This is a genomic window from Leisingera sp. ABM4_103 (assembly GCF_056158685.1).
The window spans coordinates 113,708-171,378 of sequence record NZ_JBSWTU010000007.1 but is presented as its reverse complement, the minus strand read 5'-3'; the positions used below and the strand labels follow the sequence as shown (position 1 = coordinate 171,378).

Below are 57,671 nucleotides of genomic sequence, written 5' to 3'. Positions count from 1 at the left end.
CTGCGATCAGCGCCTATGCCGATGAGGTTGCGAAAGACGGTTTGCCGCTCGCCCGGTACAGAAGTTTCTGAGGCGCGGCCCCGATGGCGCAGTTCGATCTTTACCGCCTGAAGGGCGGGCAACTTGTCGTGGATCTGCAAACCGACCTGATCGGGATCGACGCGTCGCGCATCGTGGCGCCCTTGCGTGAGGCGGGCCGGTACACGGCCTTCCCGGGGCTGACGCCATCTGTCGAGGTCGAAGCGGCAATGTGGATTGTCAGGGTTCAGGAACTGGCCGCGGTTGCAGGGGCGGAGTTGGGAGAGCCCATCGGGTCGCTGGCAGAGCATCGTGACGCGTTGAAGCGCGCCCTGGATATTCTGATCGATGGGGTTTGAGCGTGGGGTCTCGCCTTGCCCTTGATCTCTCTCGTCTGCGTCGTTCTGATAAGAGTTCTCCGGGAAATGCGCGTTCGAGCGAAGCGAGTGACAGCTTCTTGCGAGGCATTCGGCCAACAAAGGATGAAGGTGAGCATTACCGGCCCTGGCAGATGATGACGCCGATTTCTTGCTCTCCGAGACCATCTTTTCCCTGAATGTCCGATGAATTTGGGACTGCGCAGCAGCGTATTCCTCTATGTCCGATAATGAAATAGGTTTGTGGCTGCTGGATGCCCGTCATCCAGCAGCCACAAACCTGCCTTGGAAGAAAGCGCGGGAAGTATTTCTTTCTATGGGGATTGCTTGTCACGATTGAGCAGGTTGATGGCCCAGCGTGCTGGAGTTCTGGCAAGTTGCGAGGCGGCTGGGGCAGAAAACGCTGGCTGATCTTTCTGGTCGAAGTGTTTGTCGGGCTCTATTGTGCGTTGGAAGTCGTATTTTTCTTTTAAAAACAAAATAATAGATGCACCGCCGGGGCGGTGTTCGGCCGGTCGTGGTGCCTGCCTTCGCGTCATGCAGCAGTCCTCCCGGGTGGTGAGCGAGATTTCGGCGGCTGACCGCGCGGGAAGGTCTCGATTATGACCATTGTGCCGCCGCATTCAGGACATCGCTGCCGCCCGCATTGTTCATCTGAGCAATCAGGCTCGTCGTTGCCGGTTTCCTGCTGGTTTTGCAGTGCCGCTGCCAGCCGAAGTCTGATGATTTCGATCTTTGCGCGGCGGACACCATTGGCAAGGAAACCGGTATGGCGGATGCGATGGAACCCCGATGGCAAGACATGGGTCAGAAACCGGCGAATGAACTCGCCGGTCGCGAGATGCATGACCTTCAGGCGATTGGAGGTCTTGATCCGGTAGTCTTTCCATCGGAAGGCGACCGTCTCGGAGTCGGCGCTGATCAGGCGCGAGTTTGGGATGGCCACCCTGTGAGTGTACCGGCTCAAATAGGTCAGAACCGCCTCGGGCCCGCCGAATGGCGGTTTGGAGTGGACTACCCAGGCAATCTTGCGAAGAGGGGAGAGACGGGCCTCGAAGCTATCCGGATCGGCTAAAGCCGAAAGATCCCCGAAGAAGACAAGTTTGCCCGAATTATGGAGAGCTTTCAGGCCTTCCAGGAATAGCCTCCGGAATAAACTGGACAGGACCCTCACTGGCAGGAAGAAGCCTGGACGGCAGGAAATCCATTGCCTGCCGCAAGGCGACAAGCCGCCTCCCGGCACGACGATATGCACATGGGGGTGATGGCTCAGCGCGGATCCCCAGGTGTGCAGAACGCTTGTCATGCCGATCCTTGCGCCCAGATGTTTGGGGTCGGCAGCGATCGTCAGGAGTGTCTGCGACGATGCCTTGAACAGGAGATCGTAGACAGCCGCCTTGTTCTGCAGAGCAATTCGGGCGATCGGTGCCGGCAGGGTGAAGACCACGTGGAAATATTCGACTGGCAAGAGGTCGCAGACACGGGCCTGCATCCAATTGCGGGCCGCTGGTCCCTGGCACTTCGGACAATGCCGGTTGCGGCACGAATTGTAGGAAACGTGCTGGTGGCCGCACTTTGCGCAAGCCGCGACATGCCCGCCGAGGGCTGCGGTCCGGCAGCTTTCGATTGCTGACATGACCTTGAGCTGAGCAAGGCTCAGATGACCTGCATTTGCACGTCGCCAGGCTGGTCCATAGGTACGGAAAATGTCAGCGACTTCGAGTGACGACCGGGACACGGAGCCCCTCCGTCAGCTTCTTCTGCCCTTCCCGAGGCTCAGCAGATCCAGCGGGCTCGTCACGGCCCGGATCGTCTTGACCGCCACTTTGGTGTAGACGGTCGTGGTTTCCAAGGCGGAGTGGCCAAGCAGTACCTGGATCACCCGAATGTCGGTTCCGTTTTCCAGCAAGTGGGTCGCGAAACTGTGCCGCAGAGTGTGGAGGGACACGTTTTTCCTAATGCCTGCAAAGTCGCACGCGGCATGGAACGCCCGGCTTAGCTGCCTGTTTGAGACCGGGTCCGCTGGGTTGCGGCCAGGGAAAAGCCAGCCCGCAGGACGCGCTTCTCGATAATATGCGCGCAACAGGTCAAGTAGGTGGGGTGACAGCATCACCTGCCGGTCTTTGCGGCCTTTGCCGTGCTCGACCCTGATCAACATTCGGTCGCTGTCGATATCGGACACTTTCAAATGGGTGACTTCATTCGCGCGCAAACCGCATCCATAGGCGGCGCTGAGTGCGGCACTGTACTTCAGTCCCGGACCCGGTGCCGCGGCGAGAATTTGCGCGATCTCCCTCGGGCTCAGCACCACCGGGATCTTCTTTGCCTCCCGCTGGTAGCGAAGATAGCGCTTCATTTCTGACCGGTCGCAGGTCACGGAAAAGAAAAAACTGAGCGCCGAAAGCCGGTGGTTGAAAGTCGGCGCGCAGGTGCCTTTTTCCTTCATATCGAGCTGGAAGGCCCGCAAATCTTCAGGTGTGGCCAAATCAGGTGACCTCCGCAGAAACCTGGCGAACTCCCGCACCGAACGTAAATACATCGTCTGGGTGATTGGCTTCAGGCCTTTGATGCGCATGTCTTCAAGAAATCGCCGCCGCAGGGCCGAAACATGTTCACTGGACATGGGAACCTCCTGTCGTTTGATTGAGAAGGTCCCAATCAAACGACGGCTGTACCTTTCTGCAAAGACCGCGGCCGGCTTTGCGCGGGGCAGTGGGAACGGGCGCCTGTACCGCGCGAGCGGTTTAGTCCAATACAATATTATTGGACATAACTAGAAGCAGGAAGGCGCGGCGGTTTCCACATAATATTGTAATCAAAAGCGCCGCGGCCCGCTACGGTCTGTGGCCTGACCTACGCCGGGCCCGAGCCCCCGCACGACCCAGCCACGTTACCCCCGGTGCCGGGCTGGGTCACCGGCCGCTGCCCGGAAGCACCCGAAGATGTGGCGTTTTTGTCAGGCGCGGCGCTGGCGCATCTGCATCTTGTGTTCAGCAGGGGCGACGTGCCCCAGGCGTTGCTGCGGGAGCTGGCGGACCTTCCGGCCGGCCACCGGTGGCGGGAATGGATGCGGCGGATCGAGACGGTCCTGTTCGCCAGCGCCACGCCGGTGCCGCGGGCGGGTCTGGCCCGCGTTGTGGGGCAGGGGGCCTCCGTCGAGCTGCTGATCGAGGACCTGTCAGCCGAGCTGGCGGACCGGCCTTACGAAATCGCCTGCGCCGGCGGCGCCTGGATGCTCCGCACCCGGCCCGCCTACGCCCCGGCGATCCGGGCGGCGGCGGATGCCGGCGGGCAGGGGCTGGATCTGAGCGAATTCGACGTGGCGGTGCTAGCTGCCATTGCCTACCACCAGCCGGTCACCCGCGACGGGCTGAAGGAGATCTTCGGCAAGGAAATCAGCCGGGACCTGACCGGTCGGCTGCACGCCCGCGGCCTGATCGCCACCGGCCCGCGCAGCCCCCGGCGCGGGGCGCCCTACATCTTCGTCACCACCGGGCAGTTCCTGGCGGCCTTCGGGCTGGAGGCTCTGAGCGACCTGCCGGACCGGGAACAGCTGGAGGATGCCGGGCTGGCCGCATCGTGACGCCGCCCGTCAGTCAGGCAGCGCAGCGGCTGGCATGATCCCGAACCGCCGCCTGCAGCAGCCCGGACGGGGCAGGCGGAGGAGATTCCACCTTGGCACACCGATGCCGTCGGGAGGCGGTTGCAGCAACAAAGCCATGTCGAAGTGGATGATGAAGCAAAAAGACCTGTTCTCTCGACAAAGAACATGAATCCGACAATAGTCCAAGTCTACTCCACTGAAGAGCGGCAGGTATGACAAAAACAGATATGGCAAGGCTGGCCGACCCGCTCGGGCAAGCAAGTATTCTCATCGTGGACGATGAGCCGGGCATGCGCAATTTCCTGGTGAAAACCCTGCGCCCTCTTTGCCAGCTGGTGGACGAGGCCGGGAACACCGAAGGCGCGGCGGCCCTGCTCAATACCCGGCAGTACGATGTGATGATCCTCGACAACATCATGCCCGGCCAGAAAGGCCTCGACTGGCTGGAGGAGCAGCGGCGGGAGGGCGGTTTCACCGACACCATCCTGATCACCGCCTACGCCGACCTGCAAACGGCGATCGACGCTCTGCGGGCCGGGGCTTCGGACTTTGTGCTGAAGCCTTTCCGCTCCAACCAGATCCTCAATGCCCTGCGCCGCTGCATCGAGACGGCCCGCTTGAAGCGCGAGAACATGCTGTTGCGGCGGGAGCTGGAAGCCACCGGTGTAGGGCGCCGGCGCCGCCGCGAGCTGGTCGGAGCATCCCCGGCCGTCAGCCAGGTGCGCGCCCTGCTGGACCGGGTTTCGCAGGTCTCTACCCCGGTGCTGATCACCGGCGCCTCCGGCACCGGCAAAGAGGTTGCCGCGCGGCATTTGCACGCGCGCTCCAGCCGCGCTGGTGCGCCCTTTGTGCCGGTGCAATGCGGTGCCATTCCGGCGGATGTGATCGAATATGAGCTGTTCGGTCACGCCCCAGGCGCCTTCCCCGGTGCCCCTGCAGGCCGCGAAGGCCTGCTCGCCTCGGCGCAGGGTGGTACTGTCTTCCTCGACGAAATCGGCGAACTCAGCCCTTCGGCGCAGAATGCTCTGCTGCGAGTGCTGGAGGACGGCCGCATCCGGCCGGTCGGTACTGAGCGGACTGTGCAGCTCGATGTCCGCTTCGTGATGAGCTCCAGCCGCGCGCTGGCCGAGGCGGTGGCCGCGGGAAATTTCCGCGAGGACCTGCTGTTCCGCATCAACGTGGTCGAAGTCGCCATGCCGCCATTGCGCGAGCGGGGCACCGACATTGTCGATCTTGCCGAACTGTTCCTTTCCGAATTTTCCGCCCAGCTGCAGCTGCCGCCGCTAGAACTGGCCGCCAGCGTCAAATCCGCCCTGCTGCGCCATGACTGGCCAGGCAACATCCGCGAGCTGCGCAATTTCATTGAACGTTCGCTGATCTTCGGAAGCTTTTCCCTGGACACCCTGGCCCCGCCCCGTCCCGCTGCCGACATCCTGCCGCTGGAAGAGGTCGAGCGCCGCGAAATCCTGCACGCGCTGGAGGCAGCGAACGGCAACCGCAGCGAGGCGGCGCGCCGGCTGGGTGTCTCGCGCAAGACCATTGACCGCAAATGCGCGGCCTGGGGTCTTTAATCCGTGCGAAGGCTTCGTTCGCTCATGCAGTCGGTCCGGGTCCGGTTGCTGCTGATCGCGCTGCTGCCGATGCTGGTGCTGATGCCGCTGCTGCTCGGTATTGCCACCTGGCGCTGGTCGGAAAAAATCGACGGCCTGCTGATCAGCAAGGTGAACGGAGATCTGACCATTGCCGACCAGTATCTGGCCAGGCTGACTGCCACCTCGGGCGAGCTGCTGGATGCGGTGGCGCAATCGGTCCGTTTCCGCAGCGCTCTCGCCGCGGGCAGCAGCACGGATTTCCTCGCACAGGAACGGACCCGGCTCGGTCTCGATTTTCTCTATCTCGCCGGCCCCGGTGACCGGGCCGCTTTCTCGCCCGCCGACTGGCCGGTCATCCGCGGCGCGCTGCAGGGCCAATGGCAAAGTGCCGTCGACATTCTTGATGCCTCCCAGCTTGATGCGCTGGCCCCCGGCCTCGCCGCCCGCGCAGCCATCCCGCTGGTGGCCACCGAAGCGGCTGTGTCCACGGACCGCACCGCCGAGACCCGCGGCATGATCATCCACTCCGCGGCCCCGGTCGCCCTGCCCGATGGCCAGAAAGCGGTGCTGGTGGGCGGGCGGCTGCTAAACCGCAACCTGGATTTCATCGACACCATCAACGCGCTGGTCTACCGCGAGCAAAGCCTGCCGGAGGGCAGCCAGGGCACCGCAACGCTGTTTCTGGAGGACGTGCGGATCTCCACCAATGTGCGGCTGTTCGAAAACGTGCGCGCGCTCGGCACCCGGGTCTCGGCCGAGGTGCGCGGCCAGGTGCTGGGGCGCGGCGACACCTGGCTCGACCGGGCATTTGTGGTGAACGATTGGTACATTTCCGCCTACGAGCCAATCCTCGACAGCCACGGCAACCGGGCCGGAATGCTTTATGTCGGCTTTCTGGAAACCCCGTTCCGCCAAGCCAAGCGCAGCTCCGCGCTGACGCTCGGCGGCGCTTTCCTGCTGATCGCTGCGCTGTCGGTTCCGCTTTTCCTGCGGTGGGCCGGGCGCATCTTCCGCCCGCTCGAGGGCATGACTCGGACCATCTCTCGGGTCGAGCGAGGCGATCTTAATGCCCGCAACCGCCCGCAGGATGACGGCGGTGAGATTGCCCGGGTGGCTGCGCATTTCGACAGCCTGCTGGATCAGGTGCAGGAGCGTGACCGGCAGTTGCGCCACTGGGGCGAAAGCCTGGAGGCCAAGGTCGAGGAGCGCACCGCGGATCTGCGTGAGGCAAACCAGAGGCTGGAACGGACCACCGAGAGGCTGATTGTCTCCGAGAAACTCGCCGCGGTCGGCGAAATCACTGCGTCCGTAGCGCATGAAATCAACAACCCGGTGGCGGTGATCCAGGGCAACCTGGATCTGGCCCGGACGGTGCTGGGCTGCCACGCGGAACCGGTCGAGGAGGAATTCCGGCTGATCGACGATCAGGTCTACCGCATCGGCGTGATCGTCTCCAAGCTGCTTCAGTTCGCCCGGCCAGAGGAATATTCTGGCGCCTCTGGGCTGATTTGCCCGGCAGAGGTTCTGTCCGACTGCCTGGTGCTAACCCGCCACCAAATCGAGGCTGCTGGTGTTACCGCGGAAACCCAGCTCGACAGCACCGGGCAGGTCAGGATATCGCGCACCGAATTGCAGCAGGTGATCGTCAATCTCATCCTGAATGCGGTGCAGGCGATGCCCGGCGGCGGTAGCCTAACCCTGACAGCCCAGGATACTTCGGATGGAGTGCTCCTGATAGCAGAGGATACCGGCACAGGCATCCCCGCAGACTTGCTGAACCGCATCTTCGATCCGTTCTTCACCACCAAGCAGGCGCAGGGAACCGGGCTGGGCTTGTCGATCAGCCATCAGCTGGTGAGTCGCGCAGGCGGCCGCATTATTGTGCAATCGGAGCCCGGGCAGGGCAGCCGGTTCGAAATTTTTCTCCCCTCGCCCGCCGGCACCTGATCGGGACAAATTGGCGCAAAGTTTCAAGTGCCGCCTCAATGGCGCGGACAGAATGTCCTGATAAGGCCCGAAGCGGTTCGGCGGGACAGACAGAAATACGCAATAAGCTATTGTTATTGCTAAATTATTTATTTGACAGCTGGGTCCTCTCTCCGCCTTTGTCAAGCTACGGCGCATTGCCGCGGGCCATTCGGGACGGCCGCAATAGGAGGTTGCGGCCGCCGGAACAGCACTAGGGAGGACACAACATGAGTACGCCATTACCCGGCAGGCTGAGTTTTCTGCACAAGGATCACATAACTGCCGGACCCGGCTTCAACCGCTGGCGCGTTCCGCCGGCATCCATCGCCATCCACCTCTGCATCGGCTCGGTTTACGCCTGGTCTGTGTTCAACCCGCCTCTCACCCGCGAGCTGGGGGTGGTGGCCTCCAGCGCCGGCGACTGGAGCCTGGCCTCAGTGGTATGGATCTTCTCGGTCGCCATCGTCTTCCTCGGCCTGGCCGCCGCGTTCGCCGGCAAATGGCTGGAGGAAGTCGGCCCGCGCATGGTCGGGGTACTAGCGGCGCTGCTGTGGGGCGGCGGTTTCATCGTCGGGTCTTTCGGCATTTCCAGCCATCAGCTGTGGCTGGTCTACCTGGGCTACGGCGTGCTTGGCGGCTGCGGCCTGGGGCTCGGCTATGTCTCTCCAGTCTCGACGCTGCTGCGCTGGTTCCCCGACCGGCGCGGCATGGCGACCGGCATGGCGATCATGGGCTTTGGCGGCGGCGCGATGATCGCTGCGCCGGTCAAGGGCTGGCTGCTGGAACTTTACCAAACCGCGCCGACCTACCTTGGCCCTCGCGACGCGGTGCAGACCGTGGTAGAGAACGGCCGGGTGTTTGCTGAAACCGCACAGGGCAAAATTGAAGTGGTGATTGCCAGCGCCGCGCAGGCGGCTGTTTTCGGCGGTGAGGCTGGCACTTATGTGGTCGGTACCGGCAGCACTGGCGCCGCGCAGACCTTCATGACCCTGGGCATCGTGTATTTCGTGGTGATGATCCTGGCCGCCTTCCAATACCGGGTTCCGGCCAAGGACTGGGCGCCGGAAGGCTGGCAGCCGAAACCCGCAGCCTCGGGGCTGGTGACGCAGAACAACGTCCACATCGACCAGGCTCTGAAAACGCCGCAGTTCTGGCAGCTGTGGGTGATGCTGTGCTTCAACGTGACGGCCGGCATCGGCGTGATCGGCGTCGCAAAGACGATGATGACGGAGGTCTTTGGTTCGGTGATGCCGCTGGTGGCAACCGCCGCCTTTGCCTCGACCTATGTGCTGATGATTTCGGTCTTCAACATGGCTGGGCGGTTTTTCTGGGCGTCTGCCTCGGATTACATCGGGCGCAAGGCAACCTACATGTGCTTCTTCGTGCTGGGCACAGTGCTGTACCTGTCGATCCCCTATTTTGCGTCGGCGGCTGCGGCCAACCCCTCGCTGCTGTATCTCGGCGGCTTCTACCTGGCCACCATGCTGATCTTCTCGATGTACGGCGGCGGCTTTGCCACCATCCCAGCTTATCTTGCGGATATGTTCGGCACCATGCATGTGGGCGGCATCCACGGCCGTCTGCTGACCGCCTGGTCGACCGCGGGCGTGCTGGGGCCGCTGGCGATCACCTCGCTGCGGCAGATGTCGGTGACCAGCGCGATCCAGGACCTGGCTGCCAAAGTGGATCCTGCCGCCTTTGCCGCGAAATTCGGCGCACCCGTTGCTCAGCTGGACCAGCTGGTGGCGGCCAAGACCGTGACCATTGCCAAGCTGATGGAGATCGCACCCGCGGGCACCGTGGATCCGACGCCCAGCCTCTACAATACAACGATGTATTGCATGGCGGCGCTGCTGGCGGTGGCCTTCTTTGCCAATCTCGCCATGCGACCGGTGAAAGAGCATCACCACCACGAAGAGCCGGAGCTTCAGACCGTTCCCGGAGAGTAATACTTCTTGCCGGGGCACGCTGTGTGCCCCGGTTGCGGATGCAGACTACACTAAGGGCGCCTTAGTCAATTTTTGAAATCTATTGTCGCTTGGCACTTTTCCTACGTTTTTTCCTAAACTTTCCCTTGTTTTCTGGCTCTGATACTGTAACCGCCGCCCGACGGCATCAGTGTGCCAAGGTGGGATCGCAACGATCCATATTGGGAGGCGGTCATGTCGGAGACTATCACGGTCGGACTGAATCTGGCAAAAAATGCGTTCCAGGTCCATGGTAATGACAGCAAAGGCAGTGCTGCCTTATTCAAGAAGCTAAGAAGGGCCCAAGTGATTGAATTCTTGGCCAAGTTGCCGCCCTGCCTAGTGGCGATGGAAGTCTGCAGGTGGTCGATTACAGCATGTGTGGGTAGCCCCGGTTTTGCAGGTTTAAGCCTCAAATGAAATCATATGATCGAATGCGTCCATGTGTCAGACTTTTTAGGGGACACTCCATACTGGCCGGTATGGGATCCGCAGGTTTAGCTCAAAACATCAAACGGAGCTCGTAGCTCTCTCTGTAACCCTGATTTTCTCAACCCCGATCTTTTCGATCAATTTCATACAGCTTCAGCTTCTCACTCATTTTCGAAGCGGTGCTTCTGGATCCTTCTATGTGCCAAAAGCGGTCCTCCCCGAAACTCTTCATTCTTGGTGATCATGGCCCACAACATACGGGCCATCTTGTTCGCAAGTGCGTTCGCAGCCAGCAATCGCGGCTTGCGGACCAGAATGCGTCCCAACCAAGAGGTTTCAGCAGGCGTCCGAACATTGGATCCGAAGATCAACGCCATTGCCCTGATGATTAACAAGCGCCGGATATCACGCTGACCGGATTCGCTCGTTCGTCCGAGCTACTGTTTCCCGCCGCTGGAGTGCTGCTGCGGCACCAGACCCAGCCAAGCTGAGAAGTCACGACCTCGCCGGAAATTTTCCATTGGTGGCACGAAAGCCGACAGAGCCGTAGAGGTGATGGGGCCGATGCCGGGCAATTTCTGCAGCTGTCGAAGCTCCCGCATAGGATCTTCATGGAGGACTTACGGGATGAGACAGTTTGTCGGACTGGACGTGCAATTGGCCAAGATCGCGATCTGCGTGATCAGTGACGTGCTCCCCTTAGAGTCCGCGTAGTTCAGTTAGCTCTGTTCAGGGTTTGATGTGATCCCCGAAAACGCCCCCGTTTTTGATTAGAGTTTTCCGCAGAGAATCCCTGGCTGGGAGAGGAGCGGAAACGCATGAAGGCATCGAAGTTCACGGACGCGCAGAAGGCGTTCATCATCAAGCAGGCGGAGGACGGCACCTCGGTGGCCGAGGTCTGCCGCAAGGCCGGGATCAGCACGGCGACATTTTTCAACTGGAAGAAAAAATATGCTGGCCTGATGCCATCCGAGATGAAACGGCTCAGGGAACTCGAGCAGGAGAACGCGCGCCTGAAGAAGATCGTCGCGGATCTCGCGCTCGACAAGGAAATGCTGCAGGACGTCATTAAGCGAAAGCTTTGAGGCCTGCCCGGAAAAGGACGCTGGTCGACGGGATGCGGGCGGATTGGCAGGTGTCGATCCGCCGGGCCTGCGAGGTGATCCGGTTCGATCCGAGAACCTATCGCTACAAATCCCGCCGGCCTGGGCAGGCCGCTTTGGAACAGCGGATACGGGAGATTTGCCAGACGCGCGTGCGCTTCGGCTACAGGCGTGTGCATGTGCTGCTGCGCCGGGAGGGCTGGGAGATCAACGCCAAGAAGACCTATCGCATTTACAAGGAGTTGGGCATGCAGCTTCGGAACAAGACACCCAAGCGCCGGGTGAAGGCCAAGCTGCGGGATGACCGCAAGGAGGCTGTCAGCCCCAATGACGTCTGGGCTATGCGCTGCCCGAAAGGCGATTGCGCAGGCGCAATCTGCCGGAAGGGACTTCGTTCATGATCAGCTGGCGACAGGCCGGAAAATTCGGGTTCTGACGGTCGTCGACACCTTCTCACGCTATGTCCCGGTGCTTGATGCTCGGTTCACATATCGCGGGGAGGACGTGGTCGCGACGCTTGAGCAAGTATGCAAGCGCACCGGCTACCCAGCCACCATCCGTGTTGACCAGGGCAGCGAGTTCATCTCCAAGGATATGGACCTTTGGGCCTATGCCAACGACGTGACATTGGACTTCTCCCGTCCGGGCAAACCTACCGACAACGCCTTCATCGAGGCGTTCAATGGCCGGTTCCGGGCGGAGTGCCTTCTGTAATCGGGGCGTGTTCGTCAAGTGCGGTCGGGTTTGGTTCCGTCATTGGGTCATGCTTCTGTCCGCGGTCGGCCCGTCGTAGGGCGCGCCTCATGTTGGCGGTCGAAGGTGAGGCGGACCATGCTAAACGGCGGGCTTGCGTGATTGCGCGCAGATGCAGCACCAGGCACTCGTGCGGCCTTCGCCTCATCCCCGTCCCTGACGGGACCCTTTCCGAAGCACTGGCGAGCTGGCGCGCCGGCTTCGGGATCAGATCATGCGGCAGCTCCCCAATGGAACGGGGCATCATCGCGCCACATGCGATGCATCACGACGGCAAGCTTGCGGGCCACGGCGATCTTCGCTTTCTTCAGGCTGCTTCGCTTTGCGATCCTCAAGCCCCAGGCTTGGATCGAGGTCCACTGCCGGGAACGGGTGAGCATGACGTGGGCCGCGGTGAACAGCGCCGTCCGGGTGAATGCATCCCCCGACCTGGAGATGCGACCACGGACGTCCGTTTCGCCCGACTGATATTGTCGGGGTGTCAGCCCGAGGTGCGCTCCGACATCGCTCGAGCGGCGGAAGCGGCCCGGGTCATCGATTGTCGCCTTGAATGCCAGCGCCGTGACCGGACCGACGCCGGGAATGGTCATGAACCGGCGGCAGAGTTCGTCGTTCGCCGTGAGGCGCAAGAGGGCCCGGTGGAGTTCAGCCAGTTGCGCCTGCATCTCGGCGCGCCCGCGAAGCAATGCGGACATGCAGAGTTCAAGGTTCGGATACCCCTCGACGAGCCCGCGAACCCGGGTGTCGAAGTCTCGCGAGGCGACGCGCCCGACCTTCAGGGCGAACGGACGCAGCAAGCCGCGGATCTCGTTCTCGTGGTCGCGCAGCTTATTGACGAAGAACTCGCGCGACATCAGGAGCGTGCGCATCTCCTGGCTATCAGTCGACTTCACGTGGACGGCCTTGAACCAGCCTGAGCGGATAAGCTGCGCCAGAGAGCGGGCGTCATTGCGGTCGTTTTTGTTGCGATTCATGGCCACCATCGCGGCCTTGGCGTGCCGCGCTTCTATGCAGACGGCGGGCAGTCCGGCGCTTGTGAGGCCATTGAAAAGCCACTGCGACAATGGCCCGGCCTCGAAACCAACCCGCTCGAAGGTGCCGTCAATACCAGCCAGCACTTCGCCAATGTCGGCAGGGTCCGAAACCGCCTTTGCCTCAAGGATCATTCCGCCCTCGGCATCGACAACACAGATGCTGGTCATCTCGAGTGAGACGTCGAGGCCCACATACAAAACTCTGGTCATGGTCGTTCTCCCGGTTGTGGACTTACCGGCAAGAAGACTACCGGCGATTCCGGAGACTGAGCCCCGATTACGCCATCTGAACGCGCACTGGTTCATGAGCCTTGAAGATGCAGCCGAAAAGTTGGAGGCTTGGCGTAGAGACTTGTATGATATCTTAAGTGTCAAGCTTCTGTTCTGCCCTCCGGTTCGTATCCTCGTGCATGTGCTGGCGGCGGCGCGCCTGGCGCCTCGACTTGTATTCGGTCGGGACAGCTCCCGAACCACGATCCCAATTCATGGTGGCCAAATGCACGTCTGCCGGGACGGGACCAAACTACAACGCGGCGTCTGAAGCGCCCTCTCTACGCACGGTCAACGTTCCGGCTTCCGGTCACCCGTCGGTGGCCGAATTCTGAATCACTCGGTCTTCAACCTGGCACCGGTCGGCACAAGGCCGTCTTCGACGAACCGCCAAAGCGCGATGGCCAGCTTCCGCGCCAGTGCGACGATGCCCACCTTGCCAGACCGTCCGGACTGCCCGGCGAACCGCCGACGATACCACAGTGCGAGCTGGCTCTGCGGCTGGTATCGGAGCCAGCACCAGGCGAGTTCGACCGTCATCACCCGCGCCGGCTTGTTGCCAGCTTTGCTAATGCCCTGATCGCGTGAGAGATCACCGCTGGCGTAGTGGCTCGGTGCGAGGCCCAAGTAGGAGGCGAGATGCCTTCGGTTCTGGAAGCGGCGGCAGAAAGCAGGATGGGCTACAATAGGACCGGTGAGACCGCTTTGGCGGATCAATTTTACTGCCTAGGCCGTTTGACTAAGACGTCCCCGTTACAGAAACCCAGAGCCTAGGGATACGGCGAAAACCGATTTTTACCGATAGTTTGAGGACTACTCGGCTAAATAAAAGTGGCACCAATGGATTCGCAGGTCGAGGTGTTTTGGTGCTTGCTACTCTCGTCCGTTGCTGATCGCTATCTGGCTGAACGCTGCCTTGGCGGGGGTTATTGTCCGGAAAATTTCACGTACACCTGAAACTGTCAACTCGCGGGTAACCGTGAGAATTGTATTCGCATCGTGATCCTTGCAAAGATCGATCATCTGCGCAATTTCCACCTTGGCGACCGCGCGTGCTGCACTAGTCGACGGAGCACCGTAGCAATCCAAAAAATGCTTAGAAAGTAAAGTGGTCAAAACATCAAGTTCTGCCTCTTCTATTTGTGCTACCGCAACCAGTGTAGCCCGCCCGGTGGTCTCCAAACCGAACCAGCCGTTGGTGAATGCTTGCCTTGCTTTGCCAGTAAGTTCTTCTGACGTCCAATTAGAGAACTCGAACCCTCCGGAAATACACCACTCACCCGTACGCGCAGGACATGCGTAAACGCGACGATCGCTTTCGTCGAGGTGGATTGAGCGGGCCAGTTTCATGATATTTCCTCCGGAGGTTCCGTAAGTGGAGTTGTTTCTGTGTTGTGGGTATCACGCAAAGAATGACGATCTTTTCGAGTAAACTGTCGGAAAAGCCATATAATTCCTTAACGCGGTATTCTTTGACCTTCCCCTGCCAGTAGGACAAATACATACATATGTGGTTGCCTGTTCCAAATATGTGATTCATTTCAAGGCGTGCCGGGTACGGGAATAGATTAATTTGAGAAACCGCACCGTGTGCGGGTGTTGCTTATTCCTCAGCTACGGAGTTGCGCCACGACACGTGGCAACAGTAGAATTCGGTATTTTCATGTCGTTAATTGTCTTGGCTTGAGCATTGATGCTCCTATGTTTGTCAAGCGCTCGTCGGCCTAGTTGGAAGGATGCAGAGTTCGCGATAGATTTCACGCACGATGTAGCGTTGGAGACAGCGGACGATCTCGCGTCGTGTTTTTCCCTCCGCAGTTCTCCCTGCGACATAGGCTTTTGTCGCTTCGTCATCTCGCATTCGTAGCTGTCTCCGACGCTGCCGACAGATGGTTTGAAGCCAGTTTGGCCCAACTGTTTTGTACATTTGACCGACAGGTATTTTGCTTAGCATCTCAAAATTGCCGTAGACCTCTGTGGTGAAATTCTGCAGACAGAAAACAGGCGCCTCGGGAAAGGCGCCTGTCGGATCTAAGTCTACAGTGTCAGGCGGCGGAGAGACTTAGCAGCGTGTCGAGGCTTTGCTTGGCGTCGCCGTAGAACATGCGGGTGTTTTCCTTGAAGAACAGCGGGTTCTCGATGCCGGAATAGCCCGTGCCCTGGCCGCGCTTGGAAACGAACACCTGTTTCGCCTTCCAGCACTCCAGAACCGGCATGCCCGCGATCGGAGAGTTCGGATCCTCCTGCGCCGCAGGGTTCACGATGTCGTTGGAGCCGATCACGATCGCCACATCCGTCTGCGGGAAATCGTCGTTGATCTCGTCCATCTCCATCACGATGTCATAAGGAACCTTGGCCTCGGCCAGGAGCACGTTCATGTGGCCCGGCAGGCGGCCTGCCACCGGGTGGATGGCGAAGCGCACCTCCTTGCCCTTGGCCCGCAGGCGCCGGGTCAGCTCGGCGACGTTCTGCTGCGCCTGCGCCACCGCCATGCCGTAGCCGGGGATGATGATGACGCTGTCAGCTTCCTCCAGCGCGGTGGCAACACCGTCGGCGTCGATGGCGATCTGCTCGCCTTCCACTTCCATCGCAGGGCCGGTGGTGCCGCCGAAGCCGCCCAGAATCACGCTGACAAACGACCGGTTCATCGCCTTGCACATGATGTAGCTGAGGATCGCACCGGAGGAGCCCACAAGCGCGCCGACCACGATCAGCAAGTCATTGCCAAGCGAGAAGCCGATCGCCGCCGCGGCCCAGCCCGAGTAGCTGTTCAGCATCGACACCACCACCGGCATGTCGGCGCCGCCGATGCCCATGATCAGGTGGTAGCCGATGAACAGCGCCGCCAGCGTCATCACGAACAGCGGCAGGAAGCCGCCCGAGTTGAAGTACCAGATCAGGCAGATGAAGGAGAGCGCCGCGGCACCGGCGTTCAGGGCGTGCCCGCCCGGCAGCTTGGTCGCCGCCGAGGTGACCTTGCCCGCCAGCTTGCCAAAGGCAATCACCGAGCCGGTGAAGGTGATGGCGCCGATGAAGATGCCGAGGAAGAGCTCCACCCGCAAGAAAGAGATCTCTGCCGGGGTTTTCTTGGCGATCAGCTTGGCAAAGGTGCCGAGCTCTTCGGTGCTGCCCACCGCCGCGGCGGCCGCCACATTGCCGATTTCGAAGTGGGCGATGAAGCCGACAAAGACCGCCGCGAGGCCGACCAGCGAGTGCATCGCCGCCACCAGCTGCGGCATCTCGGTCATCTGCACTTTCTTGGCGACATAGGTGCCGATGATCCCGCCGCCCGCGATCAGCAGCAGCGACAGCAGCCACAGGCCGGAACCGGGGCCGATGAGGGTGGCTAAGACCGCCAGCCCCATGCCGGCGATGCCGTACCAGACCGCGCGTTTGGCGCTTTCCTGGTTCGACAGGCCGCCGAGGCTCAGGATGAAAAGAACAGCCGCAACGACATAGGCGGCTGTGGTGAAACCGTAATCCATTTGTTCGGCCCCTCTTTAAGATTTCTGGAACATGGCGAGCATGCGCCGGGTGACGAGGAAACCGCCGAAGATGTTGATCCCGGCCATGAAGACGCTGAGCGCCGCCAGCAGGATCACCAGCCAGTTGCCCGATCCGATCTGCATCAGCGCGCCCAGGATGATGATTGAGGAGATCGCGTTGGTGACCGCCATCAGCGGCGTGTGCAACGAGTGCGCAACGCCCCAGATCACCTGGAAGCCTACGAAACAGGCCAGCGCAAAGACGATGAAATGCTGCATGAAGCTGATCGGCGCGAACAGCCCGACCAGCAGCAGAATCGCGCCGCCGCCTGCCAGCATCGCAAGCTGGCTCTTGGTCTGCGCCTTGAAGGCGGCGGCCTCGGCGGCGCGTTTTTCTTCCGCCGTCAGCTTCTTCACCTCGGGCTTTTTCTGGGCCGCGATCGCCTGCACCTTGGGCGGCGGCGGCGGGAAGGTGATCTCGCCCTCAAACGTCACGGTCGCACCGCGGATCACGTCGTCTTCCATGTTGTGGTTGACCTGGCCGTCTTTCTCCGGCGTCAGGTCGGCCATCATGTGGCGGATGTTGGTGGCGTAAAGCGACGAGGACTGGGCCGCCATCCGGGACGGGAAATCTGTATAGCCGATGATGGTGACGCCATTGCCGGTCACCACCTTTTCGTCCTTCACGGTGCCTTCGACGTTGCCGCCGCGCTCGGCAGCCAGGTCGACGATCACCGAACCCGGCTTCATTGCTGCGACCATATCCTCGGTCCACAGCTTGGGCGCCTCGCGGTTGGGGATCAGCGCGGTGGTGATGACGATGTCCATCTCCGGCGCCAGCTCGCGGAACTTGGCGAGCTGCGCTTCGCGGAATTCCGGCGAGGAGACCGCCGCATAGCCGCCGGTGGCGGCGCCGTCCTGCTGCTCCTCCTCGAAATCGAGATAGACGAACTCGGCGCCCATCAATTCCACCTGCTCGGCCACTTCCGGGCGCACGTCGAAGGCATAGGTGACGGCGCCCAGAGAGGTCGAGGTGCCGATGGCGGCGAGGCCCGCAACGCCGGCGCCAACCACCAGAACTTTAGCGGGAGGCACCTTGCCCGCGGCGGTGATCTGGCCGGTGAAGAAACGGCCGAAGTTGTTGCCCGCCTCGATCACCGCGCGGTAGCCCGCGATATTGGCCATCGAGCTCAGCGCATCCATCTTCTGCGCGCGGGAGATCCGCGGCACCATTTCCATGGCGATCACATTGGCGCCCTTGGCCTTGGCCGCCTCCATCCCCGCTTCGTTCCCGGCCGGGTTGAAGAAGGAGATCAGCGTCTTACCCTTGGTCAGCCGCTTCAGCTCGGTCTCGTCCGGCTGGCGCACCTTGGCGACGATGTCGCAGGCTTCCCACAGCGCCGCTGGGGTCTTGATGATCTCGACGCCCGCGGCCTCATAGGCGGCATCGGAAAACCCCGCCGCCGCCCCGGCACTGCTCTCGATCGCGCAATCATACCCCAGCTTCTGCAGCTGCGCCGCAGACTCCGGCGTCATCGCAATCCGGTTCTCACCCGGAAAAGTTTCTTTTGGTGTTCCTATCTTCAATATCTTTCCTTTCTTTGTCTCATTGCCACATCCGCGAAAAAAACCGCATCACGGAATAAACAATCGCCAACGGGATTTTTTTCTAGTTGAACAATTGACGCTGAAGACCTGATATCTCAGCACCTGTTCGGGTACAGCGGGAAGCGGGCGCAGAGGTCCGCAACCTTGGCGCGCACCGCGGCTTCCACGTCGGCGTTGCCTTCTTCGCCGTTGGCCGCCAGCCCGTCGATCACCTCGATGATCAGGTCGGCGATCTGGCGGAACTCCGCCTCGCCGAAGCCGCGGGTGGTGCCGGCCGGGGTGCCGAGGCGCAGGCCCGAGGTCACGGTCGGCTTTTCCGGGTCGAACGGAATGCCGTTCTTGTTGGTGGTGATATGGGCGCGGCCGAGGGCTTTGTCTGCAATGTTGCCGGTGACGCCCTTGGGGCGCAGGTCGACCAGCATCACGTGGGTGTCGGTGCCGCCGGTGACGATGTCCAGGCCGCCCTTGATCAGCTGGTCCGCCAGCGCTGCCGCGTTCGCCTTGACCTGCTTCTGGTAGGCTTTGAACTCCGGCTTCAGCGCCTCGCCGAAGGCCGCCGCCTTGCCTGCGATCACATGCATCAGCGGGCCGCCCTGGATGCCGGGGAAGATCGCCGAGTTCACCTTCTTGGCGATGGCCTCGTCGTTGGTCACGATCATGCCGCCGCGGGGGCCGCGCAGGGTCTTGTGGGTGGTGGTGGTCGCCACATGCGCGTGCGGGAACGGCGAGGGGTGCTCCCCGGCGGCGATCAGGCCTGCGATATGGGCCATGTCGACCATGAAATAGGCGCCGACGCTGTCGGCGATCTCACGGAACCTGGCAAAGTCGATCTGGCGCGGGATGGCGGAGCCGCCGGCGATGATCAGTTTCGGCTGGTGCTCGTTTGCCAGTGCCTGGATCTGGTCGTAGTCGATCAGGTTGTCGCTTTCGCGCACGCCGTAATGCACTGCGTTGAACCACTTGCCCGACTGGTTCGGCGCGGCGCCGTGGGTCAGGTGGCCGCCGGAGGCGAGGTCCATGCCGAGGATGGTGTCGCCGGGCTGGATCAGCGCCTGGAACACGCCCTGGTTGGCCTGGCTGCCGGAGTTCGGCTGCACGTTGGCGTATTCACAGCCGAACAGCTGCTTGGCGCGGTCGATGGCCAGGTTCTCGGCAACGTCGACATACTGGCAGCCGCCGTAGTAGCGGCGCCCCGGGTAGCCTTCGGCGTATTTGTTTGTCAGCACCGAGCCCTGCGCTTCCATCACCGCGGCGGAGACGATGTTCTCGGAGGCGATCAGCTCGATCTCATCGCGCTGGCGGCCCAGCTCGGCCGTGATCGCGCCGAACAGTTCAGGATCGCGCTCAGACAGCGCTTGGGTGAAAAACAGATCTTTGGACATTCGGGGCTCCTGTCTATCCGGTCCAGCCGAGGCCCGCAGCGACGCAGTTCATCGACTGCATCAGCGGCACCGGCACTGTTGAAGATTTCCGGGCGCGCTCTTCGCGCAGGAGGCGCACCTGGGTTTTGTGAATTTCGCGCAGCATGTTCTCCACCCGGCCGAAGCGGGCGCGCAGGCGCGGGAACCGCTGCGACAGGCTGCTGTCGCCGGTCAGGAAGGCGATTGCGTCACAGGACAGCTGGTATTCCTTGCGGATGGCTCCAAAGATACGGTCGCGGATTTCCGTGTCCTGCACCAGAGTTGCGTAATCGGCAGCAATCTCCATGTCGCTCTGCAGAAGGGTTTTTTCGACCTCGTCCACCACCAGGCGGAACAGCGGCGAATTGCTGAACATGTCCTGCAGGACCGCTTCCCCGCGGGCCCCGCGGAACTTGCGGAAGCTTGCAACCGCGGACCCGAAACCGTACCAGCCGGTGATCATGTGTCGGTTCTGCGACCAGGCGAACACCCAGGGGATTGCGCGCAGATCATCCAGCGACCCCGCCCCGAAGCGGCGTGCGGGGCGCGAGCCGATCTTGAGCATGGCCAGCTCTTCCACCGGGCTCGCCTGCTGAAAGTAATCCAGGAACCCCGGCGCATTCAGCAGATTGGAGTAAGCTGCCTGGGACATGCCCGCCAGCGCCTCGAAGGCGTCATCGAACTCGGGGTTCACCGGCGGCGTATCGTCCTGCAGCGAGTGGCGCAGCACCGACGACGCCATCAGTTCAAGCTGGTGCAAAGCCGTGCCGCGGTTGGCATATTTCGAGCTGACCACCTCTCCCTGTTCGGTGATCCGCATCCGGCCTGCGATGGTGCCCGCGGGCTGGGCGGCAATCGCCCGTTCGGCGGGCGCTCCGCCGCGGGAGACCGAGCCGCCGCGGCCGTGAAAAAACACCGGCTTCATCCGGTGCGCCGCCAGTGTGCGGGTGATGAGGCGCTGCGCCTTCTCAAGCTCCCAGGTGGAGCAGAAGTAGCCGCCGTCCTTGTTGCTGTCCGAGTACCCCAGCATCACCTCGATCCGGTTGTCGCTGGATTTCAGCGAACGGCGGGCGAAGGGCACGTCCAAGAGGCCGTCGAGAATGCCAGGGGCGGCACGAAGGTCGCCGATGGTTTCAAACAGCGGCACCACCTTGAGCGCAGCCTTCTCGGCACCAAAGCCCGCATAGCGCGCCAGCAGGTAGACCCCCAGCAGATCATCGGTGGAGCGGGTCATCGACAGGATGAAGGGGCCCATCGCCTCAGGATCAATCCCTTGAAGAGTGTCCTTCATTACTCTTAGAACTTTGAATACCTCCTGCGAGGTTCCCGTCAACTTTGTTGTATCGACCCCGTATAGCTTCGAAAAAGCAAGTTCACATCGTAAGCGTTTTGACCACGCCTCGCTCCCGGTACCGGGTACTGGGGCATTGTCAAACTGAGCCCAAACTTCAGCTATTGCGTTGTTTATAACCTCTGAATTTTGCCTGATATCCAGCGTCACCGTGCGGAAGCCGAAGACATCGGCCTTCCAGCGGATCGGGCGCACATAACGGGCCGCCAGGCGGAGGGCACCGATTTCCTCAAGCGCCGCTTCAACTTCCGTCAGATCGGTGACGAAATCACCCAAACGTTTGTAAGCACCGGTTTCTTCAGCGGCCGTGGCCTTGATCCGCGCTAGGATTGCGGCCATTGCTTGTCGGAAAACTTCACTTGGGTTTCGGGCTTCAAGTTCTACCTTAACAGGAGAGGTCGCAGTTATCGCCGCCAGTTGCTTCAATGAGTTGCTTGGCAGCGACAAAACCGCTGCGGAAATAGAGATCCGCTCACAAGCAGTGGTCAGTACCTCTTGATACCGCTTAAAGATAGCTTTGCGATTTTCCTTGAGGGCGTGATCGGTGACATCAGCTGTTACATTTGGATTGCCGTCCCGATCACCGCCTATCCAGGAATGGAACTTGAGGCAAAGCTCACCTGACGTGCCATTTAGGTGGGGAGCGACAGCTGCGAAGTAGCGTTCGAAAAGTTCCGGCACCGCGTCGTACAGGCTGTCGCGAAAGAACTGCAGCCCCCATTGGATTTCGTCCTGCAGGCTGGGCCGGTCCCGGCGTAGTTCGCCAGTCATCCATAAAAGGTCGATTTCCGAGCGCAATTCCTCCAACAGATCTGCACGTTCACGCGGAGACCACCGCTTGATCTCCAGAGAAACCAGCCCTCGGTAGATACGGCGATGGATTTCCAGGATGGTGACGCGTTTGGCCTCGGTCGGGTGCGCAGTCAGTGTCGGGGCGATGAATAGCTGGCTAGCCGCCTGTTTCAACCGCTCGAGCTTGGTAAATTCGTTGGCCTGGTTTAGCGTGCGAGCAAAACTGCCTTCTACGATTTCCGGTCCATCCTGGATTTCAACCAATCTACGTTCTCGTGTTACTGCGTATTCTTCCAGTATCTTCTGCAGTTGGAACCAAATAAGAAGAGCTTGAAAGTAGTCTGTTTCTCGGCATTCATCTGTGATAACCACATGTTTTTTGTTGTGTATATGTGAGGCGATTTCTGGTGCGCGCTGATGCAAAACATCGAGCCAAATTGCCTCCAGCTCTTTCTGCAAGTGCGCGGGATGCCCAGATTTTTCGGAAGCGGCTGTTAGGACTTCAGAGCTTTTCTCCATTAATTCACCTGATCCCGTGGGGGGCGGCCTTCGAAAAAGTCTATGAGGTTCTCAAAGACACGAAATCCCATTGCTTCGCGAGTTTCGCGCGTCGCACTGCCTAAGTGCGGGAGCATAACTAAATTTTCGCACTCCATTAGCGTAGGGTGGATAATCGGCTCGTATTCAAACACATCCAATCCCGCACCACCGATTTGTTCGCAAATCAAGGCCCTAGAAAGAGCTTTTTCATCTACCACCTCACCGCGAGCGGTATTTATTATGAAAGAGTCTTTTTTCATGAGATTCAGGATGCGCGTGTTAATTAGTCTCCAGTTTTCAGACCCACCCGGGCAATGCAATGAAATAAAGTCACATTGGGGCGCCAGTTCTTCCAGCGAGTCGACTTGAGTTGCATTGAAGCGGGACAAAGTCTCGGGAGAAACTTTCAAGCGATCCTGGACAAGGATCTTCATTCCAAACCCTAGATGGGCACGCCTAGCCATCTCCTGGCCGATGCGACCAAATCCAACGATCCCTAACGTCTTTCCAGACACCTTGCTTCCAATCAGATGGGTGGGACGCCAACCAGACCATTGGCCGCTGCGCAACTCCCTTTCTCCTTCTCCCGCACGACGTGCCACCATAAGGAGCAGTGTCATCGCGATGTCAGCGGTACATTCGCTTAAGACATCCGGCGTATTCGTAACAACAAGTCCGCGTTCTGCCGCTTTTTGGATATCAATATTTGAGTATCCCACTCCATAGTTGCCCAAGATACCTGCCCGGGGTTTATCGACGTCCAGAACCTTATGTGAGATTTTGTCGGTCACGGTCGGTAAAATCGCATCGTATGACTTCAGCGCGTCGCGCAATTCCTCTTCACTCAGAGGCTTATCTTTTGTATTTAATACTGTATCAAAGGTTTCAGACAGCCGTGCCTCCACGGCAGCGGGCCAGCGGCGGGTTACCAAAACTCTGAATCGTTTCATGTCATTTTCCTTATTTTATATTTGCAGGATTGGTTCCCCGTTATTGCCCTAAGTGGGCTGCGGAAATGGAGCCAATTCGAAGTCAGGTGGTGACTCATTCAGTCTCGCTCGCGATAGGCCTGTATGCCAAATGCTCGTACGGTCATTTGTTTTACCCCTCCATACACCGTGGTTTCCTCAATGCCGCAATCGCCCTTTGCGGTGCTCTGAATGGTCCTGCGCTAGCCTGTTTCAGCAATAAAGAGGCGCATCCCAACTTGACTTGTCAAACGAATTATTAAATGTATACAGTGGGCTACAAGCATACTTTTGAAGTTTTGTCCGATCCGCCTAGCATGCATTGTGTCTTTCGGGACTTTTTGTCTGAACTTTAGAATAATCTTTGCGCCAATTGGACATTTTGGCTTGATTGTCAGTGCTTGGCAATTTTCGAAAAAAAACGCACTTTCAAGACTGGGCTCGGTAGTCTATCCGACAAACAGCCTCTTTAGACGACTCACCAACTGAACGCCTCGGGAGACGTCCAGCCTATGTCATTGAGCTGGGTTCGCTAAGCGCGATCAGTTCTGGATGGCTTTGATGATGGGTTGGGTAGCCCCTCCTGACGGCACTTGTGCCACTGTGGTCCGGATAGGATCAGGAGGATTTAGCTATTTAGGAAGTCTCGATCATCGGAGTTGACCTGGCCAAGCAGGGCTTACAGTTGCACTGCGCAACGGCCAAAGGTGAGGTTGTGTTTCGCAAGAAGCTGTCGCGCAAACAGTTCCTTGAGTTCATGCAGTCGCATCCCAAATGCCGCGTGGCGATGGAAGCATGCGCGACTGCTCATTACTGGGCGCGCAGCTTGACGGTCTTGGGCCACGAGGTGCGCCTGATCGCGCCAAAGTTTGTCAAAGCGTATGGAGACGTTCCGGCAGGGTCGCGACTTCTCGGCCTGGCTGGGCCTCGTACCACGACAACACTCTAGCGGTGGCAAGCAAAGGCTTGGGCGCACCAGCAAATCTGGGCAGCGTGACATCCGACGCTTGTTGATCATCGGTGCGATGGCAGTGATTTCCGGGGCCGAGGTCCGGCCGCCTGCCGAGAACTCATGGCTCGGGCGCATCCTGGCCCGCAAGCCTCGCATGCTGGCAGCCATCGCGCTTGCGAACAAGATTGCGCGCATGCTGTGGGTCATGATCACGAAAAACGAAGAGTTTTGCGGAGTACCGCTTCTGGCAAATTGACAGAACCAGAGGTGCCGCCTCGAAAATGCGGGAGAAGCTTAAGTTTGTATGAAATCGATCGGTCAGGTCGGGGTCGGGGAAATCAGTGTCACATGGTGAGTTTCGAGCTCGGTTTGATGTTTTGACCCAGACCCGCGGATCTCATACCGGCCAAGGGGCGCTGTGTCCCAAGAAAAGGCCTTCTGCAATGGGGCGTCCCATGTCAACTGTGAACTTAGAACGCTAAATAATCGCGGTATAAGGTCATCATACCGCGAGCCAAGGTAGTTTGCCGCTCGGCAGCGGCTCCCAGACCATCTCGGGATCAAACCAAATCGAAAGTGATCTGCGCTGCTTTAGTGCTGTGTTGTAAGAAGGCCAGTTCCTGGTCTTGTACTTCGTAGGGGCCCAACTGCTCATGCTGTTTCAGCTAACACACTGGATTCACGCAGTGAATCCCCAAGCCGATTTGTGCAACATGTATAACCGCCCCTTGCGCAAGAGGGTTTTTGAGCAATTTGGCGCGGTGTCGGGTGCTGACATGTATCCGGCCTCGTGATGCGGCCATCGTCATGCCGCGGGCCCGCATGGTGTTCGCGGGTCGGAACCAAATCAAAGCCGCGTGCTCGATGGCACTCTGTTGCACTCTGGTTCTGCCGACCCCCTCTCACGACCGTTGCGCCAAGCTGCTCTCAGCCCTCCTCCGCTCCGTCGACCTCGCGACCGCTGGCGGACCTTACGCCGCCATGGCCGGAGCCCGGTAGATCTCTCCGCTCTTCATCAGCGCCCAGACGATCCGCGCCATTTTGTTGGCGAGGGCGACCCGGACCAGCATCGTCGGCTTCCGCTCCAGCATTCCCGCCAACCACGTGCCCGGGCGCGCCGAAGCGTGGCAGTGCCGCTTGATGATAACGCTGTTGGCGCCGATGATCAGCAACCGGCGCAAAGAGCGCTCGCCCATCTTTGTCGTGGCGCCGAGCCTCTGCTTTCCGCCTGTCGAGTGCTGCCGCGGCGTGAGGCCGAGCCATGCCGCGAAGTCTCGCCCCTTCCGGAAAGCTTCCGGTGGCGGAGCCAGAGTGGCGATGGCCGTGGCGATCAACGGGCCGATGCCGGGGATCGTCATCAGGCGCCGGGCAATCTTATCCGTCTTGGCGCGCCGGTCGATCTCGGCATCCAAGGTCTCGATCTGCCCGTCGAGCTGGGCAAGCGTTGCAGTCAGGACCGTCAGGGAGGCCCGCGCCGTGGCGGGCAGGCCCGAGGCCTCGTCTGCGACAAGGGCGACCAGGCGCCGGGCATTCGTCGCACCCTGTGGCACGACCCAGCCGTACTCGGCGAGGTGTCCGCGGAGCGCGTTGATGGCCTGGGTGCGCTGCCGGATGAGCAATTCTCGGACGCGGAAGACGCTGGCCGCCCCTTGCGTTTCCTCGCTCTTCACCGGCACGAGGCGCATATTCGGTCTCTGCGCCGCCTCGCAGATTGCTTCAGCGTCCGCCGCGTCATTTTTTTGCCGCTTGATTTATCATCAGGTGGCCATAATGCGGAGGAACGTGGGACAGGCGCATGAATTCCCCACCTTTCTGCCGCTAATCGATGGCTTTGCTCCGCATTACTTTCGGCCGAACCTCTGCGGTTGTTTGACCAGCGGAGGAGCCAGCGATGACAAAAGCCGATCGCCAAGTAATCACCGAACTCGAAACCGAACTGACCAGCCAAGAATACAGCCCGGTCGTGGTCAGGAATTACTGCGCCTATGCGCGCGGCTTCCTTGACCATCTTGCGCAGCGGAATATCCCGGTCGCGGATGTAACCGAAGCCCAAGTGGAGCAATACCTGCGCGAAGCGGTCACGCTGTTCCAGCGTCGTCACGGCCGCCGTCCCGGTCCGCGCTGGCACCAGATTCCGTGCGCGGGCATTCACGCGCTGCTGCGGCTTGTGCAGGGTCGCTGGCCACCGGCTACAAATGCGGCCTGTGCGGCCGACGCGTTGCGATTTACGATCTGCAACGAGTACGAGGCATGGCTTCTCGATGAGCGTGGCCTTGCCCGGCCCAGCATCGATGCGCTTCTGTGGGAGGCCCGACACTTCCTGGCCTGGCAATTCGAACGATGCGGTGCCGAAGGCCTGATGGATCTGAGTGTCGGCGACATCGACCGCTATATGGATCTGCGTGCATTGAAGCTGACGCGCAGCTCGCTGAAATCTGTTGCGGAGCGGCTTCGTTCGCTGCTGCGTTATCTCTATAGGGCGGGCCACATTGCGACCGACCTGTCGCCGCACATCATCGCGCCGTTGCTCTACGCCTATGAAGGTGTGCCCTCGATCCTGGAACGGGGCCAGATCGCCGCGGTTCTGGAAAGCGCGAGGGCGGACAAGACACCGGCGGGGCTGCGGGACTATGCGATCTTGCAACTCCTTGCAACCTATGGGTTGCGGTCTGGAGAAATCCGCAATCTCCGGATCGAGGACATCGACTGGCGGAGCGAAACCATCCGTGTCCGTCACAGCAAAACGGGAGCCTGCTCGTTCCTGCCCTTGATGGCGCCTGCGGGCGAGGCCGTTCTCGCTTATCTGCGTTCCGGACGGCCAGCGACCGATGCCAGGGAAATCTTCATCCGCACGCGCGCGCCCTATCGCAAGCTTGAGAAGCTATACAGTCTGGTTCGACGGCGGCTCTGCAATGCCGGCATCAAGCCGCCAGGCAAATGCGGGCCGCACATCTTCCGCCATGCGCGTGCGGTCGAGATGCTGCGCACGTCAGTTCCGCAAAAAGCCATCGGCGACCTTTTGGGGCATCGCTCAACCGCGTCGACGGCTCCTTACCTCAAGTTTGCCACCGAGGATCTCAGGGCCATTGCGCTTGATGTGCCGGGCGCGGAGGGGCTGGCATGACCGCTCGCTGGCCCGATCCCGATCGCACGATCATTGACCTCTATCTCGCAGGCCTTGGTCTGCGCAGCATGAAAAGCCGAACCTGCTACCGGCAGGTATTGCACAGCTTCCAGGACGTCGCCGAGCATCACAGCGAACTTGGTCAGGACGTGCTGGTCGCGTGGCTGCGGGTATCGGCTGAATGCTGGGCAGCGACTACGCTGCTGCACCGCACCCGCATCGTTGACCGGTTCCTCGATCACCTTCTGCATACCGAGGCGATCGACCGCAATCCCGTCACCACCCTGCTCGACGCATGCAATATCAAGCAGTGCACGCCGGTCTGGCGCGCTCTGGCGTCGCGCGATCCGAAAAAGGCCCTTGCCGAGTTGCGCCGGCCCCGGCCGTTCGGCAGCGTGCTGGGAGAGGTTTTGGCTGAGCACGTCGCGCTGATGCGGAACCGGGGGTACAAATACACTTCGCAGTCTGCCCGGTTGTTGAGATTTGACCGGTTCCTGCAGCTGAACCCGGCGCTCCAGGAACAGCCGATCGAGGTGATACTCGAACACTGGGCGGCGGCGAAATCCACGAGCAATCACGCTGCCGAATGTGAAAATCTCAGGCGTGTCCTCACGAAAATCTTCCGTCACCGGGATCCATCGATCCCATCGCGCCGACCGGACCCGAGACCGCAGAAGGACGTGGTCAAGCAATGGCGCAAGCCCCACATCTACTCGCCTGCCGATATGCGGCGGATGCTCGACGTCGCTCGTTCTTATCCCTCACCACGGTCACCACTTCGCCCGCTGACGATCTACACCATGCTGGTGCTGGTCTATTGTGCAGGCTTGCGGCGGGGCGAGCTTGCCCGTCTCGATCTTGGCGACATCGATCTCCAGAGCGGTACGATCACGGTTCGCCAAACGAAGTTCTTCAAAACCAGAATCCTGCCGCTGCCCGCCAGCGTGATGGCCGAGCTTCGAGCCTATATCAAAGCCCGGCGCCGTGCCGGCGCATCGCAGGATCCATGTTTCAGTCTGTTCTGGCACGAGCAGGGCCGCACCCGCCGCTACACGCCGGAAATGATCACCTGGCTGCTCACTAACGTCATACGGCGCGCCGGGTTGAAGCCACTGCAAGGGCGAACCGGGCCGCGCGTTCACGATCTGCGCCACTCGATGGTCGTGAACCGCATCTTGGAATGGTACAAAGCGGGCATCAATCCGCAGGACCGGCTGCCGTTCCTCGCGACTTACCTCGGGCATCGGGATATCAATTCCACCCTGGTCTACATCACCGTCACGCAGGATCTTCTGCATCACGCCAGCGAACGGTTCAGAGCCGTGGGCGCACCCTGCCTCGACCTTGGGCGGGAGGTGAGGTCATGAACAAGGCGAACCCGTTCCCGAACCTGATGCGCGCGTTCTTCTATGAGTGGCTTGTTGAGCAGCGTAACGCCTCCGTCCATACGGTCCGATCCTACCGCGACACTTGGCGGCTGTTTCTGCGGTTCGCCGCACAGCGCGCAAAAAAGACGGTTGCGATGATCACGCTGGCCGATCTGACTGCCCGCGACGTTACTGAGTTCCTGAGGCACACTGAACATGAGCGCGGCGGCACAATCGGCACGCGCAACTGCCGGCTTGCCGCGATCCGCAGCTTCTTCAACTTCGTGGCGACCAGAGAGCCAGCATCGGTCGCTCAATGCGCGGAAATCCTCAACATCCCGGTCAAGCGAGCACCGGTATCGGAACCCTGTTATCTGGAACCGGCGGAAGTGGCAGCGATCCTTGCCTAGCCAGACCGCTCGACCCTCGAGGGCATGCGCGATCACACGCTGCTCTCGTTCCTTTACAACAGCGGCGCACGAATACAGGAAGCGCTCGACCTGTGCCCCGATATGATCCGGTTTGATAGCCCAAGTTGCGTGCGGCTGACAGGCAAGGGCCGCAAGGAACGCATCTGTCCGCTCTGGCCAGAAACCGTGCTGCTGTTGAAAAAGCTATTGGAACGAAAACCGCGAGCACCGGACCAGCGGCTGTTCGTGAACCGCTATGGCGAGCCGCTCAGTGCCTCGGGCGTCCGGTTCAAGCTTGCGGGCTATGTGAAAGCGGCGGCCGGAACCGAGCCATCGTTGCACGCCAAACATGTGACGCCGCACAGCTTCCGCCACGCCACCGCCGTGCATCTTGTCTCGGCCGGTGTCGACATCACGGTCATCCGCAGCTGGCTTGGCCACGTGAGCCTCGACACCACCAACCATTACGCGAAGGCGAACCTGGAAACGAAGCGAAAGGCACTGGAGCAAGTCAGTCTTCCGGCAACGGCAGTTCATCCGCCGTCATGGAAACGGGATGCGAGCCTGCTCGCCTGGCTCGATACGCTCTGAAATAATGTGGAGGAATATGGGGCGAAAACGCCGGTAAGCAGCAGGTCTGCGCACGTTCCTCCGCATTATGGCCACCTGATGATAATTAAAGTAATGGAGAGGTGATCATTACTTGAGGAAGGGCTTCACATAGGCGGGCGGGATGAGCTTGATGTCGTGACCGAGCTTGGCCAGCTCCCGACCCCAGAAATGCGCTCCCCCTCAGGCCTCCATCGCCACCAGGCAGGGCGGCAACTTGGTGAAGAATTCAAGCGCTTGGGCCCTTCTAAGCTTCTTGCGTAAGACAGCACTGCCTCTGCTGTCAGCACCATGGACCTGGAACACATTCTTCGCCAGATCCAGTCCGACTGTGATAATCTCCGACATGACCGCCTCCCAATATGGATTGTTGCGATCCCATCTTGGCACACCGATGCCGTCGGGGGGCGGTTACAGCATCAAGGCCCATCCACAGCATAAGTTCATCCTGTCACCGAAGTCTTGAACCCAATCTAGCCTGTGTCGGCGTGACCCCATACTCCGTTCGAACTGCATTTGAAAGCCCGGAGACGGAAGAAAATCCAGCGGAGAGCGCAACTTCAATAAGGGGAATTTCTGTTTCCGTTAGCAGCAAGTGCGCATTTTGCGTGCGCAACCTTTTATAGAAACGCGATGGAGACATGTTCAGTTGCGCGTTAAATGAACGCTCGATCTGACGTATTGATGCTTTGAGTTGAAGCGATATTTCTTTTATTGAAAGTGGTTCGGAGATGTTTTGTTCCATCAATCTGATGGCTTGCGAAACAGTCGGGCAGAAAGCATTTTTTATGAAACTAACCCCTTTGGGCTGCTCTGCAGTTCTATTTCGAACCGTTCGTATCATTAGTTGACTTGCAATCTCTGCAAGTTCTTTTCTTGAGAGGTAGCTCGCGAGTATAGAAATTACTAGCTCTGATGTATAGTTGGAGCCCGCAGAAGTTATCACCCCGTCAGAGCTTTCTACGTAGCGCGTACTCAAAGATGGGTAAAATCCTTCTTCTGAAAGAACAAGAACATCCCTCCAGTGAGTGGTGAAATCTCGCTCGCAAGAATGAGTGGCCCTAATGTATGCAGTCGCAGAATCCGATAACAATACCGTAGTTCTCCCTATTCTCTGCATTGCTCGTTTGCGAGCCATCCACCCATTGGGTGATGCGTTGTGGCCACCAACAACAATCAACAGATCGGGTAAGTTGTGATCAAAAACAGATGGTTCAGAACGTGCCAGAAATCCACCTTCTCCCTCTACCAAACCGGGAGTGTCTGAAACGAACCGCCATCTGAAATGGAAAAGTTTTCCAACTTTATTTGCGACTGCCAGTGTGGACGTGATCGAGGCGGCCTCTATTTCGGAGAAATTTTTCTGAATAAATATTTCCACCGATACGTTCTTTTTAAGTTTTCTGCGGGAGTGGTTTTCTTCAGATTTTCTTTTCATTTCTACCAATATTAACTTCCTCTGATGTGTTCGATGGTGGGGAGAAGCCCCATTCGAACGAGATGCTGAACTGAGATGCCTTTTCTTTGGCGCGAAAACTGTGAAGGATTCACCTCCTTTCATTATCAACCATTGAAACACAAGCTGGCGACTCTTTATTTCATCAGGGATGATAAATTTAGTGTTGCTTGCGCTATCTCCATTGTCTGGTTGTGGAGAGTGGGCAATATATCGCTGAAAGCCTGAACTTCTAAAAGCTCAACCGTTTTGGACAATTCATTGGCCGCTACATGAGTTTTTTACCTTTCTCAGGGGCTAAAGATGACAAACAGTTGGGGAAAATAGATTTGTAAGGCCGTCGAGTTCGACTGAAGTAGTTTCAGCGACGGAAAATGGCTACCCGATCTAGGGCAATCACCCCCAAAGCAGCCGTAGATACAAGCCGAGTAAAATTGTTGAACCGATGAGGCTCTGATCAAATTGAAATTTCAGCCGTGCAGGCAAACACCGTTCTCCGGTGTGCATCGTCTTGTGTTAGGCATCGGGCTGAAATTCAGCGACGTGTATTGCAAGAGCACGTTTCATGGCTGTTTCAGAATGGTCGTGAGCGATATCAGGTGTGTATCTAGGCCATCCCGCAGCAGCATACTGAAACTTCTGTCCACGCCTTCGAAAGTTCCGCTCAAGCCATTTTGCGAAGCATTTTCGTCCAGACCGCGCGCCAGATCTAGCCACTCGGCACGTAAACGGCAGGGTCCCTCGTCTTCCCAGTGGGTGATCCTGTTGAGAACGTGTCGCGCCCAGGCCTCAATAAGTTGCCCCGGCGGCACTTCACCGCCGCATTCGGCAAATATTGTGGTATGATCTGGTGTCTTACCTGGGTTTCGTGACGGCCAAAGCCACAAGGTGAGCCCAATCACTAGCCAATTGGGTATGGTTCCTGGGTCATCGGAAGATGCCGCTACACGAAAGTGGCCGCACTTGGCACCGTTTAGAAAGAGAGTGCCATCCCAGCCAAGTTGTACAGCGACTTCAGGTGGGGCGAGCGAAACCAGAGCACTCTCAAAGCTTACTCCGCAGAGCGGAAGCATGCTCATTGACTGCTGAAGAGGAATTTCAGGTGCTAGAACAATGGAGGCCTCTATCTGAGGGGGGGATAAGCTGTAGCATACCAAGCCTGCATCGCATCCTGTGATCGCGCGGAGACATGCGGTGGCGAAGGGGTTTTCTGTGCAAGCTTCGCCCTGCATCATAGGAGGAAACCTCAGGCCGCTCATGCCATACCCTGCTGGATTAGCTGTTCGGCGATGTGGTGGAATGCATGCGCCTGTGGGCTGTCAGGCTGGGTTACTGTGACCGGCGCTCCGCAATCAGCGGCGAGTCGGATCTGAATGTCCAGTGGCACTTCGGCCAGCAGGGGTACGCCGAGCTTTGCGGCTTCTGCGGCCGCACCACCGCGGCCAAAGACATGTTCTTCATACCCGCAGTTCAAGCAAATATGCGTGGACATGTTTTCGATCATGCCTAAAATCGGGACATCCAACTGCTTGAACATGTCGATCCCTTTCCGCGTGTCCAAAAGGGCGATGTCCTGCGGCGTTGAAACAACAATAGCACCATTGACAAGGGTTTTTTGCGCCAGCGTCATTTGAACGTCTCCAGTCCCAGGCGGCAGGTCCACGATCAGTACGTCAAGCGCCCCCCACTGCACCTGCATCATCATCTGTTGTAAAGCCCCCATTAGCATCGGACCTCGCCAAACGACCGCTTGCCCATCGTTTACCATCAGGCCGATTGACATCAACGTGACTCCATGATTGTTCAACGGAAGGATAGTCTTGCCATCAGGTGAGGAGGGGCGCCCTGAGACACCCAGCATACGGGGTTGCGATGGGCCATAGACATCGGCGTCCAGCAGCCCAACCCTGCGCCCTCGTGCTGCCAACGAGCAAGCAAGATTGGCAGAGACCGTCGATTTCCCGACACCGCCTTTGCCAGAAGCCACCACGACTATTTTTTGCACACCAGGAATGGATTGAGGCCCTTGCGGCCGTGGTGCTGGACCCGAATTTAGGTCTGGCGGCGCTATGTCTAAATGGCTCGTTAGCCCGATGTAAACCTGTTCTACACCTGCCATTTCCATCAGTTTCGCTTTTGCCTTGAGTCGAGCGGTTTCGTATTTCTGTGCATGTTCTTTTGCTACCTCCATTACGAAACGCACCTTGGTATCATCCACAGTCAACGCCCGTACGACGCCGCTTGCGACAATGTCACCGCCTAAAACTGGATCGGCAATGGATTGTAGAACCTTGCGAACGGCCTCTATACTCATCTTTGGTTTCCTTTCTGCCATTGACGCGCTTGAAGCGCGTCGCCAAGGCTGACCCCCGTCTTGACTGTCGGGGCTGGTTAACGATCTTTTCGTTGCTATGCTTGTAGCTGTGATGGCAGACGACACTCAGCTGTTGCGGTTTCATCTATTGCAGATACCTACCTTAGGTCAGTTGATGCGCGTCTCGTGAAAATTGCCGGTAAAGCTTGAACTGGCCGACGTCGCCTAGGCGGCTCTGATACTTGGCGCAAATGGTGAGGCCCTGTTCGACGGAGCATAAAAGGAGCTTCATCATAAGAACTGGCATTGCGGGTGTTCTGCCACTGAAACGCTTGCTCAAAGGCCGCGTTCCGATGTCGGAAAGGCACCAATTCAAAATTAGCGCCAGACGGTTGACGGCCGGAATTTTGAGTAGGCGTCATCAACAATGCAAAGCCAGGGGATGATTGCCGATGAGGAGCGCGGATGACGTGTCTTGCAGCTAATCGACCATGAGTGTGGTCGCCTCGGCGGGATAGAACATTAGACAAAATCCTTAGGCAAGGGGCCTTAGATTAAAGAGGCTGATTTCAGGAGCCAAGCCTCCGAAATCAAAGGCAGAGATTTTGAACAGTTTCGGGGCCGAAACATCGCTCCACCCTGCTCGTACCCGCCAAGGCGAACAGAAGAGTAAGAGATTAGCTATCGTAGCTTTCTGCCTGAACTTCGAAAATTCTGACTCTGTTGGGGCTCAGAAAGTTTCGTTACATTTCTGTTCGCCCGCGGTTGTACAGTTGATTTTTTATGAGGCGATACCGTACCGATTGATGAAGCCCTTGGAAAAAGCTCTCCGAGAACACTCGAGAACCTGTTCGAACCATACCAATAGAAGCGAAAGTTATCATAGATTCAGCCATGTTTTCTCCTGAGGAAACAATTGAGGGTTCAAGCCGATTCTCGAACGGTGGAGTTCCATATTTAGGCGAAGGAGAGCCGTTTCAGCAATAGAAAATTTAATCCCTCCTGGGGAAATGATCTGGGCGCCGAAGGGTCGGTAATGGTTAATTTGATTTATTTCAATAGTTTACCATTGGCTCTTTGAGCTGGGACGGCATCTTGAAAAATGCATTTTGGAGTGCTGGCTTCAAAACTTCTCATGAAAAGGCTTGGTTGTTGAGTTCTGCGCAGAAGCACAAGTCAGAGTCCAAGGTTTAAAAAAGGAAAATATTCTCAAAGAGGGGCAGTATTTCCCAAAAGGCTATGAAGTTTTTTCACTCAATGGACAGTATGTCACACATTTACGGATATGGGTTCTTGGGGTTGGACAGCCTGACGCAATAGAACTTTGTTTGCTGTCACTTTTTTGTTGACCCATGTCGTATCTTGCAATCTTCTAGGGGTAAGTTGCCTTAAGGCCTAGAATGCTTGAGGCTCATAGAGAGGTTGAAATGGGTATGTTTAATCAGGCCCGAAAAGAAGAAAAGCAAGGGTCGCTTATAACTTGGATTGGGAACTTAGGCGACTGCAAAATGGAGGAAATTGCCTCGGCGAGGAAAGTGCCCCCCCCCCCCCACACACAGACAAAGCTGTAGATAAAAGTAGAGATGCCACATTGGCACATGTTCTTGCCACAACTACAGGACCTGTTTGCTCACAAGAAAACTCAATATGATCACAGAGAATTCAGGTGTTCAAATCTGTGTTCTGGTGAGTAAATTAAAATAATAGTCGCAGCGAAAGTTAGATTTCAATGGGGAATCGGCCTAATTTTTCGATCTGAATCGAGTTAGGAGATAGAGTTGTGGTGTCGTTGTGGCTTCAAGGAAAATACCCAGAACTTCTAAAAGGAACTCCATGAGCTACAAGAGTGACATCGAGATTGCGCGTGAGGCGCAGAAGAAGCCGATCCAGGAGATTGGCGCGAAGATCGGGATTTCGGACAGGGACCTGCTGCCCTACGGCCATGACAAGGCGAAGGTGAGCCAGGCGTTCATCGATTCGGTGCAGTCGAAGCAGGACGGCAAGCTGATCCTGGTGACCGCGATCAACCCGACGCCGGCGGGCGAAGGCAAGACCACCACCACCGTGGGCCTGGGCGACGGCCTGAACCGGATCGGCAAGAACGCGATGATCTGTATCCGCGAAGCCTCGCTGGGGCCGAACTTCGGCATGAAGGGCGGCGCTGCAGGCGGCGGCTATGCCCAGGTGGTGCCGATGGAGGAGATGAACCTCCACTTCACCGGCGACTTCCACGCCATCACCTCGGCGCACTCGCTGCTCAGCGCGATGATCGACAACCACATCTACTGGGGCAACGAGCAGGACATCGACACCCGCCGCGTCGCCTGGCGCCGGGTGGTCGACATGAACGACCGCGCCCTGCGCACCATCACCGCGTCTCTGGGCGGCGTCTCCAACGGCTTCCCGCGCGAAGCCGGCTTTGACATCACGGTGGCCTCGGAAGTGATGGCGATCCTGTGCCTGGCGAACGACCTGAAGGACCTGGAAAAGCGCCTCGGCGACATCATCGTGGCCTACCGCCGCGACAAGACCCCGGTCTACTGCCGCGACATCAAGGCCGAAGGCGCGATGACCGTGCTGCTGAAGGACGCGATGCAGCCGAACCTGGTGCAGACGCTGGAAAACAACCCGGCCTTCGTGCACGGCGGCCCGTTCGCCAACATCGCGCACGGCTGCAACTCGGTGATCGCCACCAAGACCGCGCTGAAGGTTGCCGACTACGTGGTGACCGAGGCGGGCTTCGGCGCCGACCTGGGCGCCGAGAAGTTCATGAACATCAAGTGCCGCAAGGCGGGCATCTCGCCGTCGGCGGTGGTGGTCGTGGCCACCGTGCGCGCGATGAAGATGAACGGCGGCATCGCCAAAGCGGACCTGGGCGCGGAAAACGTCGAGGCGGTCAAGAAGGGCTGCGCCAACCTCGGCCGCCACATCGAGAACGTCAAATCCTTCGGCGTGCCGGTTGTGGTTGCGATCAACCACTTCGTGACCGACACCGATGCCGAAGTGCAGGCGGTGAAGGACTACTGCGGCACCCACGGCGTCGAGGCGGTGCTGTCGTGTCACTGGGAATTGGGTTCCGAGGGCTCTATCGATCTGGCGCAGAAGGTGGTTGAGCTGGCCGACTCCGGCCAGGCGAACTTCTCGCCGATCTACCCGGACGACATGCCGCTGTTCGAGAAGATCGAGACCATCGCCAAGCGCATTTACCGCGCCGACGAGGTACTGGCGGACAACAAGGTCCGCAATCAGCTGAAGGAATGGGAAGAAGCGGGCTACGGCAACCTGCCGGTCTGCATGGCCAAGACCCAGTACTCCTTCACCACCGACCCGAACCGCCGCGGCGCGCCCGTGGGCCACTCGGTGCCGGTGCGCGAAGTGCGCCTGTCGGCCGGGGCCGGCTTCATCGTCGCGGTCTGCGGCGAGATCATGACCATGCCGGGCCTGCCGCGCACCCCTGCGGCGGAAACCATCCGCCTGAATGCGGACGGCCAGATCGAAGGCTTGTTCTGAGCCAACTAGAATTGGACCGTAGCTCCCCAGCTCTCCCTAAACAACTGAAGCATTGAAATTATTGAACCAAATCCGGGGTGCGAATCCGGTGCGGAAAGGAAGAAAACGATGGCAGCAACTCTGATTGACGGCAAGGCCTTCGCGGCCAAGGTGCGCGGCCAGGTGGCGGAACACGTCGCCCGGCTGAAGGAAGAGCACGGCATCACCCCCGGCCTGGCGGTGGTGCTGGTGGGCGAGGACCCGGCCTCCCAGGTCTATGTCCGCTCCAAGGGCAAGAGCACCGTCGAAGTGGGCATGAACTCCTATGAGCACAAGCTGGACGCGGAGACCTCCGAGGCGGACCTGCTGGCGCTGATCGGCAAGCTGAACAGCGACCCGGCGGTCAACGGCATCCTGGTGCAGCTGCCGCTGCCGAAGCACATGAACGAAGAGCTGGTGATCAACTCGATCGCGCCGGAGAAGGACGTGGACGGCTTCCACATCTCCAACGTCGGCCTGCTGGGCACCGGCCAGAAATCGATGGTGCCCTGCACGCCGCTGGGCTGCCTGATGATGCTGCGCGACCACCACGGGAGCCTTTCGGGCATGGACGCGGTGGTGATCGGCCGCTCCAACATCGTCGGCAAGCCGATGGCGCAGCTTCTCCTGAGCGACAGCTGCACCGTGACCATCGCGCATTCGCGCACCAAGGACCTGCCCGAAGTGGTGCGCCGCGCCGACATCGTGGTGGCCGCCGTCGGGCGCCCGGAAATGGTGCCGGGCGACTGGATCAAGGAAGGCGCCACGGTGATTGACGTCGGCATCAACCGCATCGAACGCGGCGGCAAGAACGTGCTGGTGGGCGACGTCGACTTCGCCTCCGCCGCCGAGCGCGCCGGCGCCATCACCCCGGTGCCGGGCGGCGTCGGCCCGATGACCATCGCCTGTCTCTTGGCTAATACGTTAGTTGCTTGTAGAAGAGAGAATGGGCTAGCCGAACCGGAAGGGCTAGTAGTATGAAAAATATGGTCGCACTTTATGTTTTCGCGCCCCAAGAAACCGAACCTGCGCTTCTGGTCTGGGTGATATGAGATGGAACGAGTTGCGAACTGAATTCAACACCCACCTAAAGGTCATTTTGTTGACGGGCTAATCTCGTGTTCTAGTCTAGAACAATTGGTGCTTCGAATCTTTTGGAGTGTCTGCTCCCTAATTTTTGTCGATAACAGCTTCGGCTACACAAGTATAGGCTGTATGTTTTGGTGCGGCCCCGAAAAACTCACTGAAGTTTTTCGACATGGTCATTCCTTCAACATCGCTTCAATCACTATCAGCCGACATGCTGCATTCCTTAAGGGCTTGGCGGTTGACTTACAGCACGTCGAGACGACTTCAAGACATTTGTTAGCGCGGAAGAAGCCAAGTAGGCCCCAATGGCGATTTTTAACCAGAATATCAATGCTGCCATCACCGCCTCGGACAACAGTTTCATGTTGGTGATGAGTAGTAAGGCTTCGAGCGTCGACTTAATGGCGATCAAAGGCTGTTTGAAGAGCACAACGAGTGCTCCACTGGAAGCAGTCTAATCTCACATCCATGAGGAGGAGAGGACCATGGATATCCACGAGTATCAGGCCAAGGAAGTTCTGAGTAACTTCGGCGTGACTGTTCCCCCGGGCGCGTTGGCATACAGCCCTGAGCAATCAGCCAGCCGTGCGCGGGAACTGGGCGGTATCAAATGGATCGTCAAGGCCCAGGTTCACGCAGGCGGCCGCGGCAAGGCGGGCGGAATTAGGCCATGTAATTCAGAAGCTGAAATCTACGAAATAGCTCAGAATATGTTTGGCAAGAAGCTGGTGACCCACCAGACCGGCCCCGAAGGCAAAGGCATCTACCGTGTCTATGTAGAAGGTGCGGTGCCGATCGCCCGCGAGATCTACCTGGGCTTTGTGCTGGACCGTTCCAGCCAGCGGGTGATGATCGTTGCCTCGTCCGAAGGCGGCATGGAGATTGAGGAGATCTCTGCCGAGCGCCCCGAGTCCATCGTACGCTCCACCGTTGAGCCGGTTGTCGGCCTGCAGGATTTCCAGGCGCGCGAGATCGCGTTTCAGTTGGGCATTGAACCGGCGATGACGCAGCAAATGGTGCGCACGCTTAAGGGCTGCTACCAGGCGTTCTCGGAATTGGACGCCACCATGGTTGAGATCAACCCGCTGGTGGTCACCTCGGACAACCGGGTCATCGCGCTGGATGCTAAGATGACCTTTGACGACAATGCCCTGTTCCGCCACCCGCAGATCGCCGAGCTGCGCGACAAGAGCCAGGAAGACCCGCGCGAAAGCCGCGCTGCCGACCGCGGTCTGTCTTATGTCGGCCTGGAAGGCAACATCGGCTGCATCGTGAACGGCGCAGGCCTGGCGATGGCGACCATGGACACCATCAAGCTGGCCGGCGGCGAGCCTGCCAACTTCCTGGACATCGGCGGCGGCGCTACCCCGGAACGGGTGGCCAAGGCGTTCCGCCTGGTGATGTCCGACAGCAATGTGCAGGCGGTTCTGGTCAACATCTTCGCCGGCATCAACCGCTGCGACTGGGTCGCCAAAGGTGTGGTGCAGGGGCTAATGGATCTAGAAGTCAACGTGCCCGTTGTGATCCGACTTGCAGGTACAAATTTGCATGAAGGTCAAAAAATAATCTCGCAATCCGGCCTGCCGCTGATCCGCGCAACCTCACTGAAGGAAGCCGCTGAGCGGGTCGTCGGTGCCTGGAGGAACGATATCGACCAACGTAAACGAGTTAGGCCAACAAATTGAGGTTCACGGTTGGGCGCGAAATCGGCTCTGATGCTGTAACCACCCACGAAGGCCTCCATCGCCACCAAGCAGGGCGGCTACTGGCGAAGAATTCAAGCATCTGGGCCTTTCTGAGCGTTTTGCGTGAAGCAGTACTGTCATAGCTTTCAGTAACATGGACCTAGAACACATTCTTTGCCAGATCCAATTCGACCGTGATAATCTCCGACATATCCGCCTCCCAATTTGAACTGTTGCGATCCCACCTTGATGGAGTGGACGGCCCTTGAACGGGATTGAAATTTGCCAGAGTGAGTCGGTGAAGATCTGAAACGAAGGAGCCCTCCGTGGATCAGATTAAGGTGATGATCGTTGCGCTTGCTCGGAAGCTGCTGATCGCCCATTGGCGGTTCGTCATTGACGGGGTAGTCCCGCAGGGAGCAACATTGAAACCCCCCGCCGAACAATCAGCGAGATCAGCTGGAGCGCTCCGAGATCTTACTGTGTTGCTTGACGCGGCCCTTCAAACGGCCTGATGGGTCCGCTGCAGCGGTTGGGCTTGAGAGGATGAGTTGTTTTTCAGCCCTCGGGTGTCAGGCAGGCGCACTTCGGCTGAGCGGCCACCGCAATCGCCCCATGTTGTAGACCATGTTGGCAAGCGTGATTGTCGCCTTGGCGCGGGCTAGGCCGATGGTGCGTATGAAGAGACTCATGCGATCCTTCTGGTGCCCGAAGACATGCTCAAACTTTGAACGGACGACGGACTTCCGGTCGTTCGCCCGGGATGTTGGTTTCGACATTGGGCGGCCTCGGGGCTTCTTGCGATGGATTTCGCTCACCATGCCGTTGGCGTCGAGCCAGGCTTCGTTCTCGGCGGACCGGTAGGCGGTATCCGCTCAGACCCGTCGCCCCGTGTTGGCTGTCTGCATTAGACCTTCGCGCAGGCGTGCGCCATCATGCTGAGTCGCGTCGGTGATGATCTGACGGCGGATGATCTCGTTCTGGTGATCGATGGAGATATGGCTCTTGTAGCCGAAGTTCGGGATGGCGAGGTCCACGGGCTTGCTACCGTCGGCGTGCGTCTTGGCCTTGGAATACTTGACGGTCCAGCGCGCATTGGTGTCTTTCTGCGACGCCTTCGCAGGCTTGCCCGACTTAATGGCTGCATTTTCGCCATCCGATTTGCGCTGGCGGGGGGGCGCAATGAGGCTGGCATCGATGATTTGCCCGGCGCGCGGAATGAAACCCGCTTGGTTGATTGCGCGGTCTAGTTCTTGGAAAAGCCCATCGAGGGCACCGGTCTTGATGAGCGCCTCACGAAAATCCCAAAGGGTGTCTGCATCCGGCCCGGTGTTGGCGATGCCGAGCCCGCAGAACCACATCCAGCTCAACCTGTCTCGGACCATCCGTTCGGTCGCATCAAGGCTGAGGCCGTCAAGGATCTGCAGCGCCAGCATCCTGAACTTCAGAACCACGTCCAGCGAGGCGCGGCCCTCTTTCGGACTACGAGGCCTACCAGCCTAGCGCTCCAGGATTGGCCAAAAACGTTCGAAATCTACCGTGGCATTCAGGGGCTCAAGCGGGTCACCACCCGCCAACCGGGCGCAACCCTCGAACGGAGAATGCCGCGGGAGAGGCCGCTAACCCAGTCTGTTCAGAAACCGATCATGGGGTCTAAGTCACTCAACTGAAGAATAAATGCTCAATCATGGAAGCAACTTCGACATCTTGCGCGCTTCAGACATGATTTCATTGAGGACTGGGGTTTGCGTTTCGCGAAATGGTGCGACCAATCCGACAGTATGATCCGGACCAGATTGCTCGATAGGTACAGTTTTCAGCGGCTTTCCTTGGCAAAGAAATTCTGCCAGGTCTGATGGAAGCACAGTTAGCCAGCCTCCTTTCAGTACATTGTTTGTTAAAACTACAGTCGAATTAGACTCTATCCACACTTCGGGCGAGACGTGCGCAGCATCGAAACATCTATCAATAATTCGTCTATTTTGCATGTTCGACATCAATAGGCACAATTTTTCTCCAGACAGCTCCGCCCAATTTATTGATTCAAGTTTTGAAAATGGAGAATCTTTATGGCAAATCAGCATATAGCACTCACGATAGAGCGCTTCACTGCACATCTTTTTTCCCAATTGGTCATCAAGATAGGAAATGCCAACATCCACAGAATGATTTTCAATCATAGCATGCACTTCTACTGAGGTTTGAGATATTATAGTAAACCGCACTTTAGGGTGTTTTTCACTGAATCTCGCTGTCAAGTTTGCGGCCCAAGTAAGAGCCGTTGGTATCACCGCAATGCGAACTTGACCGGAAAGGCCATGCCGTCTGATTCTCATCTCCTCTTTTAGCTGTCTTGTATCTCCAACTATCTTTCGTGCCCATTTCAGTACCCTATGGCCTTCAGGCGTCAGACTGTCAAACCGAGCGGAGCGAAAAATAAGTTGCACTCCAAGTTGATCCTCCAATTGCTTGATTCCAGCAGATAGGTTTGGCTGGGTAATGTTCAGGCTATCAGCAGCGCGGCCAAAATGCTCCTCCTTGGCCACAGCGATAAACATTTCTAGCTTTTTGAGCATTTTCTGCTCCCTTTTAACTTCGCACGAGCTCAGTACGTTATTTTGGTGAGCCCACAGCGCCGCGTTACCAGTCAAACTATCCGTTGTTGTCAAAACGCCGCATTAGTTTGATGCTAATTTTTGACGTGGAGAGGATTTGGAACCGATTTAAATTTTCACTCAGGACTATTTAGGCGAACATTTTCACCTGAAAAAGTCTTTGAGGATGTCATGTCTATAAGCTTTAGGCCAAAATAGGCTCCAGTTCCAATGAGGAGGGCCGCGGCAAAACCGGAGAACATAGACTTCATGGAATGAAGTTTCCTTATTTTCAAGATGCCACACTGCTTTTTACAGAGTGGAAATTTCATGGTTTCGTGCTCTCACCTTATCCATCTATTCAGCTTGTCTAGAAGCGGCTCAGAACACGTTTTCAGCTGTCTGCATCTACTACTTCGAAACTCTTCGCTTCTTTTCGACTTCTTCAAGCCAAATCGAATGATGTTGGCGCGCCCAGTTAGTGTCCACCTGGCCAGATCCCATAGCGTCATATGCACCTTCCATTCCAAGGGTGCCGATGTAAATGTGCGCGATAATTATTGCAATCAGAACAAACGCAAGGGTTGCGTGCCAAATATGGGCAAACTGCATCTCCTCCTGCGGGGAGATATTGGTATCGAGCGTAGAGATGCCAATCCACTCAGGAGCTCCTATATCACCAAGTGCCTCAAAAATGGGTGCGAATATCTGTAATTCAAATGGAATCAGCAATGAAAGCCCGGTTATTGAGATTGCCCCACCCAAAAGGATGACCGACCAAAAAATGATCTTCTGGCCGCCGTTAAACTTCTTGGCAGGCGGGTGCTTGTTTCCGATAATACCCCCAGCTTGCGCAAACCAGGTCAGATCGGTACGGTCCGGAAGGTTGTGCCAAACCCAGAATACGAACACTAGCACCAGACCCAACATGAAAGCCCAGGCAACGTTGTTGTGGATGAGTTTGGAGGCTGCCAGCAGTGCTGAATTGAAATCCTTGCCGAGAAAGGGCGCAACGTACATCCGTCCAAACAGCGTAAGCAGGCCGGTAACGGCAAGAAGGAGGAAGGAGCCGGCGAGCAGCCAGTGGGCAAAGCGTTCGGCAGCTTTGAAGCGTGTTATTGTTCTACCTGCCATGCCCCCTTCGACCGGAACGGTACCCCGCAACAAATAAAACAAGGCAAGTGCGGCACCTGTCCCCAGGAGCAGAAGGCCGCCGTACCTGGCCAGGGGACCCTTTCGAACTTCCTGCCATGTAATTCCTCTCTCCTGTATGAGGACTTTTCCCGCGGGATGTTTTGTGCTGACGCGGGTTTCTGCGTCATTGTGGCGTATCGCGCCCCAGAAATCGGAAGCTGTTAAAAGATCTGATTGGCCGGGCTTGTGAAACGCCGGGACACCCTTTTCGCCGCCGGAAAGGGAAAGGACGGTATCCGTGTTATCACTGCGCTGCCGCGCTAGGATGTCATCTAGGCCCGATGCGGGTTCAGAGCGTCCAGGTTTCGTGACTGGGGGCCCTTCCGTTTCCTGCGCAGCCATCACCGCAGGTGATGCCATCAAAACAAGCATTATGATAGCTTTCAGGATGAAAGCTTTCAGTTGGCGCAACATGATCTTCTCCTAGGCCTGTTTTAGGTGAGCAAATTCCAGAACCAGCAGCCACGCACCGGCTGACTGAGTGTTTCTGCTTTTGCGCGCGGTGTCCCTATTGGTCATAAGCAATATCCCAGCCCCAAGCGCCCGAGCCGAAGCCGCGCGCCACAACGCGTTCGCGGTAAATGTCCGACACCACGTCGCCATCTCCGGCCAGCAGCGCCTTTGTCGAACACATTTCAGCGCAGATCGGCAATTTGCCTTCCGCGATTCGGTTTCGGCCGTATTTTGTAAACTCCGCTTGTGAATGGTTTTCTTCAGGGCCGCCCGCGCAAAATGTGCATTTGTCCATTTTTCCCCGGGAACCAAAATTTCCAGCTTGCGGATACTGGGGCGCCCCAAAAGGACACGCATAGAAGCAGTAGCCGCAGCCGATGCAGAGATCTTTACTGTGCAAGACAATCCCGTCATCAGTCTGGTAGAAACAGTCGACCGGGCATACCGCCATGCAAGGGGCATCCGAGCAATGCATACATGCTACAGAAATTGAACGCTCTCCTGGCTGTCCGTCCTGAATTGTCACCACGCGCCGCCGATTGATACCCCAGGGAACCTCGTGTTCGTTTTTACACGCCGTGACGCACGCGTTGCATTCGATGCAGCGTTCGGCGTCACAAAGAAATTTAGCTCTAGCCATTTCGATCTCCTTACGCTGGGGTTATTTTGCAGAGAGTCGCTTTCGTCTCCTGCATTTGGGTAACGCTGTCATAACCGTAGGTTTGAGCGGTATTGCTCGACTCGCCGAGTACGATCGGGTCAGCCCCATCAGGATATTTGTGCCGTAGGTCCGCTCCTTCAAAATGCCCACCGAAATGGAATGGCATGAATGCAACGCCTTCACCCACTCTTTCAGTCAGCAGGGCCATTACCTTGACCTTGCCGCCTTCTGGCCCTTCCAGCCAAACCTGCGCACCGTCCCGTATCCCCAAAGTATTGGCATCGTGGGGGTTAATCTCGACAAACATATCTTGCTGCAATTCAGCCAGCCAGGGGTTCGATCGGGTTTCGTCGCCGCCGCCCTCGTATTCCACCAGCCGCCCGGAGGTGAGAATGATCGGAAAGTCTCTGGCGAAATCATGCTTCTGGATCGATGCGTAGAGAGTTGGAACGCGCCAGAAGAACTTGTCCTGATAGGTCGGGTAATCCGCAACCAAATCCCGTCGGCTGGTATAAAGCGGTTCCCGGTGTACCGGAACTGGATCCGGAAATGTCCATACTGAAGCCCGAGCCTTTGCGTTGCCGTAGGGTGCACAGCCATGCGCAATCGCGACGCGTTGGATGCCACCGGAAAGATCCGTCTTCCAGTTAACGCTGCCAATTTTGTCCACCCATTCAACCGGATAGGATACTGTCGCGGCTTGCCTTCGGTGCAGGTCGTTGCTTTCGGGCGGCGTGTTGGCGTACCCCGCTATGTATTCGATCATCTTCCTTTCATAGGCCGTAAGATCGCTGTCCCAGCCGAGATCGATCAGCATTTGCATCGTAAATTCCGGATATCCGTCTTGGATTTCAGAGCCTGCAGTATATGTGCCTTCTGCCAGCAGGTTTTCACCGTTATGCTCGACACCAAAACGGGCGCGAAATGGAAGGCCACCGTCTTTGACAGCCAGCGACAGGTCATACAAGTTTGCGGAACCCGGGTGCTTTATCTCAGGTGTTCCCCAGCAAGGCCAAGGCAGCCCGTAATAATCTCCAACCGCGGGGCCGCCAGCAGCCCGCAGCGTGGTGCGGTCGAAAGTATGCTGGTTGGCCATGTGCAGTTTGAGGCGTTCCGGCGTCTGGCCGGTGTATCCAACCGACCACATTCCGCGGTTGTACTCGCGTGTGACGTCCTCAATGAGAGGCTCTCCGCGATTTACCTCAATGTTCCGGAACATTCGGTCGGCAAAGCCGAATTTGGTTGCAAACTTGTGCAGAATCACATGGTCCGGCAAACTTTCGAACAGCGGTTCGACCACTTTTTCACGCCACTGCAGAGATCTGTTCGACGCGGTTACCGAACCGTAAGTCTCGAACTGGGTCGCGGCCGGAAGCAGGTAGGTGTTGTCCATCCGGTCGTGCATGATCGCCGAGACCGTGGGGTAGGGATCCACCACAACCAGGAGATCAAGCTTCTCCATAGCTGTCTTCATTTCCTTCAGACGGGTTTGGGAATTCGGCGCATGGCCCCAGAACACCATGGCCCGGGTGTTGTCTGGCTGTTCCAGGTTCTCCTTGGCTTCCAGAACGCCGTCTATCCAACGCGACACTGGTATGCCGATGAGATTCATCATCTTTTTGTGTTCGCCGCTTTCTGTCTTATAGGTGGAGAAGCGGCCCTGCAGCCAGGCCAGATCCTCTTCCCACACCCGTGCCCAATGCGCCCAGGACCCTTCGGTCAGGCCGTAGTAACCTGGCAGCGTGTCGGCAAGAACACCAAGGTCGGTGGCGCCCTGTACGTTGTCATGTCCGCGGAAAACATTGGTGCCGCCGCCGGGCGCGCCCATGTTGCCCAAGGCCAGTTGGAGAATGCAGTAGGCGCGGGTATTATTGTTGCCATTCGTGTGCTGGGTGCCTCCCATGCACCAGATCAGCGTTCCGGGGCGGTTGTCGGCCATCAGCTTCGCGACGTGTCGCAGCTGCTCTCCTGGCACACCGGAAACACGTTCGACTTCTTTTGGGGTCCATTTCGCAACTTCGGAGCGTATCTGGTCCATTCCCCAAACCCGGGTGCGGATGAACTCCTTGTCCTCCCAACCGTTTTCGAAGATGTGCCACAGAAGCCCCCAAACAAGTGCAACGTCCGAGCCGGGCCGGAACCGCACATATTCATCCGCATGGGCCGCAGTGCGTGTGAAACGCGGATCGCAGACTATCAAGGGCGCGTTGTTCTGTTCTTTTGCCTTCAGTACATGCTGAAGCGAAACCGGGTGCGCTTCGGCCGGGTTGCCGCCGATAATCAGGATCGCTTTGGAGTTGTGTATATCGTTAAAGGAGTTGGTCATGGCGCCGTAGCCCCAAGTGTTCGCAACGCCGGCAACGGTTGTGGAATGGCAAATTCGCGCCTGATGGTCCACGTTATTGGTACCCCAATAGGCGGCAAATTTGCGGAACAAATAGGCCTGTTCGTTGCTGTGCTTGGCGGAGCCCAGCCAGTAGACGCTGTCCGGGCCTGAACTGTCCCGGATATTCAACAGCTTGCTGCCAATCTCTTCGATCGCTTGATCCCAGGAGATACGCTGCCACTCGGCACCGACTTTCTTCATGGGATACCGAAGCCGCCGCTCGCCATGGGCGGCCTCGCGGACAGAGGCGCCTTTGGCACAATGTGCGCCAAGGTTTATCGGGCTGTCCCAACCGGGCTCCTGTCCAATCCAGACCCCGTCCGAGACTTCCGCGACGACGGTGCAGCCAACGGAACAATGTACACACACCGTCTTCTTGATATCCACATGCCCGGTGGAAACCTTTGGCGCCTTTGCCTTTGCGACCGTGCCGCCGGCCGCGGTAACCGCTGCAAGGCCGCCAATCGCGATACCGGACGAACGCAGAAACGCTCGCCGGTCAACTGAGGTGTTTCCGGCTTCCGATAGAATAGCTGTTCGCCGCGAGTGCCGTGCTGCTCCGTTTGTCTTTTTCCTTAACATGATCTCCCCCTCGCTTTCTTCGTTCGCCGGAATTTCGGCGGACGTGGATGTGTACTCGTGCGATCAAGTGCCGACCGGCCGCTCGCTAAAACCGCGCGCTGAGCGCCGGTCAGAACCGTGCGCTGGCGTAGTACGCCCGGGCATGCGCAGTGTCTTGCAACGTTGTTGTATCCAGATCAGGCTCGGCAGCCTGGCTTTCGGCGCTAGTTGCCAAGACAACGGCAGCCGGAGCGGACGTTGCAGCCAGCTTCAAGAATTCCCGGCGCGTCGCGCGGTTTTGCTTTGTCATTAGTTCCTCCCTTACTGGTTGGCTGCCTCCGCGCCGAAGATGCGGGAGCACGCAACACTTGTGATCCGTCAAAGCTAACCAACCAGACGGAATGCCTCCGTTTCGATCTCCATGAAAAGGCTGCCTACGGTCCCCACGGGTACGTAAAAGGAAGCGTTTTTCGCACGCTCCAGATCCGCGAAGAAATGACCGGCCCAAGGGGCAATGTGCTTGCTGAACAGTGCTTTTTGGGCCCGCACTCCCGCAGCCTCTCCAAAACGCCCTTCAATAAGTGCTCCCATCATTTCCATGAGACTGGCAATATTGTCTTCGGGCTCGAAAACATTCTTGGCCCGTTCTAACCCCTGCCGGGCCATATCCTGGCGCAGCAGCGCAAGCGGTTTTTCGTGCAAAAAGCCAGTCATATAGTAGCTCGCGTAGGGAAGCAGCTCGCCTCGGCCCAAGCCGATAAAAAGGCGATTATACTCCCGTTCCACAGACTTTGGCTCAATCTTCCCTGCTGCCTCGGCCAGTTCTTGAATTGCTTTACCCAAGCTGCTATCGCCGCCGACGAATGCGGCGACCCTGGCCAGCACCAGCGCTTCTGGTGGGCGAGCAAGTATTAGCCCGAGGAAATTGTAGAGATTTGCACGCAACTGCTCTTCCTCGGCGACATGGCTGCGTGTGGCAGAGTTCATCTTGGAGCCTTTCATCATTCAAGATGTTTCAAAACTAAACTTCATCCGGTAAGCGGAGGCCGGCAGAACAGCTGGCACGGACTCGGGTTCTAGCGAACGGGACGTATCATCATCGCCAGCCAAGCACTGTGATTGTGCCGCTCCCGGCTCTTGCCATTCCGCGGGATTTCCGTGCTCTGCCATTTCAGCTGTGTCCGGGTCGCCCTTGTTGCCGTCCGCGTGCTGGGGATCCCCCCCTCCCGCCGCATGTTCCACATGCGCCAGCAATCCTTTTCCCACTTTGTACGCTGTCTGCAGGCCGGGGATGCAGGTCGCAGCATCGGTGTAATCGTCGGCATAGTCGACCAGACCATCAAGGTTTGCCAGGACCGGGTTCAAACGCCAAAGCCGCCGCAGCGCCCGCTGTTTCAGCCTGTCCGGAAGCGGTGCGTCCAGAAAGCGCCGCACCATTTCAACGCTGTCGGCCTCTTCCGGCAGCGGAAGGCGATGGTCCAGCAGAAATTCTTCATCGCTTTGCTCCGCAATCTGCGGCACCTGCGCAACTTCGGCGGTCTCAAAAGCCTCGAACGCTGCTTCCTTTTCTGCTTTTACTGCGGCTTTGCGCCGGGACCAGAAGCCGGTCATGTCAGCCTCGCCCTATGCACTGCGGGCGCACTATAGACATCTGCTGCTTTCTCAATACGCGGATCGCCAATGCACAATTGTGCGGCCTCCGCATTGTGAGGCTTGCGACGGCGTTTGGAGAACTCCTGCGGTTGGTGATGGCGCGCTACGAACTCTTGTACCCAAGCAAAAAGCCCCGGCGGCATCGCAACTTTCCCAACCAGATCTTCTCCGCCGTCGGCATAATCCTGTGCTTCGTAAGGCGAGGCGGTGACCAGCGAAACTTCAAACGGAAAGGTCCCTTGCGCCCTGCGCATCACAACCCAGACGCCGGGGAGCTCCGCCGTGATGGCCTCCAGGTAGGCTTCCGTCTCGGACCTGTGGAGCACCAGAGGCAGGGTCGCGGCGTGGTATTCCACCGCTTCGCCCTCGCGCCTCAATTCGCGCCATCGTGCGGGTCCGGCACCCGGGAGCACGGCTACCGAATGCCAAACTCTTTTGACCCAGCGGGTCGCTCCGGGGGCACGCCGAACGACCACTCCTATCTGTATCGTTTGAAAATTGTCCGGCTGGCCTGACACCAAAGTTCCCTCCCTTTCGCCCTTGGTTTATACACGAGATAGGCTCTGAACAGTGCATTTCTGTGGAAAACAGCAATCTTCACCGGCTTCTGGACAACAAGTCCCGATACCGGGTCACGGCGCCGAAGCTGGAGGACAAAAAGACCAAACCGAATCTTTTGGTCAGACTTTTTATGGCTGTTTGCGAAGCGAATCACCCCACCGCTAGCAGGCGCCCGGGTTCAAAAAAAGCCGCGTTCAGGTGCCAGCTGGAGCGGCAATATGCCGAGGAACGGGTTCGCGCCAAGCTCGGCGCCCCCGCGGAAAACTAGGATGGGAGGAGGAAACTTGGTGAAAACTCTGATAACTTGCGACTGCCAAGGCAGCCAGAAAATAGACGCTAAGGGCCTTGCCGAAGCCACCGGATTGGAGGTTCCTCACCCATGCACCGCGCTTTGTACGCGGCAAGCCCATCGCGCTGCTGAAGCGCTCGCGAGCAAGCAGGCTCTCATCTGCTGCACGCAGGAGGCGCGAGTGTTTCAGGAACTCGCCGAGGAGTTGGACCTACCTTCCCCGAGGCTGACGGATCTTCGCGACCGTGCCGGGTGGAGCCAAGACCCAGCCTCAAAACTGCCGAAGATGACCGCTCTGGTGGCCGAGACACAGTTGCCCGCACAAGCGGCCAAATCAATGGATGTGGTCTCCAACGGTCTGTGCCTAATTCTGGGTACGGGCGAGGTGGCGTGCGAGGCCGCGGAGCGGCTTGCGCCCTATCTCGGGGTCACGTTACTATTATTGGACCCAGACGATATCCCGGACAGCCGCGTCTATGATGTGATAACCGGAAGAATCCGCGCAGCCGCGGGAGCGCTAGGTAGTTTCAAAGTAACGATTGATGGATTCCGCGAAGTCGAACCCGGCGGGCGCGGCCCATTTGCCATGTCCGCCCTGAAAGACGGCGCGACTGCTAAATGTGACATCATTCTCGACTTGCGCCAGGCCCCGCCTCTGTTTCCAGCCCCGGAAAAACGCGAGGGCTATTTGCATGCAGACCCTGGCCGTCCCCAGTCCGTCGCGGCGGCAATTCTGTCTGCTTCGCATCTGACAGGCACTTTCGAGAAACCCCTGTATGTCCGGACCGAGCCGCTTCTGTGCGCCCATTCGCGAGCCGAATTGGCGGGGTGCAACCGCTGCCTGGATCTCTGCCCCACGGGCGCCATCGTGCCGCAAGGCGATCAGGTGGCTATTGATCCGATGATCTGCGCCGGATGCGGGGCATGTTCTGCGGTTTGCCCGTCCGGAGCCGTCTCCTTTGATGCTCCGCCGGTCGAGGAGACCTTTATCCGCATCCAAACTCTTGCGCGCGCTTTCCTGCAGGCGGGCGGGGAAAAACCAAGGCTTCTTGTTCATGACCATCATGGCGCAGAGATGATTCGTCTTGCCGCTAGATACGGGGACGGCCTGCCAGCAGATGTCATCCCGCTAGAGCTCCGCGCAGTCGGCGCCTTCGGGCATGCCGAAGCCGTTGCGGCTCTCGCTGCAGGTTTTGCCTCTGTCACGGTTCTGCCCGGCCCCGGCACGGACCGAGCGGCGCTTGGAGCACAGCTGACGCTGGCTCAGGCAATCGGTGGCGATGCCCAGGTGAAGCTGCTGGATACCAGCGATCCCGATGCCCTGTCAGATGCCCTTTTCGCAGAAACGGTTCCGGAGCCGGTGGCAAAGCCAATCCGCCCGCTGGGCTCACGCCGCCAGATCACCCGTCAAGCCGCTCGCACTCTGCAAAAGGGCAGGAAATATTTGCCGCTCCCTGAGGGGGCACCTTACGGCGCCGTCCTGGTGGACAAGGAGAGCTGCACGCTCTGCCTGTCATGCGTCTCGTTGTGCCCGTCGGGTGCACTTACCGATAATCCCGACCAGCCGCAGTTGCGCTTTCAGGAAGACGCATGTCTGCAGTGCGGCATCTGCGCCAGCGCCTGTCCAGAAGATGCAATTCAGTTTGAGCCGCGCCTAGAATTAACCGAAGACAGCCTGCGGCAGATTGTTTTGCGTGAGGAAGAACCCTTTGCCTGTACCGAATGCGGCGCACACTTTGGTGTTAGATCCACTATTGAGCGTATTACTGAGAAACTCCAATCCCATTCGATGTACAAGGATTCGGCCAGCCTGAGACTGATAGGAATGTGCAGTGACTGCCGGATCGGTGCCCAATTCCATTCTCGCGATGCGCCGATGGCAGCGCAGTCCCAGCGGCACACACGTACGACTGCCGATTATCTCAAAGGAAAACCGCAAAATGACGCGTGAGGTAACCCAATGACCACCGGTTCGCGCCACTGCCAACAAAATTATCTGGATTTTTCCACGGCCGTTTCGGCAGGTGGAGTGACAGCCGAAACAGCTCTAGTATCCAGATTAGCGTTTTTCAATGATGCGATTATTATTCTGGGTATGATAACTGACCACCTGAAAACTTCAGTCGAAAGGAAATCTAAATGACAGACTCTTTCAACATGTCCATGCGCAAGTTCTTGAAACAAGTTGGCGTCACATCACAGCAGGCGATCGAGGAATCTATGCGTGATGCGGACACTTCTGAAAAATCTTTCGAAGTAAAGGCCGTGATTGAGATCAAAGAACTTGGCCTTTGTCATGAGGTGACCGGAATAATCACTGGCAAGGAATAGGTCGAGAGATCCGCTCGCGGGGGCAATACTGCAGAGTTTCGAAAATCAGTGGCCGACGAGGGCTTTGATGCTGCAACCGCCCCCGACGTCATCGACTTGCCAAGCTGGGATCGCAACAATTCATATTGGGAGGCGGGCAAGTGGGAGTTTAGCATGGTCGGACTGGCTCCGGCGAAAAATGTGGCGCAGGTTCATGGTGCTGACAGCAATGACAGTGCTGAATTGCGCAAGAAGCTCAGAAGGCCCCGAATACTTAAGTTCTTCACCAAGTAGCTGCCCTGCTTTGTGGTGACGGAGGCCAGCGGGGGGCGGTTACACAAACAATGTCGATAATCAAAGACGATTACTCTCGCGACCTTTTCAGTTTCTGTTGTCGGATTAATGACAGGCGAGCAATCATTTGAGCCGTACAACAAAAAATTTACGTACAGTAACTGCGCGATTCGGAAGTTTGCAGCCTAAGACTGTTGGCCGCTAACCCAGTCTTGTTAGAAACCGATAGTGGGGTCAAAGTCAGTGACACAGGGCCGATGGCCATGCTACCTTAACTTGGGACGCAACCCAAGCCGCCCAACTGCCGTTGTCTCTCGCGTAGGGGTGGCCCAAATTCCGGGGTGGAACCAACTGTTGGGAGATTCCAATTTCCGGCGGCACATAGCACGTAGTCAGGGCTCAGAGTGCCGCCGGTCAGTGCAAAAGGAAAAATAGATGATAGTTAGGGATCATCCAAATGCACTGCAACTGTTTTTCGTTATGCAAGGCTCTATCGTACCGAAAATTGCCGGTCAAATTATCAGCGTTGCAATGCTTTCGGCGCTGATCCTATTGATCGACCTTCACGTCGTTAAATTGCCGCGCATTTCGATGCCTGCAATGGGCGTATTTGGTGTTGCGCTGTCACTTTTTTTGGGATTTCGCAACAATGCCGCCTACGATCGGTGGTGGGAGGCCCGAAAGATTTGGGGATCAATAAATGCCGAAGTCCGTATTCTGGGGCAGAATTTGTGCATTTTTATCGGCCGGAAAATGGACCGCGAGCGTATCATGTCTTGCGCTGTTGCTTTTGCGCATTTACACCGCGGCACACTGCGTCAGGTGGACGTGAGTGAAGATATTGTCCCTTGGATTGGTAGAAAAAAGACCGAAGCTTTGCTGGCGCAGGCAAATCCAGCCGACGCGGCACTGAGATTGATGACCGACCACATTAGATCGTTGATCGTCGCAGGTGCACTCAGCGGGTTTGGGCAGTTGACTCTGTCGCAATCATTGTCGTCTCTTGCCTCAGCGCAGGCGGGCTGCGAACGAATATCGTCTACGCCGGTTCCCTTTGTCTATTCTTTGCTGGTTCGCCGGACGACCTACTTGTACTGCTGGCTTTTGCCCTTTGCACTCATAGATTCCACCAACTGGTTCACGCCCGTGTTTGCGGCAGTCGTCGCCTATGTGTTCTTGGGTTTGCAATCGGTGGCCAACGAGTTGGAGTTGCCTTTCCGCAACGTCGAAAACGGGCTGCCTCTGGAAGCGATGTGCCGATTGATAGAGATTTCAGCTTGCGAGGCTCTTGATCTCCACGCGCCAGAACAGATTTTACCTAAAAGCCATGTGTTAATTTGAGTTTCGGAAAAAAGCAAAAATAGGTTAATATTCAGTTAGCGGGGCTTTCATGATGTGACCGCCCCCCCGGTCGGCGATTCCGTCATGTTGCCCCTTTCGTTTTCTGCTTCCGCCTCAATCAGCAGCAACTCGGCGGTGATGCAGATGCGGTTTGCATGAGGGCGCAGAACGCCAGTCATGGGAGTTCCGTCGAACCCGACCGAAGCGGCATTCAGGGTGGCGCTGTCGCCAGCGACACAACTGGTGCGCAGAAGCACTTCGGTTGCGTAGCTGTCGAGCGTGCCGCTGGCGAAACGCGTGTGGACCAGACTGCCGATCCCTTCGATCCTAAGTGGCGCCATGCCCCGCGCGATCTGCGGCAGCAGGCTGTGCGGATCCTCGTTCGGACGCATGGTGCAGAGCAGGGCGGGGGCGCCTGCGCCGGCCTCGCCGCCAGTTGCTGCGGCAGGCGCAAAGAGGTCAAAGCCGGTTTCCGGATCCGGCGCCACATCCAGCGCAGCACCCGACAGGCCCGAGCCGGTTGCAATCACATCTTCGCGCAGCACCGAATCCGGTGCCAGGAGATGCCCCATGCGCAGATCCCCGCCCGGCGTGCACCACAGCCCGTGGCAATGCAGAAAGGGGGCGCCTGCCTTGCTGCCAAGATGCAGTCCGGCCTCCGAGGCGGCGGCATCCATCAACACATGGGGTTTGCTATACCAAGCGGCACGGCCGTCGCCGGGGGCAGGCGCTGGGATGACATAGGTAAGCCGGGCAAACCGCGCAGGTGGCAGCCAAAGATAGCCCGCGGTAAACCCGGCTGCTGCAAATCCCTGTACCACCGCCTGGTCGAAAGGCAGCCCGGCCGCCAGCCGCAGTGTGACCGGCTGCGCCCGGCAGGGCAGGGCGGCATAGCGGTCTGCCGCACGGGGGCCTGGGTGTGCCAGCTCTTGCAGCGTGTTCATTGTGCCGGCGCCGGTTCGGGCAGGCTGCCGCGGGCAATCAGCTGTTCGCGGATCATCTTCTTTGTGATCTTGCCGTAGGCGCTTTTGGGTATTTCCTCCCAGAACACCGCATGGCGGGGCATCTTGTAGCGGGCGAGCCTGCCGTCAAGCCATTCCAGCAGCCCCTCGGCGGTGATGCTTGCGTCCGTGCGGGCGACGCAAACTGCGACACCGATTTCGCCCCAGACCGGATCCGGGATTCCCAGAACCGCTGCTTCGGACACTGCCGGGTGCTGCAGGATCTTTTCCTCGATCTCGCGCGGGTAGATGTTGGAGCCGCCGGAGATATACATGTCGGAGGCTCGGCCGGTCAGGTAGACGAAGCCCCGGGCGTCCATATGGCCGAGGTCGCCGGTCAGGAACCAACCGTTGCGGAAGCTTTTGGCGTTGGCTTCGGGGTTGTTGAAATAGCCGGCAAAGACGGCGGGGCCGATCACCGCGATCTCGCCGGTTTCGCCGGGCGCCACCTCGCGTCCCTCGCTGTCCTGGATCTGTACCTGCATGCCGGTGCGGGCAAAGCCACAGCTGCCGATCCGCATGGCCGCATCATCGGCCGAATGATGGGCCGGGGGCAACACTGTGATGTTGCCGGTCACCTCGCCCAGGCCGAAATACTGCACCAGCTTGGGGCCCAGCACCAGCAGCGCCCGGACCTGGTCGGCGCGGTACATTGGGGCGCCGGCATAGATCATGTAGCGCAGGCTGGAATGGTCGTGCTGATGCACCGACGGGTGTTCCACCAGCAGCTTGACGATGGTCGGCACGGTGAACAGGTTGCTGACGTTCCATTTTGCCACCAGTCCCCAGATCTCGTCCGGGTCGAACTTCGCCCCGGCGGGCAGGATCGTTTTGGCGCCATGAGCGACCTGCGCCAGCTGGTGGATGCCGGCGCCGTGGCTGAGCGGCGCCACCACGATTGAGGCGTCTTCGGGGCCCGTACCTGGCATCAGGTCGCAGAGGTGGTTGGTCACGACAAAGGCGAGCTGGCCATGCGTCAGCACCGCTGCCTTGGGCCGCCCGGTGGTGCCGGAGGTGAAAAAGAACCAGCAGGGATCGTCCCGGTCCACCGCCACCGCGGTCTGCGCCTGGCCGCGGTATTCCGCCACCAACGTCTCGTAGCTGTCTCCAAGACCTTCACCGATGCCGATGGTAAAGCGCAGCCGCTTGCAGGCCGCTGCATGACCGGGGAACTCGGCACCGCACAGCATGCCCTTGGCACCGGAACTTTCGGCCAGATAGGCTAGTTCATCCGGCGATTGGCGGAAGTTGGCTGGCACCCAGATCGCGCCGATACGCCAGCAGGCGAACATCGCCTCGAACATTTGGTTGTTGTTGGCCGACTGCACCAGCAGGCGGTCGCCCTTGCCGAGCCCGAAGCGGTCCGACAGGGCGGCGGCAAAGGCAGCGGAGCGAGCCTCCATTTCGGCCCAGCTCCAGGTCCGGTCGCCCCAGACAAAGCCGGTTTCATCGGAGTGGCGGCGGGCGCTTTCGGTCAGTAGATGGGACAGGTTCATCACCCGGGAGGAAACCGGGGTGATGGCTTGGGGCAGGCTGGTGCTCATTTTACCCGCTCCAGGATCGATACATAATTGGCGACCGCGGCGCCGCCCATGTTGAACACGCCGGCGATTTCGGCGCCGGGGACCTGCATGTCTTCGGCCTCCTCCATCAGCTGCATTGCTGCCATCACATGCATCGACACGCCAGTGGCGCCGATCGGGTGGCCCTTGGACTTAAGCCCGCCGGAAGCATTAACCGGCAGCTTGCCGTCCTTGGCGGTGATGCCGTCGCGGATCACCCGGCCGCCCTGGCCGCGTTCGGCCAGGCCCATTGCCTCGTATTCGAGCATCTCGGCGATGGTGAAGCAGTCGTGGGTCTCCACCAGCGACAGGTCATCAAGGGTCAGTCCGGAGTGGTCGAAGGCGGCAGCCCAGGCGCGGCGGGCGCCGGCGAATTCCAGCACGTCGCGGCGCGACAGCGCCATGATCTCATTGGCGTGGGTGCGGGCGCGGAAGGCGATGGCGCGCTGCATGCCGGCCGCGGTTTTCGGGTCTGCCAGCACCAGTACCGCCGCCCCGTCGGAGACCAGCGAGCAGTCGGTGCGCCGCAGCGGGCCTGCGACCAGCGGATTCTTGTCGGATACAGTGTTGCAGAAGGCGGTGCCGAAATCCTTGCGCATATGAGCCAGTGGGTTGGCCATGCCATTGGCGTGGTTCTTGGCGGCGATCATCGCAAGTTCTTCGCTCTTGTCGCCATAGCGCTGGAAATAGCCGGCCGCGATCTGGCCGAATAGCCCGGCAAAGCCACCGTCTTTTTCCGCCTCTTCATTTCGGTAGCAAGCGCCCAGAAGGATGTCTCCGACCTTGGGCGTGGGGGTGGCGGTCATCTTTTCCGCACCCACCACCAGCGCGATCCGGCCCCGGCCCGCGGCGATGAAATCCAGCGCCCCGTGCAGCGCCGCCGAACCGGTGGCGCAGGCGTTTTCAAAACGGGTGGCGGGGGTGTGGGCAAAACGCTCGTCGCCCATTGCCACCAGCGCGGCCTGGAAATCCTGCTGCGAGAAGCCATTGTTGAACACCCCGGCAAAGATGCCGT

43 protein-coding genes and 9 pseudogenes (2 of these 52 running past the window's edge) are annotated in these 57,671 nt (G+C 58.5%); 22 read left to right on the top strand and 30 right to left on the bottom strand.

All coding sequences use genetic code 11. The features are described from left to right. Window positions 1-71, top strand: the final stretch of a protein-coding gene (locus ACXAED_RS23140) for a type II toxin-antitoxin system CcdA family antitoxin (RefSeq protein WP_222482133.1). Its footprint begins 151 nt before the window's first position; 71 of the gene's 222 nt are visible here — the last part of the coding sequence; its start codon lies beyond the left edge, outside the window; it ends in the stop codon at window positions 69-71. Between the two features lie 12 nt (window positions 72-83). Then, entirely contained in the window at window positions 84-377 is a 294-nt protein-coding gene (locus ACXAED_RS23135; RefSeq protein WP_259966347.1) for a CcdB family protein, read from the top strand. 332 nt (window positions 378-709) lie between these two features. Here the strand turns inward: ACXAED_RS23135 and ACXAED_RS23130 are convergent, their stop codons facing one another. Genes ACXAED_RS23130 through ACXAED_RS23120 form a run of 3 tightly spaced genes read right to left on the bottom strand, consistent with a single transcriptional unit; the run spans window position 710 to window position 3,018 of the window. Next, complete coding sequence (locus ACXAED_RS23130; RefSeq protein ID WP_475053968.1) at window positions 710-934, bottom strand: hypothetical protein; 225 nt, start codon at window positions 932-934, stop codon at window positions 710-712. Next, a complete protein-coding gene (locus ACXAED_RS23125; RefSeq protein WP_475053965.1) occupies window positions 931-2,133 on the bottom strand; it encodes an IS91 family transposase in 1,203 nt (400 codons plus the stop codon). The genes ACXAED_RS23130 and ACXAED_RS23125 overlap by 4 nt, the downstream gene beginning before the upstream one ends. 12 nt (window positions 2,134-2,145) lie before the next feature. Further along, window positions 2,146-3,018: a tyrosine-type recombinase/integrase gene (locus ACXAED_RS23120; protein WP_475053963.1), complete on the bottom strand. Its 873-nt coding sequence runs from the start codon at window positions 3,016-3,018 to the stop codon at window positions 2,146-2,148. Window positions 3,019-3,243: 225 nt separating this feature from the next. On the opposite strand from ACXAED_RS23120, the gene scpB reads away from it, so the two are divergent. From scpB to ACXAED_RS23095, 5 genes and pseudogenes are all read left to right on the top strand, one after another. Beyond that, window positions 3,244-3,978, top strand: coding sequence for an SMC-Scp complex subunit ScpB (gene scpB / locus ACXAED_RS23115; protein WP_475054080.1), 735 nt, complete (start codon window positions 3,244-3,246; stop codon window positions 3,976-3,978). Window positions 3,979-4,211: 233 nt separating this feature from the next. Continuing rightward, complete coding sequence (locus tag ACXAED_RS23110) at window positions 4,212-5,570, top strand: sigma-54-dependent transcriptional regulator (protein WP_475053961.1); 1,359 nt, start codon at window positions 4,212-4,214, stop codon at window positions 5,568-5,570. Window positions 5,571-5,594: 24 nt separating this feature from the next. Further along, window positions 5,595-7,538 carry a sensor histidine kinase gene (locus tag ACXAED_RS23105; protein ID WP_475053958.1) on the top strand — a complete coding sequence of 648 codons (1,944 nt, stop codon included), beginning with the start codon at window positions 5,595-5,597 and terminating at the stop codon, window positions 7,536-7,538. Window positions 7,539-7,786: 248 nt separating this feature from the next. Next, window positions 7,787-9,508 carry an OFA family MFS transporter gene (locus tag ACXAED_RS23100; protein WP_475053956.1) on the top strand — a complete coding sequence of 574 codons (1,722 nt, stop codon included), beginning with the start codon at window positions 7,787-7,789 and terminating at the stop codon, window positions 9,506-9,508. Window positions 9,509-9,721: 213 nt separating this feature from the next. Next, window positions 9,722-9,886, top strand: a pseudogene (locus ACXAED_RS23095) (IS110 family transposase); the annotation flags it as partial. 233 nt (window positions 9,887-10,119) lie between these two features. Here ACXAED_RS23095 and ACXAED_RS23090 read toward each other — a convergent pair. Next, window positions 10,120-10,545, bottom strand: a pseudogene (locus ACXAED_RS23090) (transposase); the annotation flags it as partial. Window positions 10,546-10,776: 231 nt separating this feature from the next. On the opposite strand from ACXAED_RS23090, the pseudogene ACXAED_RS23085 reads away from it, so the two are divergent. Continuing rightward, a pseudogene (locus ACXAED_RS23085) lies at window positions 10,777-11,769 on the top strand (IS3 family transposase); the annotation flags it as partial. Between the two features lie 257 nt (window positions 11,770-12,026). Here the strand turns inward: ACXAED_RS23085 and ACXAED_RS23080 are convergent. Continuing rightward, on the bottom strand, window positions 12,027-13,058 hold the full coding sequence (locus ACXAED_RS23080; protein WP_475053953.1) for an IS110 family RNA-guided transposase: 1,032 nt from the start codon (window positions 13,056-13,058) through the stop codon (window positions 12,027-12,029). Between the two features lie 64 nt (window positions 13,059-13,122). On the opposite strand from ACXAED_RS23080, the pseudogene ACXAED_RS23075 reads away from it, so the two are divergent. Beyond that, a pseudogene (locus ACXAED_RS23075) lies at window positions 13,123-13,200 on the top strand (integrase core domain-containing protein); the annotation flags it as partial. Window positions 13,201-13,454: 254 nt separating this feature from the next. Here the strand turns inward: ACXAED_RS23075 and ACXAED_RS23070 are convergent. From ACXAED_RS23070 to ACXAED_RS23040, 7 genes are all read right to left on the bottom strand, one after another. Then, entirely contained in the window at window positions 13,455-13,835 is a 381-nt protein-coding gene (locus tag ACXAED_RS23070) for a transposase (protein WP_475053950.1), read from the bottom strand. A gap of 156 nt (window positions 13,836-13,991) precedes the next feature. After that, on the bottom strand, window positions 13,992-14,468 hold the full coding sequence (locus ACXAED_RS23065; protein ID WP_475053948.1) for a DUF6505 family protein: 477 nt from the start codon (window positions 14,466-14,468) through the stop codon (window positions 13,992-13,994). A gap of 695 nt (window positions 14,469-15,163) precedes the next feature. Continuing rightward, entirely contained in the window at window positions 15,164-16,603 is a 1,440-nt protein-coding gene (locus tag ACXAED_RS23060) for an NAD(P)(+) transhydrogenase (Re/Si-specific) subunit beta (RefSeq protein ID WP_475053945.1), read from the bottom strand. A gap of 15 nt (window positions 16,604-16,618) precedes the next feature. After that, window positions 16,619-18,190 carry a Re/Si-specific NAD(P)(+) transhydrogenase subunit alpha gene (locus ACXAED_RS23055; protein WP_475053942.1) on the bottom strand — a complete coding sequence of 524 codons (1,572 nt, stop codon included), beginning with the start codon at window positions 18,188-18,190 and terminating at the stop codon, window positions 16,619-16,621. A gap of 116 nt (window positions 18,191-18,306) precedes the next feature. Then, on the bottom strand, window positions 18,307-19,593 hold the full coding sequence (glyA, locus tag ACXAED_RS23050; RefSeq protein WP_475053940.1) for a serine hydroxymethyltransferase: 1,287 nt from the start codon (window positions 19,591-19,593) through the stop codon (window positions 18,307-18,309). A 13-nt stretch (window positions 19,594-19,606) separates the two neighbouring features. Then, window positions 19,607-22,273 carry a phosphoenolpyruvate carboxylase gene (locus ACXAED_RS23045; RefSeq protein WP_475053938.1) on the bottom strand — a complete coding sequence of 889 codons (2,667 nt, stop codon included), beginning with the start codon at window positions 22,271-22,273 and terminating at the stop codon, window positions 19,607-19,609. After that, a complete protein-coding gene (locus tag ACXAED_RS23040; RefSeq protein WP_475053937.1) occupies window positions 22,273-23,244 on the bottom strand; it encodes a 2-hydroxyacid dehydrogenase in 972 nt (323 codons plus the stop codon). The genes ACXAED_RS23045 and ACXAED_RS23040 overlap by 1 nt, the downstream gene beginning before the upstream one ends. Before the next feature lie 667 nt (window positions 23,245-23,911). On the opposite strand from ACXAED_RS23040, the pseudogene ACXAED_RS23035 reads away from it, so the two are divergent. Then, window positions 23,912-24,470: pseudogene (locus tag ACXAED_RS23035) on the top strand (transposase). 267 nt (window positions 24,471-24,737) lie between these two features. Here ACXAED_RS23035 and ACXAED_RS23030 read toward each other — a convergent pair. Together ACXAED_RS23030 and ACXAED_RS23025 are read right to left on the bottom strand one after the other, a co-directional pair. Then, a pseudogene (locus ACXAED_RS23030) lies at window positions 24,738-24,869 on the bottom strand (IS5/IS1182 family transposase); the annotation flags it as partial. Between the two features lie 316 nt (window positions 24,870-25,185). Beyond that, window positions 25,186-25,965 (bottom strand): annotated as a pseudogene (locus tag ACXAED_RS23025) (IS110 family RNA-guided transposase); the annotation flags it as partial. Between the two features lie 140 nt (window positions 25,966-26,105). On the opposite strand from ACXAED_RS23025, the gene ACXAED_RS23020 reads away from it, so the two are divergent. The 4 genes from ACXAED_RS23020 to ACXAED_RS23005 are packed head-to-tail and all read left to right on the top strand — an operon-like array spanning window position 26,106 to window position 29,706. Further along, window positions 26,106-27,338: a site-specific integrase gene (locus tag ACXAED_RS23020; RefSeq protein WP_475053936.1), complete on the top strand. Its 1,233-nt coding sequence runs from the start codon at window positions 26,106-26,108 to the stop codon at window positions 27,336-27,338. Next, window positions 27,335-28,705: a tyrosine-type recombinase/integrase gene (locus ACXAED_RS23015; RefSeq protein ID WP_475053935.1), complete on the top strand. Its 1,371-nt coding sequence runs from the start codon at window positions 27,335-27,337 to the stop codon at window positions 28,703-28,705. Before ACXAED_RS23020 ends, ACXAED_RS23015 begins: the two co-directional genes overlap by 4 nt. Beyond that, a complete protein-coding gene (locus ACXAED_RS23010) occupies window positions 28,702-29,115 on the top strand; it encodes a tyrosine-type recombinase/integrase (RefSeq protein WP_475053932.1) in 414 nt (137 codons plus the stop codon). Before ACXAED_RS23015 ends, ACXAED_RS23010 begins: the two co-directional genes overlap by 4 nt. Before the next feature lie 24 nt (window positions 29,116-29,139). Beyond that, window positions 29,140-29,706 (top strand): tyrosine-type recombinase/integrase, encoded by a 567-nt coding sequence (locus ACXAED_RS23005; RefSeq protein WP_475053931.1) that lies wholly within the window; start codon window positions 29,140-29,142, stop codon window positions 29,704-29,706. A 111-nt stretch (window positions 29,707-29,817) separates the two neighbouring features. On the opposite strand, the pseudogene ACXAED_RS23000 reads toward ACXAED_RS23005, so the two are convergent. The 4 genes and pseudogenes from ACXAED_RS23000 to ACXAED_RS22985 form a co-directional block, all read right to left on the bottom strand. Continuing rightward, a pseudogene (locus ACXAED_RS23000) lies at window positions 29,818-30,072 on the bottom strand (IS110 family transposase); the annotation flags it as partial. A 103-nt stretch (window positions 30,073-30,175) separates the two neighbouring features. Next, a complete protein-coding gene (locus ACXAED_RS22995) occupies window positions 30,176-31,162 on the bottom strand; it encodes a GlxA family transcriptional regulator (RefSeq protein ID WP_475054077.1) in 987 nt (328 codons plus the stop codon). Between the two features lie 581 nt (window positions 31,163-31,743). Beyond that, window positions 31,744-32,439, bottom strand: a complete 696-nt coding sequence (locus tag ACXAED_RS22990) for a biotin/lipoate--protein ligase family protein (protein ID WP_475053928.1) — start codon at window positions 32,437-32,439, stop codon at window positions 31,744-31,746. Then, on the bottom strand, window positions 32,436-33,494 hold the full coding sequence (locus tag ACXAED_RS22985; protein ID WP_475053926.1) for an Mrp/NBP35 family ATP-binding protein: 1,059 nt from the start codon (window positions 33,492-33,494) through the stop codon (window positions 32,436-32,438). The genes ACXAED_RS22990 and ACXAED_RS22985 overlap by 4 nt, the downstream gene beginning before the upstream one ends. Before the next feature lie 1,833 nt (window positions 33,495-35,327). Here ACXAED_RS22985 and ACXAED_RS22980 point away from each other — a divergent pair. The 3 genes from ACXAED_RS22980 (at window position 35,328) to ACXAED_RS22970 (ending at window position 39,796) form a co-directional block, all read left to right on the top strand. Beyond that, a complete protein-coding gene (locus tag ACXAED_RS22980) occupies window positions 35,328-37,004 on the top strand; it encodes a formate--tetrahydrofolate ligase (RefSeq protein ID WP_475053924.1) in 1,677 nt (558 codons plus the stop codon). Window positions 37,005-37,112: 108 nt separating this feature from the next. Then, on the top strand, window positions 37,113-38,003 hold the full coding sequence (gene folD, locus ACXAED_RS22975) for a bifunctional methylenetetrahydrofolate dehydrogenase/methenyltetrahydrofolate cyclohydrolase FolD (RefSeq protein WP_475053923.1): 891 nt from the start codon (window positions 37,113-37,115) through the stop codon (window positions 38,001-38,003). Window positions 38,004-38,596: 593 nt separating this feature from the next. Then, window positions 38,597-39,796 (top strand): malate--CoA ligase subunit beta, encoded by a 1,200-nt coding sequence (locus ACXAED_RS22970; protein ID WP_475053920.1) that lies wholly within the window; start codon window positions 38,597-38,599, stop codon window positions 39,794-39,796. A 572-nt stretch (window positions 39,797-40,368) separates the two neighbouring features. Here the strand turns inward: ACXAED_RS22970 and ACXAED_RS22965 are convergent. From ACXAED_RS22965 to ACXAED_RS22925, 9 genes and pseudogenes are all read right to left on the bottom strand, one after another. Continuing rightward, window positions 40,369-41,373, bottom strand: a pseudogene (locus tag ACXAED_RS22965) (IS5 family transposase). A 108-nt stretch (window positions 41,374-41,481) separates the two neighbouring features. Further along, window positions 41,482-42,372, bottom strand: coding sequence for a LysR family transcriptional regulator (locus tag ACXAED_RS22960; RefSeq protein WP_475053919.1), 891 nt, complete (start codon window positions 42,370-42,372; stop codon window positions 41,482-41,484). A 429-nt stretch (window positions 42,373-42,801) separates the two neighbouring features. After that, window positions 42,802-43,998, bottom strand: a complete 1,197-nt coding sequence (locus ACXAED_RS22955) for a formate dehydrogenase subunit gamma (RefSeq protein WP_475053916.1) — start codon at window positions 43,996-43,998, stop codon at window positions 42,802-42,804. 94 nt (window positions 43,999-44,092) lie between these two features. Then, window positions 44,093-44,677, bottom strand: a complete 585-nt coding sequence (gene fdh3B, locus ACXAED_RS22950) for a formate dehydrogenase FDH3 subunit beta (protein WP_475053914.1) — start codon at window positions 44,675-44,677, stop codon at window positions 44,093-44,095. Window positions 44,678-44,687: 10 nt separating this feature from the next. After that, window positions 44,688-47,666 (bottom strand): formate dehydrogenase subunit alpha, encoded by a 2,979-nt coding sequence (locus ACXAED_RS22945; protein ID WP_475053913.1) that lies wholly within the window; start codon window positions 47,664-47,666, stop codon window positions 44,688-44,690. A 109-nt stretch (window positions 47,667-47,775) separates the two neighbouring features. Next, window positions 47,776-47,955, bottom strand: a complete 180-nt coding sequence (locus ACXAED_RS22940) for a twin-arginine translocation signal domain-containing protein (protein WP_475053910.1) — start codon at window positions 47,953-47,955, stop codon at window positions 47,776-47,778. A 74-nt stretch (window positions 47,956-48,029) separates the two neighbouring features. Then, window positions 48,030-48,650, bottom strand: a complete 621-nt coding sequence (locus tag ACXAED_RS22935; protein WP_475053909.1) for a TorD/DmsD family molecular chaperone — start codon at window positions 48,648-48,650, stop codon at window positions 48,030-48,032. Beyond that, entirely contained in the window at window positions 48,651-49,256 is a 606-nt protein-coding gene (locus ACXAED_RS22930; RefSeq protein ID WP_475053908.1) for a DUF3306 domain-containing protein, read from the bottom strand. Further along, window positions 49,253-49,774: a DUF3305 domain-containing protein gene (locus ACXAED_RS22925; RefSeq protein WP_475054074.1), complete on the bottom strand. Its 522-nt coding sequence runs from the start codon at window positions 49,772-49,774 to the stop codon at window positions 49,253-49,255. The genes ACXAED_RS22930 and ACXAED_RS22925 overlap by 4 nt, the downstream gene beginning before the upstream one ends. 354 nt (window positions 49,775-50,128) lie before the next feature. Between ACXAED_RS22925 and ACXAED_RS22920 the strand changes: the two genes are divergently transcribed. The 5 genes from ACXAED_RS22920 (at window position 50,129) to ACXAED_RS22900 (ending at window position 54,093) form a co-directional block, all read left to right on the top strand. Continuing rightward, entirely contained in the window at window positions 50,129-52,099 is a 1,971-nt protein-coding gene (locus ACXAED_RS22920; protein WP_475053905.1) for a 4Fe-4S binding protein, read from the top strand. Between the two features lie 9 nt (window positions 52,100-52,108). Further along, window positions 52,109-52,291 (top strand): hypothetical protein, encoded by a 183-nt coding sequence (locus ACXAED_RS22915; protein ID WP_475053904.1) that lies wholly within the window; start codon window positions 52,109-52,111, stop codon window positions 52,289-52,291. After that, window positions 52,288-52,479: a DUF6494 family protein gene (locus tag ACXAED_RS22910; RefSeq protein WP_475053903.1), complete on the top strand. Its 192-nt coding sequence runs from the start codon at window positions 52,288-52,290 to the stop codon at window positions 52,477-52,479. The genes ACXAED_RS22915 and ACXAED_RS22910 overlap by 4 nt, the downstream gene beginning before the upstream one ends. A gap of 48 nt (window positions 52,480-52,527) precedes the next feature. Then, complete coding sequence (locus tag ACXAED_RS22905) at window positions 52,528-52,752, top strand: hypothetical protein (protein ID WP_475053900.1); 225 nt, start codon at window positions 52,528-52,530, stop codon at window positions 52,750-52,752. A 435-nt stretch (window positions 52,753-53,187) separates the two neighbouring features. Then, window positions 53,188-54,093: a bestrophin family protein gene (locus tag ACXAED_RS22900; protein WP_475053898.1), complete on the top strand. Its 906-nt coding sequence runs from the start codon at window positions 53,188-53,190 to the stop codon at window positions 54,091-54,093. Window positions 54,094-54,140: 47 nt separating this feature from the next. Here ACXAED_RS22900 and ACXAED_RS22895 read toward each other — a convergent pair whose 3' ends face one another. The 3 genes in view from ACXAED_RS22895 to ACXAED_RS22885 are tightly spaced (each overlapping or abutting the next) and all read right to left on the bottom strand, a layout consistent with a single transcriptional unit that may run on beyond the window. Beyond that, the gene (locus ACXAED_RS22895; RefSeq protein WP_475053897.1) at window positions 54,141-55,037 is read right to left on the bottom strand and encodes a PPC domain-containing DNA-binding protein; all 897 of its coding nucleotides are present in this window, start codon (window positions 55,035-55,037) and stop codon (window positions 54,141-54,143) included. Continuing rightward, entirely contained in the window at window positions 55,034-56,638 is a 1,605-nt protein-coding gene (locus ACXAED_RS22890) for an acyl-CoA synthetase (RefSeq protein ID WP_475053895.1), read from the bottom strand. The genes ACXAED_RS22895 and ACXAED_RS22890 overlap by 4 nt, the downstream gene beginning before the upstream one ends. Beyond that, on the bottom strand, window positions 56,635-57,671 hold the 3' portion of the coding sequence (locus ACXAED_RS22885; RefSeq protein WP_475053892.1) for an acetyl-CoA acetyltransferase. Its footprint extends 133 nt past the window's final position; the window shows 1,037 of its 1,170 coding nt (coding positions 134-1,170); its start codon lies off the right edge, out of view; the stop codon is at window positions 56,635-56,637. Before ACXAED_RS22885 ends, ACXAED_RS22890 begins: the two co-directional genes overlap by 4 nt.

Bases quoted from the DNA above. Each gene is read 5' to 3' on its own strand.
- ACXAED_RS23080 (WP_475053953.1), bottom strand. From the start codon at position 13,058: ATGACCAGAGTTTTGTATGTGGGCCTCGACGTCTCACTCGAGATGACC.
- ACXAED_RS22890 (WP_475053895.1), bottom strand. From the start codon at position 56,638: ATGAGCACCAGCCTGCCCCAAGCCATCACCCCGGTTTCCTCCCGGGTG.
- ACXAED_RS22995 (WP_475054077.1), bottom strand. From the start codon at position 31,162: ATGAAAAGAAAATCTGAAGAAAACCACTCCCGCAGAAAACTTAAAAAG.
- ACXAED_RS22900 (WP_475053898.1), top strand. From the start codon at position 53,188: ATGATAGTTAGGGATCATCCAAATGCACTGCAACTGTTTTTCGTTATG.
- ACXAED_RS23040 (WP_475053937.1), bottom strand. From the start codon at position 23,244: ATGAAACGATTCAGAGTTTTGGTAACCCGCCGCTGGCCCGCTGCCGTG.
- ACXAED_RS23130 (WP_475053968.1), bottom strand. From the start codon at position 934: ATGACGCGAAGGCAGGCACCACGACCGGCCGAACACCGCCCCGGCGGT.
- ACXAED_RS23045 (WP_475053938.1), bottom strand. From the start codon at position 22,273: ATGGAGAAAAGCTCTGAAGTCCTAACAGCCGCTTCCGAAAAATCTGGG.
- ACXAED_RS22915 (WP_475053904.1), top strand. From the start codon at position 52,109: ATGACCACCGGTTCGCGCCACTGCCAACAAAATTATCTGGATTTTTCC.
- ACXAED_RS22985 (WP_475053926.1), bottom strand. From the start codon at position 33,494: ATGAGTATAGAGGCCGTTCGCAAGGTTCTACAATCCATTGCCGATCCA.
- folD (WP_475053923.1), top strand. From the start codon at position 37,113: ATGGCAGCAACTCTGATTGACGGCAAGGCCTTCGCGGCCAAGGTGCGC.
- ACXAED_RS22980 (WP_475053924.1), top strand. From the start codon at position 35,328: ATGAGCTACAAGAGTGACATCGAGATTGCGCGTGAGGCGCAGAAGAAG.
- ACXAED_RS23135 (WP_259966347.1), top strand. From the start codon at position 84: ATGGCGCAGTTCGATCTTTACCGCCTGAAGGGCGGGCAACTTGTCGTG.
- ACXAED_RS23100 (WP_475053956.1), top strand. From the start codon at position 7,787: ATGAGTACGCCATTACCCGGCAGGCTGAGTTTTCTGCACAAGGATCAC.
- ACXAED_RS23065 (WP_475053948.1), bottom strand. From the start codon at position 14,468: ATGAAACTGGCCCGCTCAATCCACCTCGACGAAAGCGATCGTCGCGTT.
- fdh3B (WP_475053914.1), bottom strand. From the start codon at position 44,677: ATGGCTAGAGCTAAATTTCTTTGTGACGCCGAACGCTGCATCGAATGC.
- ACXAED_RS23120 (WP_475053963.1), bottom strand. From the start codon at position 3,018: ATGTCCAGTGAACATGTTTCGGCCCTGCGGCGGCGATTTCTTGAAGAC.
- ACXAED_RS22970 (WP_475053920.1), top strand. From the start codon at position 38,597: ATGGATATCCACGAGTATCAGGCCAAGGAAGTTCTGAGTAACTTCGGC.
- ACXAED_RS23060 (WP_475053945.1), bottom strand. From the start codon at position 16,603: ATGGATTACGGTTTCACCACAGCCGCCTATGTCGTTGCGGCTGTTCTT.
- ACXAED_RS22945 (WP_475053913.1), bottom strand. From the start codon at position 47,666: ATGTTAAGGAAAAAGACAAACGGAGCAGCACGGCACTCGCGGCGAACA.
- ACXAED_RS22930 (WP_475053908.1), bottom strand. From the start codon at position 49,256: ATGACCGGCTTCTGGTCCCGGCGCAAAGCCGCAGTAAAAGCAGAAAAG.
- ACXAED_RS22935 (WP_475053909.1), bottom strand. From the start codon at position 48,650: ATGATGAAAGGCTCCAAGATGAACTCTGCCACACGCAGCCATGTCGCC.
- ACXAED_RS23010 (WP_475053932.1), top strand. From the start codon at position 28,702: ATGAACAAGGCGAACCCGTTCCCGAACCTGATGCGCGCGTTCTTCTAT.
- ACXAED_RS22960 (WP_475053919.1), bottom strand. From the start codon at position 42,372: ATGCTCAAAAAGCTAGAAATGTTTATCGCTGTGGCCAAGGAGGAGCAT.
- ACXAED_RS22955 (WP_475053916.1), bottom strand. From the start codon at position 43,998: ATGTTGCGCCAACTGAAAGCTTTCATCCTGAAAGCTATCATAATGCTT.
- ACXAED_RS22895 (WP_475053897.1), bottom strand. From the start codon at position 55,037: ATGAACACGCTGCAAGAGCTGGCACACCCAGGCCCCCGTGCGGCAGAC.
- ACXAED_RS23105 (WP_475053958.1), top strand. From the start codon at position 5,595: ATGCAGTCGGTCCGGGTCCGGTTGCTGCTGATCGCGCTGCTGCCGATG.
- ACXAED_RS23020 (WP_475053936.1), top strand. From the start codon at position 26,106: ATGACAAAAGCCGATCGCCAAGTAATCACCGAACTCGAAACCGAACTG.
- ACXAED_RS22940 (WP_475053910.1), bottom strand. From the start codon at position 47,955: ATGACAAAGCAAAACCGCGCGACGCGCCGGGAATTCTTGAAGCTGGCT.
- ACXAED_RS23110 (WP_475053961.1), top strand. From the start codon at position 4,212: ATGACAAAAACAGATATGGCAAGGCTGGCCGACCCGCTCGGGCAAGCA.
- glyA (WP_475053940.1), bottom strand. From the start codon at position 19,593: ATGTCCAAAGATCTGTTTTTCACCCAAGCGCTGTCTGAGCGCGATCCT.
- ACXAED_RS23005 (WP_475053931.1), top strand. From the start codon at position 29,140: ATGCGCGATCACACGCTGCTCTCGTTCCTTTACAACAGCGGCGCACGA.
- ACXAED_RS22910 (WP_475053903.1), top strand. From the start codon at position 52,288: ATGACAGACTCTTTCAACATGTCCATGCGCAAGTTCTTGAAACAAGTT.
- ACXAED_RS23015 (WP_475053935.1), top strand. From the start codon at position 27,335: ATGACCGCTCGCTGGCCCGATCCCGATCGCACGATCATTGACCTCTAT.
- ACXAED_RS22920 (WP_475053905.1), top strand. From the start codon at position 50,129: ATGGGAGGAGGAAACTTGGTGAAAACTCTGATAACTTGCGACTGCCAA.
- ACXAED_RS22990 (WP_475053928.1), bottom strand. From the start codon at position 32,439: ATGAGCGGCCTGAGGTTTCCTCCTATGATGCAGGGCGAAGCTTGCACA.